Raw genomic sequence first — 52,080 nt, forward strand, 5'->3', positions numbered from 1 at the left:
TTCTAATTTGATTGCCGCAGAATACGTTGCGCGTTTTAATTTCGTCATTTTTTCACCCAAATTTGTATGCTTATTAGCATAACATTTCTTTCTTAATGGGTGGCCAAATTAACTATGCCACTACATACAGAGTACCAAAGAGTGAGCAGATTAGGTGTGATGATCAGGAACTCAAGAATTTAGTCTCCTTACACATATCGAGTCTTCGACCAATCCTTTTAGAGGAAGACTATAATGCCGAAATTATTGCCTTTATTGATAGCGGCTTTCAAGTTGAAATTGCTCCATCAGGTATAGAATTCCCTGATACATCGGATAACGAACTATTTGGTGTCCTTTATGAAGCGATTGGTGAGTATTGGATTGATAACTTCCCCTATGACAGGGAGCATTATGAAGTCTTAAAAAACTGGGCAATCTACCTTACTAAGTGTGACGAAGTTGCAACTTATTTAATGTGGCCTTTTTTGTCGAACGAAAAAGACCTAGCCCCTTGCACAATGGATGCTGGTGCTAAATTATGGAAGCTTGGTTGTAGAGATCGATTTTGGGTTAAAGATTTAGACTACGTAAGTAAAGTAGTTTATGTAAGGCCACCATGGCTAGACGAATAACCGCACATAATCGGTTAGCCGGAGGTCTCTAACCTCTAGACCACTCGATTCTAAACGCCTATTTTTGGTACTGGTGATATCACATGCTATGGCGAGTCGTTGGCTGATAAGCATTGGCTATTAGGTAATAATATCCCCAACTTCGTGAGTCTAGAATCTGTGTTACTCTAAAGCGGAGTTTTTCAAGTTAGTTGTCGCCTCAAGTTAGAGGCGACAACATTCTGACACAGGGGGCTACTAACGTCTTGATAATTATGTATGTGAGAATGCAGTATAGATAAAAGCCCAGATATAATTTCAAATGAGCTTTATTGTGTGAGTCTGTTAAAAAACGAGAACGAATTTATTCAGAATACGCTTTAATTAATTTATACAAAGTTACTTTTGTTTTAAATATGCTGGCATCATCGTGACGAAAAATACACAGCGTTTTACTATTGTGTCTATCTAAAAATAGCAAATCACCTTCGGTATTTTTACCAATAGTGAGACTTGCAGATAACATCAACATGGACCAACCGTGCCCTTTTTGATCATAAACAGTCGGACCTAAAACATCTTTTAATGTGTTTGCATATGCTTTTAAGGCGCGAACTTCGCTAACTTCCATGTCATTTATGTTAGTTAACTCAATCATCTTCTCAAAACTTAACAGTTCAAACTCTTCACCTTCTACGGTAACGGTTCTCTCTTTTTCTTTAATGAAGTTACAGTAATTTTTTGCAAATAAATTCTGCGCCAGATCAACTGTTTGTAAGATTAAATTTTCATCCATATATATCCTTATTGAATATTTTTAGAGTTTTGCTTTGGGGTGTTAGCTGATTTTGCAAAAGTATTGATAGCCTAAAAGAACAAAAGACGTCAAATATTATCTTCAGACATCAAAATAATTGACCCAGCCCTTATTGCACAAAACGTTTAATATCTTATCTATAGCGCAGTGTCTCTTAACTTCGATGTGAATAATTCACTTAAAAATATTTTGCATTGATGTTTTTTACAAACGCAAGCGCGAGATAAACTCGCGCTTTCTGTAAACGCCCTAGTACCTAATTACCTAGAGCCTAGCACCTAATTACTTATTAAATCGCTGGGTAACCAATGCGATCAGACAAGTAACCAACACTGGTGGCAAAGTAATATGAGCGATTCCAATGCATTAACGCTTTGTAATTATCATAAGCTAAATACATACGGCCATTCATATCATCAGGCATAACCAATGCCGCCGTTACATCTACGGCTGGTAAATCAGTACCATCCATTTTACGTACACCTAAAGCTTGCCAATCAGCTAACGAACGCTCTGAATCAGCCCAAAACTCTAACCATTGAGTACGTGTTTTAGTGCCACGTTGCAATACATAGCTAGGTTCGAAGCTCTGTGGTAACTTAATTTGACGACCCCAAGTAAGATCACTATTCCAGCCAGCTTGCTTTAAATAGTTAGCTATTGATGCAAAGGCATCAACTTGGGTAGTCCAAATATCTTTTCGACCATCTTTATCATAATCTACCGCGTAGGCATTAAATGAGGTTGGCATAAATTGCGTTTGCCCCATTGCACCTGCCCATGAACCATTGAATTTATCTAAAGTAATGTGCCCTTCCTTTAAAATATCAAGCGCGGCCCATAGTTGGTTTTTATACATAGTTTCGCGACGGCCATCAAAAGCCAGCGTGACTACCGATGAAATAACGTTGTGACCACCTTGGATTTTACCAAAATTACTTTCAAGGCCCCATAACGCAACAATAAAGCGTGCCTGCACGCCGTACTCGGCTGCAATTTGTTCTAAAATATCTTTATTTTCAGCGTATAGCTTTCGTGCACGGTCAATTTTCCATTGTGGCACACGCTTTGGTAAGTAAGTCTCTAAGGTTTCTTTAACTTCAGGCTGATTTTTATCAGCAGAAATTACCTTTTCTTTAAAGTGTGCTGTAGCGAAGGCATCTTCAATTAATTGACTATCGTAGCCTTTTTGTGCTGCTTCTTGTTTTAAACCTGCAACATATTCATCAAATTGTGCTTGGGTCTTGGCCAGTGCCGATGTACTGATACAGGCACTACATAAAATTGCAGCCAATTTAGTCATTATATGTTTAGTCACTATCAACTCCATTTTGTTTTCTATGCTCAGCTAGTAAGTTAGCTTCAGGTGGCGGTAACTGGAGATAAAACCCGACATCAGTTAATGATTTCTCAACTAAACTTAAATCAGCCCCGCCTAAATGCGTTCGTTTTGCTAAATTAATTAACATTACGTAATGAGGTTGACCGAACATAGCCATTAAAGGTTCCGGTACCTTGCTAAAATCATCTCTTTTTTCTACAAAAAGGAAGGTATCCGCTTTTTTCTTACTTTTATATACCGCAGTCAGCATTATGACCCTATAAAATCTTGCTTAACAGTGCTGCACACTATAACATGAGAGTCATAATAAGTTAGAAAAATTAGATTAGAAATTTCACCTTATCCATATAAACACAGGCCTTATTCAGCCTGCGTTTATCTAAAATTGATTTCTGATCACACTATTCAATTGAGCGTGTATGTCGGACCAAACTTTTGAGCTAAAAGGGAATCTTTTTACGTTATCAGTTTTACATCTTTATAGTACTGATATAAACCTGTTAGCTGAGCAACTGTATATAAAAATTGCCCAAGCCCCTCGTTTTTTTGAGGGTGCTCCTATTGTTGTTAATTTAATTGAGATAAAAAATAATCTTGTTGATTTTGTTCATCTAAAGTCTTTATTAGAACGAATGAACTTTAATGCTGTTGGAGTCTGTAATGGCTCTGATGAGCAACATACGCAAGCCAAAGCCGCTGGGCTCTCAGTTTTAAATTATTCACAAGACGTTAAGAGTGAACCTGTTACAAAGCAGAGTAATACTTCAATTGTTGAGAAAACAGTTTACTTACCTGCCCAAGTCATCAATGGCACAGTGCGCTCTGGTCAACAAGTGTATGCTAAAGACCGTGACTTAATCGTCATTGGTGCGGTAAGCCATGGTGCAGAAGTGATTGCTGATGGCAATGTACATATTTATGGCACATTACGTGGTCGTGCAATAGCAGGCGCACAAGGTTACAACGAAGCACGTATTTTTTGCCAAAAATTAGAAGCAGAACTTGTTTCTATCAATGGCAACTACTGGATCAGCGATTCTCTGCAAGGTGAGTTCTGGGGCAACGCTGCACAAATCCAACAAAAAAATGAATCATTAGAAATTTCAGCTTTGGTTAAAGGATAAATCTTATGGCAAAAGTCATTGTCGTTACGTCAGGTAAAGGTGGTGTAGGTAAAACTACATCAAGTGCTGCAATTGGCACAGGTTTAGCACTTAAGGGCTATAAAACAGTCATTATAGATTTTGATATCGGTTTACGTAACCTTGATTTGATCATGGGCTGTGAACGTCGCGTTGTCTATGATTTTGTTAACGTTATAAACGGTGAAGCAAATTTAAATCAAGCACTTATCAAAGATAAACGGGTAGATAAATTATTTTTATTACCTGCTTCACAAACTCGCGATAAAGATGCTTTAACTCGCGAAGGTGTTGAACGCGTATTAAACGAGCTGAAAAAAGACTTTGATTATATCGTCTGTGATTCGCCAGCAGGAATTGAAGCCGGCGCTATGATGGCAATGTACTTTGCTGATGAAGCAATTGTAACAACGAACCCTGAAGTTTCATCAGTTCGCGATTCAGACCGTATTTTAGGTATTTTGCATAGCAAATCTAAACGTGCTGAAGAAGGACTTGAAAACATAAAAGAACATTTATTACTGACTCGCTATAACCCAGAGCGAGTAGCTAAAGGTGAAATGCTGTCAGTTGAAGATGTGCAAGATATTCTTTCTATCGAATTGTTAGGTGTAATACCTGAATCACAAGCGGTATTAAGTGCATCAAACTCAGGCCAGCCAGTTATATTAGATACAGAGTCTGATGCTGGGCAAGCTTATGCCGATGCAATTAATCGCTTATTAGGTGAAACAGTCGAATTTCGCTTCTTAGATGTAGAAAAGAAAGGTTTGTTCAAACGGATATTTGGAGGTTAACGTGTCACTACTTGACTACTTCCGCTCAGAAAAGAAAAATACAGCGTCACTAGCAAAAGAGCGATTGCAGATCATTGTTGCGCATGAGCGCTCACAGCGTGGTACACCTGATTACTTGCCACAATTGAAACAGGATATTCTTGATGTTATCCGTAAATACGTCAACATCAGTAATGACGCGGTTCAAGTCCAATTCGATCAAAACGAAGATGACTTAGCGGTATTAGAACTCAACGTCACTTTACCTGACGAAGAGAAAGAAAAGAAATAACTAAAAGGGCGCTATTACAGCGCCCTTTTCACATTTTAATAGCATAAAAAATCTAATGCTTATTTTTACTACTTAGCTTTATTATTTAATTAAAGTCTGATTAATAAACCTTAAAATTTAAATAAAATAGGCATCCCAACTAAAGAATACCCTTTAAATTTATATTATAAATTATAATTTTTAGAAACTATAATTAGCACCTAAATAAAAGCGTCGTCCTGAATACTGGTTATAAGTAAAGCGATTACTTTGTTTCCAATAACCTTCTTCAACTTCCTCAGTTAAGTTAACCACAGAGGCTGTTAATGACAACTGCTCAGTCAAACTATAAGCCGCATTAACATCTAACTGACCATAATCTTTCGTATACATGTTGTAACCTTTATGGATGCCATTTGCACGATCATCTTTCCAGTTATAAGATGCCCTTACACTAAAGTCATCATTTTCAAAATACACTGAAAGATTATATTGGTGTTTGGCTGTTCCTGGGATTTCAGCATCTGTTTTTTCACCCTCATTGGTAACTTCGCTGGTGCTAGTGTCCGTAAATGTGTAGTTAGCTAAAACACCAAATCCACTTTCAAATGAATGTTGGAAAAAAAGTTCTATACCTGTTGACTGAGCTTCACCTCCCCCCACTTTAGTATTCATTTCCACTTCAATCGGCCCATTACAGCAATCGTGCTCACGTTGTACAATTTCGAGAGAAGAAATAGGCAAGTTAGAAATATCCTTATTGAATAATGTAGCACCCAAAGCAGAGCCGTCACCATAATACCATTCAACGCCTAAATCGAGCTGATCTGACAGCATAGGATCTAAACCTGTATTAACCGAAGTGCCTCTACCACGCCCAGTCCAAGAATCGGGTGAGTTTATATTAACCGGTGGCCCATACGACTCAGCTTGGCTCAAATCTGAATAACTGACACGTGACATAGCGCGTGCTGCAGCAAAACGCACAACAATATCATCGTTCACATCCCATGCTAAATTCAAGCTAGGGAGCCATTCCCCATCGTCACTTGAGCGCTCATTAGGGGCCGTATCATTACTATCTTGGCCTATTACATCATCATAAGTTAATGTACTTAGTTCAGTATTAACGTAACGAACGCCAAAGTTCCCCCTCAAATCACGCCATTGAAAATTACTTTGTGCATAGACCGACCAAATATTTTCCTCTAAGGTATACGTTCCAGATAATGTTGGAACTACAGTTGGGCTAAAGTTATTTAAAAGATACTGTTCTAAAGCAGCGAAATCAAAGGCAAGGAAATCAAAAGCACCAGTGTTTCCGGCACTGTTATCAATAATGGTATCACTTACTAAACTTTCTGCGTCTGGATGAAAGTCAGGATTGTGAAACCATTCATTACCAGATAAATAACCTCGGTAACCACCGTTATCAGCGATGCCATCATCCCAACGAAAATCATTTCTTATACCTTTAATTTCATGTTGTCGATACTTTGCTCCGACAAAAAAACTGGTAAAAAAATCACCATCAAAATCTATTTTAAGATCCGATTGAATGTAATCTTCAGAGTCTTTATTTTCTGATGAATAAGAATCAAACCAATCATAGTATTGGTATGCTTGTTTATCTTTTGATAAATCTGTGGAAACTTCGTAGCTAGGCTTACCATTTTCTATATTAAAAAACCAACTGTTAACTGAACCTTGGCGAGCATCTATGTTTGCGTAAGTTTCTTTTGATGTACCACCTTTAGCTTCGGTATGACCAACTTGGACTGAAAGTGAATAACCATTTCCATAATAAGTCGCATCAAAATCAAAAGAGTTTGATTTTGATTCACCAAAACGTTCTCTTGCAGTCAATTGAGGTGATAAAAGCCCACGCCTTACTGGAACACCATCGTTAACATCAGCATCCCCAAAATTATTATCATTTAATAGACCATTATCTGCATTTCCATAAGCAACAACAGTGTCTTCATCTAGCTTAACCCCGAAATATGGATTGTGATTATCATTCCATTCAGCGAAAAACACTTCTTGTCCAGTTTGATCATAACCAAGCTTAGCGCCAAAATAGTTAAAATTTAGGTCTAACCTATCTGTTGGCATCCATTGGATAGCAAGCTGATAACCATCACGTGTTCGATCTTGGTTAGCATTTTTTACATGCATACCCGATGGTGCCCACACATTGTTATAAACCTCACCTGTTGCTTGATCGACAATTGCTGACTGATCTGCACCTTCAACTGTATCTGAGTAAAAACGCCAACCCGACGCTACATTAGAGACTGTTGTAACAGTTCTATCTTGTCGTGTATAGCCGGCTAAAATACCGAAACTTTCATCATCATTCTTCCATGAATAAAGTATATTAAGTTGAGGTTGTAAGTCCTCAGAAACATCATCGTAAGTTGCTTCAACACTTAAAGCGCCTGAATTTTGATCCATCTCAAGAGGCTTGCGAGTATTTAAAATAACAGTCCCACCAATCCCCCCTTCATCTATACGCGCTTCTGCACTTTTATAAACTTCCACGCTACTAATCATACTGGCTGGTAATAGCGCATAATTGAAGCTTCTACTCGGTACGCCTGTATCTGATGAAGCAAGGTAATTACCATTGAGTTGGGTTAGTGTCCAATCTGGAGATGTGCCACGAATACTGACTCGACTGCCTTCACCACCGTCGCGATCAATAAGTACACCAGGAACTCGCTGTAACGAATCTGCGACGTTCTTATCTGGAAATTTACCAATATCTTCAGCTGTAATTGCATCGACATTTGCTGTAGATAGCCTTTTAATCGCAAGGTTTTGTGCTGCTGATGAGCGTATTCCACGAACTTCAATCACTTCAAAGTCATCGTTATTTTGATTATCTTTTTGATCTGCATACGCGACATTGCAAGCAGCCATTAATGCTAAAAATAATACTGATCTATTAAATTTTCGTGAAAGTTCAGTTGATTTATTAATGTTACTATAATCAGCCATACCAATCTCCATCATTGTGTGTGTTATATTTCACTCAGCAAATTTCTAGTTACGTCGAGTGATTTATTATATCTTTACAGCCACTAACTCATGCGGTTAATAAATTGTAAAGGTCACAGTTAGGATAAGGTTACTGTATATAAAGTGATAATATATTTTCGGTGTGAATCAGTATAAAATCGGCGTAAACCACAATAAAAAACAATTTAAACGGTAAATATTCACCCTTTAATTTATATAAAATTATTCAATAAAATCATAATTAAAAATTCCGTTAGTTCCTTAATAATTCACAAAATACTCGCCGCATCTAGTAATTTACTTCCTGTCTTAGAGGTTACTGCATAATTAAAACCAGGTTGAATACAATAAGAGCCATATTCACCAGATTTACTCAAGGCTAAAAAACCGACTTGAAACTGTTTATAATCACCCAGCTTATGAGCAATTCGCTCAACTGCGGCCTTACACGCTTGAGTAGGTGTCATACCTTGGCGCATCATTTCAACTACTAAATGGCAGCCTACCGTTTTTATCATCAACTCGCCCATGCCCGTTGCCGTTGCAGCACCGACTTCATTATCAACGTACAAACCTGCACCTATAATGGGCGAATCACCTACTCTGCCAGACATTTTAAAGGCCGCGCCACTAGTGGTACACGCCCCAGATAAATCGCCACTACTATCAAGCGCTAACATGCCGATTGTGTCGTGGTTTTCAATATTGATCACGGGCGCATATTTTGATTCCACCAGCCAATCTTGCCAGGCCTTTTTAGCTTGCGGGGTTAATAAGTTTTCTTCTATAAACCCTTGTGATTTAGCAAATTGCAGCGCCCCTTCACCTACTAACATCACATGCGGGGTGTTATCCATCACTAACCGGGCAACCGAGATGGGATGCTTAATATGTTGTAAACATGCAACAGAGCCGCAGTTTTGATTTTCATCCATAATGCAGGCATCGAGGGTAACGTTCCCTTCTCTGTCTGGATAACCACCATATCCTACTGTCATCACATTCGGGTCTGCTTCAGGAATTCGCACACCGGCTTCCACAGCATCAATGGCTTTACCATGCTCAGCAAGTACCTGCCACGCGGCTTTATTAGCCGCTATACCATGTTGCCACGTTGAGACGACGATAGGCTTATTAACTTTACTTTTAGCTACTGTCTTAAACGGTATTAATGCAACAGCACTTGAAATAGCTGATAACTTTAAAAAGTCACGTCTGTTAGTGATCATTATTGTTCCTCATTAAATTTGCGAGCATCGGCTGTAAATCAAAAGCAAGCGATTTAATTTAACCACGACTTGCATATAGGGTTGGTATATCTGTTTAATCTTTAACTGAGCGTATATTTAAAGACTGTTGAAAACGTTCACTCCAATAATGAGTTCGTTTTAAATAGTAATCAGCAGCTAAAGGGCCGTAATCAAGATACTTATAGTCACCCACTTGCTTCTCAATCGCAGGCTCGATCTGAGTCCCTTCGTGCCATTCATTAAATGAGGTCACTCCGATAAAGGTTGGAGCCACTGCAATTGCTTTTTTAAACATCGTGTCGTAGTACTTTCCAGCTTCGCGTGCTCTGAAGTTTTTTTTGTTCCACGGACGAATCCTATCGTCTGCATACCCAGGACCGACACTTGGAATAAATAGTTTATTATGTTGCTTTGCCCACTTAGCTAGGTATGGCCAGTTTTTAGTGGTACTGCCATAAACAAACCCATCAACAGCAAAGTAGGTATAAAAGCCATCCATACCACTGTTTAAAAAGAATGACTCCTCACCTTCATCAACCCACAGCCCTATAAAGTTAGCATCATACGTTTTACCTCTGACTGTTAATTCGCCTTTTGGTAGCAACACTTTCTGCCATTCACTGATTGGCATTTTGTATGAGTCATAAACATAATATAATGGCTTGCCTTGGTAATGATATAAAGCGGGATGTTGCCCAAAGCGCTGGTCTAGCTGTTTTACTACCTGTAAAAATTCAGCTGCACTGTGATAGATAGGTTCAATATGGAAGTTAACTTTAAGGCCGATTTTAGCGGCTTTATCCATAAAAACGGGCACTGAACTGGTACCAAAATCGCTATCACCCCACCAACTTAATATAATTACGCTAACCCCTGCTTGCTTCATCATCGCCAAATGTGTATCCATAATTGCTTCGTCGTTTGCACTGTAAGTACCTAATTCAGGATAGAAATTAGCACCAATGTCATCGCCGCCTGGGTAGCCTTTACGTCCCACAATAGGTTGATCACCGTAAGGTAATACCTGATGATCCCAGTGCGCCCATTGACCATCAACTTTTAAGTTGCCATACCAACTGTAATAAAAAATATGCAGCCCACGCTGTTGAGATCCGGCTGCAGATTCAGCAGTCACATAAAAACTGCATAATAAAAGGCTTATTAAAATGGCAGAGCACCTTTTTAATCGCGAAAGTTTATTCTTAAACAACATATTATTTACCGTTTCACCTAAAAAATAGGTAGCTTGGAGCGCTATTTAGCACTCACAAGCTGCCAAAAAAATCAAAACTAAAATGGTTGCTGTGGGCCTATTAGTTCGAGTTCAGAAACTTGAACTTGCTGGGCATCGCCATTGTTAGCACTAATACTTAAGCGATATAAGCTAAAGGCAAAACCATTCCCTATTGTAAAGAGACGTCGTTGGTTTAATTGTTCAAATTCCTCGTCTTTAAAGCTCGCTATTTCTAACCATGTTTTACCGCCATCATTTGAGCCTTGTAAGGTGAAGTTTTTCGGATCTTTGTTGTTACTATCACTGCCATTCGTGATTGCGATATTAGTGACAATCTGTGCTTGAGGTAATGCAACATCAAGCCATACAGGCATAGTTTCAGTGGCTGCCGTCCATATAGTCGCTTTATCATCATCCGTTGCATTACTTTCTACCACTCCCTCTTGCTCGCCAGTACCTGCAAGGACTGATGAGGCAGTTGCAGAATGATCAACTGAAGCAACCTGCGGACCTATTAGCTCGATCTCTGCTATTTGCATCAGCGTATCGTCGCCACGGTTTTTAGTTATATTGAAGCGATAAAAACTAAAACCTAAATCGTTAGTAAAAGTGAAAACACGTCGTTGAAAACGCTGCTCAAAGTTCTCACCTAACCAAGCACCAAGTGTGATCCAATTTTCACCATCATTTGACGCTGCTAAGTTAAAGTTTTGCGGATCGCGTGAGTCAGCATCGTTTGCACTTGTTAGTGCCAGCTTATTAACCGCTGTCGTAGTAGTGAACTGTACCATTGCCCAAGATGGATTTTCAGCGCTTGGCGCGCCAGTCCAATCATTATGGTCCAACCATTTGCTATCAACATCACCATCGAACGCTTTAACACCCGCCTCACCATCACCAATCTGATTACGAACAGTAATTATTGCATCGGCTGATAACGCATGATTTAAATCTGCCACTTTAGGTCCTACCAAGGCAATCTCAGCAATTTTTACCCCAGCGCCAGCGGCGGTTTTAGTTATGCTTAAACGATAGCTAGAAAATGCCAGTGTATTATTGGTCGCAAACGATAACCTTTCACCACGACGTTCAAATTTTTCATCTGAATAATCAGCTAAATGAACCCATGTTTGCCCATCATCATTACTTGCAGCAAGTGAAAATGTAGCGGGATCACCATCTGCGTTTTGAGCATCTGAGATCAGTACTAACTTATCAACGGCAGCGGCTTGTGCGAGCGTAGCTGTTATCGAAACGGGTACTTCAGTTGAAGGCACATCAGAGACCCAACTTGTGTCGTCATTATTATCAAATGCCAGTGCATAACTCTCACCTGCACTTGCAGATATTACAGCACTGCCAATTGGTTCTGCGTGATCAACACTTGCATTTATAGGCCCCACAAAAGCAATCTCTGATAACTGCATTAAACCATCATCACCTCTATTTTTAGTGATATTTAAACGATATGAGTAAAATTCTAAACCATTGTCAAAACGAAACTCACGTCGTTGGAAACGCTCATCAAAGTTCTCACCAATAAATTTAGCCAAGGTTAGCCAGTTTTCGCCATCGACAGAACCTTGAATATTAAAGTTTTGAGGATCTCGAGACTCAGCATCATTAGCACTCGTAATGAACACGCTATTAACAGCATCTTTTTCAGCGAAATCAACTTGGATCCAAGATGGGTCTTGCTCACTTGGCGCACCTGACCAATCATTATGATCAAGCCACTTGGTGTTCGTGTCACCATCAAATGCTTTACTTTCAGCTTCGTTGTCACTTATGCGATTACGAGCTGTGATCGTTGCTGTAGCAAGATTTTCAGCATTGGTAATTTCTTTAACAGGGCCACTAGATGCGGCACTTTCAAGAAAAGGGAGCGCAACATCAATGACATCCTCAGCTGATAGCGCTAATTTATCTAGGTAAGGAAAACCAGCAATGGTTTTCAACATTCGCTCACGCAATGGCTGTAAAGCGACTACATCCCCGTCATTGGCTAAGTTAATCGCGCTAATAAGTTCGTTAATAACACCCGCGACAGTTTCATCTTTACTAATACTTGCAAATACTGCGTTAGCTAAAGAAAGTTTAATAATATTAATGTCGGCCAATTGGTCAATACAATTACCTTCACTATCGCAATCTTGGCCTACTACAAAATTATCGTAGCTTTCGGCACTGATCAATTGGGTTTTAAATACATTGGCTTTACTGTCGATCCCCAGTGCTTTTAGTACTAAACGCGAGTTATCCGATAAAGCTAATTCATATAACTCACGCACAGCAACATTTAAACCATTGACAATACCTTGCTCAACTAAGTTAGTAGCGGTTGTAGTTAAAGCATTTACTTGAAAATTAGCGTCTGCTACGCCATCACTTGTGGATGCGAAAGGCACATCAACATATGTTAAAGTCGCTAACTGCAGGTCAGCAATCTCAGTGCCACTGATCTGTTCACCGATTAGGTGTTCAGCACAGCTGGGCGCATCACAGATCATCGTTGAGTTAGCATCCGTATTAACGGTCATCTTAAACATACCGTTAATACCAAAGCCTTGTTGACTTTCTATGCTCAGATTTACCATACCAGCAGCATCGGTTTGACTATTAGACGTCACCTTAATATCTGAGCCATTCATTTGCTTTACAGTGACCGTTGCAAAACCTAATGTCCCTTTCACTGCACTACCGGTAATATCAGCAGAGGTAATATCAATTTTTGCTGGGATATCAGTCGGATCCGGATCATCAGCACCACCACATCCTGATAGGCCGATCATTGCTACCAGCATAATGCTAGATATTTTACTAAGTTTGGGCTTATTCATGTTTATTCCTCTATACGATTTTGGTTATTTGTTCCGTCTCACCTTGCGCTATTAAAAGCGGTAAGTTGCACCTGCGTAAAAACGACGACCACTGTATGCATTTTGAATAAAGCGGTTTTTAGTATCGTCACCTAGATGCATGTAAGTATCTGATTGAGTGAGGTTAATAACGGAAGCAGATAACACGAGAGCATCAGTCAAGTTATAACTTGCATTGACGTCTACCTGATCATAGGCTTCATTGTAATAGTTCATTTCCCATGAGGCGTTGTAGCCTTGAACCGTTGGACCGCGCTTATTGTATGAGGCGCGAACACTGAATAAGTCATCTTCATAAAATACCGATAAATTCATTTGGTATTTAGAACTACCTATCAAAGGTGACTCTCCCACCTTTTCGCCATCAAGCTCTACATTGGCTTGATTAGTGTTATTGCGGGTATAATTAGCATAAAGACCAAAGCCATTATCAAAGAAGTGTTGGATAAAAAACTCAGCCCCTTCAGAAGAAGCATTCGTACCATTAGCTACAGTGCTAAAATCCCTAACTGCAAAATTGTCGCCACTGACATTTACTTGCTCATCACCTGCGTTAGGTAAATTAAATGAAATGTCCGGTGCACTGCGGGTAACATCAATTATTAAAGGCACAACAAAGTTATCAACATCTTTTTTAAATAACGCAATACCAAAGCCAGAGCCAGCTCCGTAGTAGTATTCTAAAGACATATCAAATTGGGTTGACTCAAATGGCGCTAGCTGGTTATTACCACCGGATCCTGTCCACCCTTCGCCATCAATAATTGCATCAAAATTGTCTGCCGATGAGCGATCCGTTGAGTATTCATTCGACGTGTACGTTAAAGTCTGAAACTGGCCTAAATCATCATAACCAGGACGAGCCATGGTTTGTGATGCCGCTCCACGTAGTACCCAGTTGTCATCGATATCCCAGGCTATATTAAAGCTGGGCAGTACCTTTGTTTCTGTACTCTCTTTTTCAATAAAAACAAAGTCTTCTACACGTTGTTGGTCGATTGGTAATTCATTGCCATTGTCGTCCTTCCAATCTAATCGGTAGGTGATTTTATCTGATGATCCGGTGGTCGTTTTGGTGCGCACTACGCGTACACCCAAGTTACCCCGGACTTGTGAAAAACGATAATCAGCTTGCACATAAGCCGCTGTAATTTCTTCTTCAACACTATAAACATAGTTAGGTTCTATACGCGTATAATGAACAAAGTTTTCATTCAGGTAATCTTGGTATTTATGCCAGTTTACGGCTGGGAATAAGTTCGTATTAATTACATCAGACAAGTTACCTAATGAATCTGAATAAATTAAATCTGCAATATCCGGTATGCCGCCATTTTTAGAATAATCATCATCTAAATCAATGGTGCCTTCAGCTTCACCTTTTGCTATATCAAAATCTGGAGAGAGATAAAAGCTGTTGCGAGTATCGCGATGAATTTTACCTTTGCGATATTTCGCACCAAAATGCAACGTTTCAATTACGCCATAATCCACAAAATAGTCAAAATCAATCTGTCCGTAATCTTCTTCTTGAGTACCGGTCACAAAACTAGAATCGGTGGCTGTTACATCGGGTTCACCACCAATGCCTGCAGCCAAGTTACTGATCATACTTGGATCCATATAGGTGGTCATGCGCCCATCAGAAAAATCGTAACCATAGTAAAGCGAGGATTCATTTGCATAATAAGCGGCACGATACTTTTGTGAAGGGCCACCTTCAGCTTCGGTATGGCCCAGCACTAGTTTAACGTTGTAATTATCACCTTCGTATTTAGCATAAAAATCATATGTATCAGAGCTGGATTCTTCAATCGTATATTCACCATTAATACGTGGAATAGGAGAAACAGCCTGAGTGCCTGATGCACCAACAGAGTAGTCTATACCTGTAACAAACTGAGACTCTTCATCAACACGGACATCGGTCCAGAAATTATCGTTATTGTTCCATTCTGGGTATTCTAATTGATTTAAAATTGAGTCTTGGCCCAATTTAAAATTAAAATAATTAAAGCCAAGCTCTAAGTTACTAGTTGGTCGCCATTGAGTAGTAAACTGGATCCCAGTTCGATTTCGCTCTTCGTTTAAGACTTCCTGAACCATACTTTGAGCAGCATAACCTTGCGCCCCGTCTTCAACCATTTGATTATCTTTCATTTCAGAATAAAGATAATTTTTATTCATGATATTGATACGCGAGCTTTGTGAGCGATTAGTGCGGTCTTGTTTTGTATAACCCACTAAAACCCCAAAGTCTTCATCATCATTTTTCCATGAATAAATACCGCTAAATTGAGGTTCATACTTATCGGTAATATCAGAATTACTGGTTTCAAAATTAATGATCCCAGAGTTTTTATCCATATCTAGAGGCTTACGGCTATACAACAAGACCGTACCGCCGATTCCGCCCTCATCAAGGCGAGCTTCTGAAGATTTATATACTTCAACGCGTTGGATCATAGTTGCAGGTAATAATGCGTATGAAAATGAACGCGATGGTTCACCGGGCGACGATGCTATAAAGTTGCCATTTAATTGGGTGAAGGTTAAGTCCGATGATAAACCACGAATACTGACAGAGGCGCCCTCACCGCCATCCCGTTGTATAATGACCCCTGGCACACGTTGCAATGAGTCCGCGACATTCTTATCTGGGAACTTACCAATATCTTCTGCGGTAATGGCGTCAACGGTTGCATTAGACAACCGCTTAATCGCTAAGTTTTCAGCTGCCGAGGCGCGAATGCCTCTAACTTCAATTACTTCTAGGTCGTTTTCTGGTGCTTTTTGTTCTTCTTGTGCGTATACGCCATGACAGTTTGCCATCAACGCTAGCAGCAATGCAGATTTCTTAAACCGCCGTGCAAGATCCGCCGATTCACGACTGTTCTTATTATTGGTCATGTTTATCTCCAGTATTATTGTGTGTGGTTAGTTGTGTTAAAGCACTTTAAAACCCATGATAATCCCTGTGGGTAAACCTTAAGGCATTTCAGAACTGGGTTAATAGCTTGTTAAACTGCTTTTCAAGAATAGGGTTCTGTCGAAGAAAGTGATAATAGAAATTCGGTTGCCTCTAGGACAAAATCGGCGTTAAGGTTAAAAAAAGATCCAATCAGTGCTGAGCTAGTTTATAGTCATCAACTTAAATTAATGGCATATAAAAACACTTTTCATATTCATGAAAAGTAAAAAACAAAAATAAACAACTGATTTATAACTGAGTTTTATTTATTCTGATAGTATCAACTATTATTAAATATTTTATTGTTAACAACATCGCTGGTATTTTGGAACGAAACAATGCGTAAAAATTTAGAAGTCTGTTTAAACGCAGATGATCATATTCAGTTAGCTGATAATGTAAAAACCGCATTTACAGCTGGCGCCTCTAGAATTGAACTTTGCAGCACAATGCAACTTGAAGGTCTCACTCCTAGTGCAACAGCAATGACTATCGCAGCTCATGCAATGCCCTCAGAAGGCGAGTTGCTTATCATGATACGACCTGTTGCGAATCAATTTATTGTTGATGCAACAATACTGAAGCTAATGCTTACACAAATAGCACACGCGGCGCACGCAGGTGCTACCGGTGTTGTTTTTGGTGCGCTAAACGCCAATGACGTTGATATCGCAGCTACCACATCGCTTATTGCCTGCGCACATAAATATAATTTAGCAACGACATTTCATCGCGCTTTTGATTGTATAGCAGACAGCGAACAGGCAATTGGCCTATTAACTGAACTGGGCATTGATCGTATCCTCACAAATGGCACTAAATGGACTGATGATAAAGGCGTTATGCAAGGTCTTAATCATTTACAAACAATCATTAGCCACGCCAATGATCATATAGAAATTGTTATTGGTGGTGGCGTAACCACTGATAATGCAAGTACACTTTGGCAACTTGCCAACAATAATTTAGTGTCACTACATGCCTACTCCGGCGTACACAACAAGGATGGCTGGGTGGATCCGTTATTAATTAACGCAATTTTAAATCAACGAACTAACGAGCAGGCTAAAAATGACTAACCACTTTCAACCGCCGCTGTATTTAGGTATTGATGGCGGCGGTACAAAATGCCGAGTCAGGCTTGAAAACGCACAAGGCACCCTACTTGCAGAGGCAGTAAGCGGTGCAGCAAATATTGCAACCTCTGTTGAAGTGGCGCAGCAATCCATTATTGATGCAACAACACACGCATTACAACAGGCTGGTTTAGGGCTATCAACACTTGGGGCAATTTATGCCTATGCCGGACTCGCTGGCGCTGGCATTGCCGGTGCAAATAAAAAGATGGCACAGTGGCAGCATCCATTTGCACAATTTAACTTTTCAACTGACTTACACATAGCCTGCCAAGGTGCCCATGGTGATAACAGTGGTGCGATTATTATTTTAGGCACTGGCTTTTGTGCTGGAGCAATAAAAAACGGTAACGTTATTGAATTAGGAGGCCATGGATTATTATTAAGTGATGGCGCAAGCGGAGGCTGGATTGGTTTAACTTTATTTCGTTATGCATTAGAGGTTTTAGATGGCTTATCCCCCTCAAGCCCATTAATAAATACCTTATTGGCACAGCTTAATTGTGATACAAGTAACCAGCTGACAGAATTAGCACTCAATGCAAAACCCGCTTACTTTGCCGGTTTTGCGCCTTTAGTTTTCGCAATGCAAGATGATCCTTGGACCATTATTATTTTAGAGCAAGCAGCGCGCTATATTACCCGTTATATCGATCATTTAGTTAGCCACGGCTATCACAACATTACATTAATGGGAGGCACAGCCGAGAAAATTACTCCTTGGTTATCTACCAAAGCACAAGGTTATCTATGTGATGCGCATTACCTGCCCGAGCAAGGCGCTATTCAATTAGCCAAACGGCTGGCTTAGGGCTCAATTTGGTCGCGCATTTGCGAGGGGATCTCACCAAATAAGCGTCTGAATTGTTTACTAAAATAGCTAGGCTCAGAAAAACCGCATTGATAGGCTATTTGTGAAATAGGTAAACGAGTTTCAACAAGTAGCTTACGTGCGTTTTCTAAACGTATTTCATTAATAAATTGATTAGGTGTTTTTGCTAAATGTTTTTTAAAACGCCGCTCTAACGCACTTACCGATAAATGAGCAAGCTCGGCAAGTTCTTCAATACAGATATTACGATGATAGTGTTCACGTATATAATTTACTGGCCCTTCAATCGCTCTTACATGCGATAAAGCCTTTGATGTTTTTTGTAAATGTCGTGTAACGCCATAGGTGCCCAGTATTTGACCATCGTCAGCTAAAATTGCTTTTTTGGACGTTGAAAACCAGGCCAATTCACCATTTGAGGTTTGGTTTAGCTCCAAACGATCAGTAACAACATAGCCATTCATTACACGTTTATCGTCATTGACGTATTGAAATGCTAAGTGCTTGGATGAAAAATCAAAATCAGTTTTCAGTAAAATTTGCTCTAATGACTTATACCCTTGATGTTCAATAAAATGTTGATTTGCGTATAGAATTCGACTATCAGAATCCTTCACCCAGAACAAAATATCGGGTAATAAATCAAATGCCGCGATCAGTTGATTTACACCCGCTTTATTTATGATCCCTTGCACTTCCATAATAATATATTCTATAAATATGAATTTATAATAATACATAAAACGCCGATTTTATTGCATTGTCAACCGAATTTTTATTATCCCTTACGCTGTTCATTCTCTATTATCAATAACATGATATTAACTAAACTCAGTAGACGATTACTGACATGGAGCTTTTTTCATGAATAATGCCAAAATCCGCATGGGGATGGTCGGTGGTGCACAAGGTGCATTTATTGGTGCAATCCATCGCATTGCTGCACGCTTAGATGGCTTAATTGAGTTAGTCGCAGGCTCCTTTAGTTCAGATCCAACACGCAGCCAAGCTACTGCTGCAATGCTAGGAATAAATCCAACTCGTTGCTATGACAGCTACCAACAAATGTTTAGCGAAGAAGCTAAGTTACCTGCCGATCAACGAATTGATTTTGTGGCAATAGTGACGCCAAATCATTTGCATTTCCCAATTGCAAAGTGTGCGATTGAAGCAGGTTTTCACGTTTTATCAGATAAACCAGCCACCCTAAATTTAGAACAAGCGCTGTTATTAGAAAAAACTCTGCAAGCCAGTGATTGTTTATACGGATTAACTCATACCTACACTGGTTATCCGATGATCAAAGAAGCACGCCAACGTATTACTGATGGCGAGCTGGGCGCTATTCGTAAAATTATTGTTGAGTACAGTCAAGGTTGGCTTGCCACCAGCGAAGATGAAAATGCCAAACAAGCCAAATGGCGTTTAGATGCTGATAAGGCCGGTATTAGTTGTTGTATAGCTGATATAGGAGTGCATGCTGCAAATCTAGCTGAATACGTGAGCGGCCTAGAAATCACCGCACTATGCGCTGACTTAAATCATGTTGTTGCAGGCAGAACACTCGATGATGATGGCACCGTTTTACTGCGCTTTAACAACAACTCTAAGGGAGTTCTTCTTGCTAGCCAAGTTGCCTTAGGAGAAGAAAACAATCTTAATTTGCGTATTTATGGCGATCAAGCAAGTCTTGAGTGGTCACAAATGGAACCAAATAGTTTGTGGCTCAAAAGTCATAACGCGCCAACCACCCTATTACGTGCAGGTGTTGGCCTAAAAAGTACTGCGGCACAAAATTCACTGCGAACACCTGCAGGTCATCCAGAAGGATACCTTGAAGCATTTGCCAATATCTATGTCAATTTTGCAAAACAAATTCACGCAAAAAAAGCCGGATACTCAGCATCTAACCATGACTTTGACGTGCCTGGTATTAAAGAAGCAATTCGCGGAATGGCATTTATAGAAAATGCTGTAGCAGCGTCGGGCAAAGACACTAAGTGGCAACCATTTAAAATTGGATAAAAAATGAAACAAATTAAAGGTCCAGCGATCTTCTTAGCGCAATTCATCAGCGATGAAGCTCCTTTCAACAGCTTTGCCACTATTTGTCAGTGGGCAGCAAATTTAGGCTACAAAGCAATTCAGCTACCGACTGCAAATTCTCGTATTTTCGATTTAGAAAAAGCAGCCCAAAGCCAAGATTATTGCGATGAAGTGACTAGTATTGCTGCGCAGGCGGGGCTTACAATTTCAGAGTTATCAACTCATTTACAAGGGCAGCTCGTAGCCGTTCATCCGGCATATGATGACATGTTTGACAATTTTGCCCCTCAAGCACTACGCGGTGATCCTATAGCCAGAACTAAATGGGCCATCAATCAGTTAATGATGGCTGCTAAAGCCAGTAAAAATTTGGGCTTAAAAAGCCATGTGACTTTTTCAGGAGCGCTACTTTGGCATACTTTTTACCCTTGGCCGCAGCGTCCAAAAGGACTGGTAGAGCAAGGATTCCAAGAACTTGCGAAACGCTGGCTGCCAATCCTCGACTACTTTGATGAAATGGATGTGGATGTTTGCTATGAACTTCACCCAGGGGAAGATTTACATGATGGCGTAACGTTTGAGCGCTTTTTAGCTGCGACAAATAATCATCCACGGGTAAATATTCTTTATGATCCCAGCCATTTTATTTTACAACAACTTGATTACTTAGAATTTATTGATATTTATCACCATCGTATTAAAGCATTTCACGTCAAAGATGCAGAGTTTAATCCAAATGGTCGCAGCGGTATTTATGGTGGCTATCAAGATTGGCAAGACCGCCCTGGTCGGTTTCGCTCCTTAGGTGATGGCCAAATTGATTTCAAAAGTATCTTTAGCAAATTAACGCAATATGGTTTTGATGGCTGGGCAGTTCTGGAGTGGGAGTGTTGCATTAAACATCCTGAAGATGGGGCGAAAGAAGGCGCACAATTTATAAAAGAGCATTTGATCCGCCCTACGGCTAAAGCATTTGATGACTTTAGCGCAATGGACACAAATGATCAGCGAAATAAGCGGATATTAGGTATTTAATAAACAGGGTCACACACAATGAATAACAACAATAATGGTATTATTTTTCGGCTTTGCTGCATTGCATTAATTGTCACATCAATGACTTTCGCAATAAGGGCTGGCGTTTTAGGACAACTAGGCGAGCAGTTCGGCCTCACTGGTACACAACTAGGCTGGGTAAATGCCATGGCATTTTTAGGGTTTCCGGTTGCAACCATGCTCGGGGGCATCATTTATAACGCGATTGGTGCTAAAAAGTTGGTTGCATTAGCGTTTATTTGCCACCTATGCGGACTTATTTTAACTATCACTGCAGATGGTTTTTGGGGATTATTGATCTCGACCTTTTTAATTGGCTTTGCCAATGGATCGGTTGAAGCCGGTTGTAATCCACTGATCGCCCAAATGTATCCTAAAAACACCACCACTATGTTAAACCGCTTTCATGTTTGGTTTCCTGGCGGGATCGTAATTGGTGCATTAGCTTCAAATGCAATGACATCCGCTAGCTTCAGCTGGCAATGGCAAGTTTCGCTGATCCTTGTGCCCACCATTATTTATGGTGCGATGATGCTTAAAGCGAAATTTCCACAGTTTGATACACAGCAAAATTCAACCACCAGCAACTTAAAACACTTACTCTCGCCGCTGTATTTGTTTCTCATTATTTGCATGACACTGACAGCAGTCACCGAATTTGGCACACAGCAATGGATTGAGCAAATCCTTGGCTCGTCAGGCGCTTCGCCTATGGTTATTTTAGCTTTGATCACCGGATTGATGGCATTAGGTCGGTTTTTTGCGGGCCCGATTGTGCACCGCTTTAGTCCATCGGGTGTCCTACTGGGCTCAGCCATTTTTTCAACACTAGGGATATTTTTAATGAGCCAAGCGCAAGGTAATACCATCTACCTTGCCGCAGCACTATTTGCCGTTGGCGTTACTTATTTTTGGCCAACCATGATCGGTTGTGTCGCTGAGTATGCCCCAAAAACAGGTGCACTTGGCATGTCGTTAATTGGTGGAGCTGGCATGTTTGCAATGAGCATCTGGAACCCCGTCATAGGCCATTGGATTGATAATGCGCGAACACAAGCACAAACAACTAGTGTCAGTGTAGAACAAGTTGAAGTGCTCGCAGGACAAGCTGTATTACAAAATCTACTGGTTTTTCCGATTGTCCTGATCATTGTATTTATTGGTCTTCATCTGTTTATAACAAAAAATAAAAACGTTGAAAAATACGTTTAATAGCAACAAGTAACACACAAAAATAAGGGGTATTATATGCTTAAATCAATCTCTGTGTTGTCAATTGCACTGGCTTTTAGTAGCAGTGCTTTTGCTAAGACACCCGATAACCAACTTTCTAAAGAAGAACAAACAGCTGGCTGGCAATTACTGTTCGATGGCAAAGATATGTCGCACTGGCGCAATTTCAAAAGTGAGACACTCAGCCCAAAATGGACCATAGACAATGGCGCAATGTTACTCACTAAAGGCGGCGGCGACATACTCACTAAAAAAGTCTATCGCAATTTTGACTTGAAACTAGATTGGAAAATTAGTGAAGTTGGCAATAGTGGCATTTTTGTTCTAGCCGATGAGTTGGGTAAATATATTTACTCGCACGCCCCTGAAATCCAAATTATAGATAACGAACGTCATTCAGATACGAAAATAGATTCTCATTTATCTGGCTCTATTTATGATTTATTTACGCCACCTACTTCAGCTCACAAACCTGCAACTGAGTGGAACACGGTGCGTATTAGAATGCTTAATGACCATTTACAAGTTTGGCAAAATGATGTCAACACTGCCAGTATTGTTGTGGGCAGTAGTACTTGGAATACCTTGGTTAAAAACAGTAAATTTGCAACTTGGTCTAACTTCGCAACAGCAAAGGAAGGTCGCATAGGTTTACAGGATCATGGTGACAAAGTGTGGTTTAAAAATATAAAAATTAAGGAACTATAAGCATGTCTACATTTGATCATAAAGTACTGGTTGTTGGCTCCGGCGCAGGTGGCGCAATGGCCGCTTATACCTTAACTAAACTAGGCCATAAAGTATTATTACTTGAAGCGGGGCGTGATTACGATCCAAAAAAAGAAAGCCCAATGTTTCGCCGTAACAGTGAAGCTCCTTTAATGGGCGCAGGAAATAAAGACAAAAACTTTGGCTTTTACGATGCAACCGTCGATGGTGGCTGGCAAGTTCCTGATGAGCCTTACACTAACGCCAAAGGCACTGATTTTTACTGGTGGCGTGCACGCATGTTAGGTGGAAGAACTAATCACTGGGGACGTTACTCATTACGCTTTAGTGAACATGATTTTAAAGGTAAAAGCCAAGATGGCAACGGCGCAGATTGGCCTTTCACTTATGATGATATCGCACCATGGTACGACATCACGGAAGAACTAGTGGGTATTTGCGGCACCAATACCGGCCTTGATGATATGCCACCATCTGCACCTGGGGTATTACAGCCACCACCAACGCCGCGAATTCCTGAGTTACTGATTGCTGCCAGTGCGAAAAAACTGGGTATCGCTGCCGTGCCTATGCACAGAGCAGTATTAACTCGGCCAAAAGATGATCGTATGGCATGCTTTTATGCAACACCTTGTGGCCATGGTTGCTCAATCGGTGCGGCGTTTCAAACTACAACCTCATTATTACCTATGGCAAAAGCAACTGGGAATTTAGAAATAATTACTGATGCAATGGTTAAATCAGTCGCTGTTAATGATGACGGTAAAGTAACGGGTGTAACTTATATAGATAAGCAAACCGTAGCTGAAAAAACACTGACAGCAGATATCGTGATCCTTGCTGCTAGTGCCTGCGAATCCGCACGAATTTTGCTAAATTCAAAACACGCCAAGCATCCCAAAGGTTTAGCTAACTCAAGTGGCCAAGTAGGTCGTAACTTAATGGATTCAACCGGTGCTTGGCTTGGTGCGCAAGTTCCAGCATTAAAAGGTCGCCCACGTTATAACGAAGATGGCCACACTGGGAACCATTTATTTATTCCTTGGTGGGGACACAAAGCACATGCCAAAGGTGAGCTTGATTTTCCTCGTGGTTATCACTTTGAGATCAGTAGCGGTTTTAATCAACCTGGCTCTGGAGTCTCTGGCGATAAACGTGGTTATGGTATTGAGCTAAAACAACAAGTTCGTGATGCCTATGGATCTTATGTTGGCTTTGCGCTGCGCGGAGAAATGCTCCCCAACGATGATACCTACATGGAAATTGATGAAAATGTTAAAGATAAATGGGGCATTCCGGTTTCGAAATTTCATTTCAAATGGTCAGATCGTGAGCTAAAACAAATTGAGCACGGCTTAAAAACAGCGAAACAGATCCTTGAAAATCTAGGGGCTACTGTGGGCAAATTACCTGCTGCTGAAAAAGCAATTTCAAAAGGTGGCGAGATCATTCATGAAGTAGGCACCACTCGCATGGGCAGCTCAGCAAAGGATTCAGTGACCAATCAATGGGGCCAAACATGGGATTGCGACAACTTATTTGTGATGGATGCAGGGGTATTTGCCTCTAATCCACATAAAAATTGCACATTAACCATCATGACATTGGCAATGCGTAATTCAACCTGGATAGCCAAACAAATAGAACAAGGAGCGCTGTAACATGCATAATGAAGATCGTGTTGACTCATACAAATATATTTCCGGCATGACACGTCGTGAATCGTTAAAGTGGCTTGGTTTATTAGCCGCAGGTTCCGCCGTATCACTTTCAGCAGGATGTAGTAAAGCGTTAGAAGAGAAAATTAGTGATAAAGGACATTGGCCTGACTTAGATTTACAACCTATAACAGCTAAAGGTTATGGCACTGATCCAAATATGGTTATGCCACCACAATCACCTTGGCCATTGACATTAACTCAAGCACAATTAAATTTAGTTGCGGTGTTAGCCGATTATATCGTGCCTAGCGAAGGTAACAACCCAAGTGCAACTGAGGTAAATGTACCGAGTGTGATTGATGAGTGGGTAAGCTCACCTTATAACGGTCAACAAAAAGACCGCGTTACTATTTTACACGGCTTAGCATGGATCGATGATGAGGCTGTGCTGCGTTATAAAGCACCATTTGTCGCATTGAAAAAAGAGCAACAAACAGCCATCTTAAATGATATTGCTTATTTTGATGATGAAACCCCTGCGCAGTTTCAACGCATTGGTAATGCTTTTTTACGCTTTAAAAACCTTGTACTTGGTGCCTACTTTTGTACACCGCAAGGTTGTAAAGATATTGGCTATTTAGGCAATGTGCCTATTGCAGGCGATTACCCAGGACCTACTGACGAAGCAAAAGCCCATTTAGATAGCGTTTTAGCTGAACTGGGTTTGACCGAGTATGCTTATCAAGATTCAGTTGCCAGTTAACGCTAAGTTATTTTTTAGCTAGCCCAGCCCTAAGCAGGGAGCAATTCCCTGCTTTTCCTCCTAGGTGTTTTTTATGTTCAAAATCAAATCATTATTTAATTATGTTATTTCAATTCTGTTTATTTTTTGTGTTTTAAACTCGCTGTCTATCTATGCAAAAACAAGCAAACAACTACTCCCCGTTAGTGTTCAGCTTTGGTCTGTTAAAGATGCCTTAAAAGCGGATTTTGATGGCACCCTTTCATCTATTGCTGATATGGGCTTTCAAGGTGTGGAATTTGCAGGTGACTTTGGGCCTTATAAGAACAATCCAAGTGCACTGAAGGACAAACTCGCGAAGCTAAATTTAGTCGCTAGTAGCGCACATATCGGCTTTGACTCCTTAACGGATGACACCTTAACAGACACATTATTGTTTTATAAAACCCTTGGTGTCTCGATTTTATTTGTACCTTGGGATGAAAGAGCTTGGCACCCACAAGGAATTACCTCTCTGACCGAACAACTCGTTCAGGTTAATGAAATCGCTCAGCGCTATGCTATGCACATCGGTTTTCACAACCATAATAAGGAGTTTAGTCAATTCCAAAACGCGACATACTGGGACGCTATTGCCAGTAATACGCCAAATACCCTGCCACTGCAGCTTGATATAGGTTGGGTACATTATGCAGGAAAAGATCCTGAATATTTCATTAAAAAATACCCAGGACGAACCCTGGCAACCCACTTAAAAGTTCGCACCCATCCTAACGATGGCTTAAGTCCTATATTAGGTGAAAATGATTATCCATGGCAAAAAATAATAGAAACATTGATTGTTGATGGCGCCACTCAGTGGCTAGTCGTAGAGCAGGAAGAATACCCGAATGGGTTAACACCAATGCAAAGCGTGGCTAAATCTAAAGTTAATTTAGATAAGATCCTCGCTAAAATGGGCGAATAAAGTAACTTTCTCCCTCCTCTGACACAAACAGTAGGGACTAACAATAGTACATTAACTATCTTAGTCCCTATGAACTCTTAATAATTATACATCCCACTCTTTCAGTGTGTCTTTTAAGTATTCATAACGCCATGAGTTAAGTAAATCGGGCTTTGGAGTCTGTTCACGCTCAGCGCTGGTTAACTTCCAATTCCAACTGATCAACTGGTTGATTTGCTTTTTAGATGCAAATACATCTTCTGGAATGCCCTGTTTTTTAGCAACTGCAGTGATTTTTTGTTTAATTTCTTTGGCTACTTTTTTATAACTTGGAAAGTCAATAAGTCGTCTTAGTGGCTCAGGAAAATCTGCAACAGGGATCACTTTAGCTTTTTCAATACACTTTAAGATTTCAACGCCCGAGCGGTTAACTTCGATGCTATCGACTTCTGGGACATTACGCATTGCAGTTAAACTCGTTGGTTTGCGTTTTGCCAATTCAACCAAGCAATGCTCTTTTAATACAAAGTTAAGCGCTAAATTTTTGCGTATCGCTTTGTTACGACGCCAAGCCGCAAGCTCTCTTAATACAGCAAGATCCGCAGGTTTTAATTGCCAAGCATTTTTAATGTCTCGATACAGATGTTCATCCGGTGTTTGATAAGCCCGTTTTTGTGCAATCAACTCACTTTCATTGATCACAATATCAAAGAAACCAGCGTCGTTGATTTGTTCAATAATAATTTTAAAGCACGGTAATAAATGAAATACATCAGCTGCAGCGTAATCGAGTTGTTTAATTGTTAGCGGACGCTGTAACCAATTGGTCCGTGATTCGCTTTTGTCGATTTCAATATCGAGTAAATTTTTTACCATATGAGCAAAGCCCATGCAGTTGCCATTGCCTAATAATTGCAAGGCAAATTGGCTATCAAATAAGGGAGCTGGTACGAAGCCGGCGTATTTTTGAAATACTTCAATATCTTCCGACGGTGAATGCAAGACTTTTAACACCGCAGGATCACGTAGAATCTGCCAAAAATCAAACAATGATAGCTCGGCTAGCGGATCGATTAATGCTAAATGTTCGCCGTCATAAACTTGAATAAGGGCAACTTCAGGATACAAAGTACGACGACGCATAAATTCTGTATCAATTGCTAAGATGGGTTTGTTACGGATCTGCTCTACAAACTCATTTAATTGATTTTGGGTTTGGATCAATTGATATTGCACTTAATCTCCTACAATAAAAAAGCCGACATATGTCGGCTTTTTTAGCTTGCTAATCTTTCAAGGCTCGTCTGAGTATTTTGCCAACGTTTGTTTTTGGCAATTCATCCCTAAACTCAACCAGTTTAGGGACCTTGTAATTAGTTAAATTATCACGACAGTGTTTTATTATATCTTTTTCAGTCAAAGATGGGTCTTTTTTAACAATAAAAACTTTAACTTGTTCGCCGCTAACATCATGAGGGATACCAATTGCTGCTGCTTCTAAAACACCTTCATGCATTGCAATCACTTCTTCGATCTCATTTGGGAACACATTAAAGCCAGATACGATGATCATATCTTTTTTACGGTCAACAATATAAAAGAATCCTTCATCGTCATAAGTGGCTATATCCCCTGTGGCAAACCAACCATCTTGCAAACACTCAGCCGTTGCATCAGGACGATTATAATAACCAACCATCACTTGTGGGCCTTTAACCCATAATTCGCCCGGCTCACCTTTGGCTGCTTCTTCACCATTATCTAACATCAACTTGATCTCAGTATTAGGTGCAGGTAAACCAATCGAACCATTGTATGAATCTAGATCATAAGGACTGACAGTAACTAATGGCGAACACTCAGTTAAACCATACCCTTCCATTAATTTGCTACTGGTGATCTTTTGCCATTTTTCAGCAACAGGTCGCTGTACAGCCATACCACCACCAAGGGACATTTTCAAACTTGAAAAATCAAGCTCGGCAAAACTCGGTGTGTTCAACAAACCATTAAATAATGTATTTACACCCGTGATCGCGGTGAATTTATGTTGGCCTAATTCTTTCACAAAGCCTTTCATATCACGCGGATTAGTGATCAATAAATTTAATCCGCCATACTTCATAAACGTTAAGCAGTTCGCTGTTAGTGCAAAGATATGATAAAGCGGTAAAGCAGTGACAACAACTTCTTTGCCACGTTCTAACACTTGATCTAAGCAACCAGAAACCTGCTCTAAGTTACCTACCATATTGCCATGGGTCAGCATCGCACCTTTAGAGACACCCGTTGTGCCACCGGTATATTGTAAAAAAGCAATATCAGATAAACACACTTCAGGTTTAATGTAATCTTTTTCGTTCGCTGCAAGTAAGGCTTCAAACTTAATGGGGTTAGGCAATGAATAGCTTGGCACCATTTTTTTAATATGCTTAACAACAAAGTTAACCAAGTGCTTTTTAAAGCCACCCACCATATCACCCACTTGGGTAACTACGATGTGTTTTACTTTAGTGTGCGGCAATGCTTTTTCAAGCGTGTCTGCAAAGTTAGCCAGTATAAAAATCGCTGATGTTTCTGAATCATTTAATTGATGTTCAAGCTCACGTACAGTGTAAAGCGGATTAACGTTAACTACGACACAACCGGCACGTAAAATACCGAGTATTGAAACAGGTGTTTGTAATAAATTTGGCATCATTACAGCCACTTTATCGCCTTTTTTCAATCCCAGCTCTTTTTGAATATACACGGCAACACGTTTTGTTGCTTGGTCTATTTCATCATAGCTCAATGTTTTACCCATATTGGTAAAAGCAGGCAAGTCTTTGTAGTCAGTGAAGCTTTTTTCAAACACTTCTAACAACGAGTTGTAGTGCTCAGGATCGATTGTTTCAGGCATACCCTCTGGGTAGCGCTTCAGCCAAATTTTTTCCACTCTTAGCTCCTGTTCTATTTATAATTTATTTTTATTAAACCTTAAACTAAGTAAGGCAATTTCACAATTGAGCAATCACTCTAATTCGCAAATATTCCCACATTTTGTGCAAATATACAATTAACATGCACCAGTTTGCAGCATAAATGCATGAACCTGCTGTAAACATTGCTCAGGGCTTTGCATATGGCAGTGGTGGCCACCTTCAACTTCATTTACTGTTAAGCTTTTGTAATAATTAGCATATTTATTTAAATTATCACTAATAAATTGATATCCTTTACTGCCTAGAATTAATTGGCACGGCACATTTATTTCGCTTATTACCGCTATGCATTGTTGCTCATCAAATCTAAAACCTGAATGATTTTTAAGCTTTGGATCAGTTCTTAGCAGCCATCCATGTTCAGTTTCTCGTATATTTCTGTCCATCAAAAGTGCTATTAAATCCAAAGGTAAGTCACTTTGTGTCGCCCGTGCTTGGTGTATTATTTGTTTTGACTCGTACTGTCGGGGTGCTTTTTTATTTACACGACGTCGATTCAAAATTGCATTTCTAAGCTGCTCAACCACTTTTTCACTGGGTGTTGTGACAACTCCCAGTCCTTCAATCATAGTAACTGTATTTACTTTATCAGGAAAGCAGCTAGCAAAAAGCCCTGCGGCCATTGCGCCCATAGAATGACCAACTAAATGTACTTTATTAACTCCCAGTTTTTCGATCAAATTATAAATATCATCAATGTAATCAGTGAAATAATAGTGTGCATCGCTTCCACGCCAATCTGATAAACCATGTCCTGGAAAGTCCACACAATACCAAGTTGCAGTTAAGGTGTTATGTTCTAACATGGGTAAAAAACTATGACAATTATCAAGCCAACCATGTAATGCAATGACAACCTCTTTTCCTTGCCCAAATGTTAGGCCATGAAGTGTTAATGCGCCACTTTGAACTGAAAATGGATGCACTGCGTAATTCCCCTTTGTTTTTAGTTTGTTTAACGTAAAAGACATTTATTTATACTACATTGCGTATACAATGGCACTACATAATAAACAGGGTACAAAGATGAAGAAACAAATAAGCCTCTTGGCATTATTATGCTCAGCAAGTGCATACGCAGAGCAAGCACCAAAAAACATAATTTATATGATTGGTGATGGCATGGGCCCCGCTTATACTACAGCATATCGCTACTTTAAAGATGATCCGTCGACCAAAGAAATTGAAGGTACGGTGTTTGATACAATTCTTAAAGGTATGGCACATACTTACCCTGACGACCATACCTATGTAACTGACAGTGCTGCTGGCGCAACAGCTTTGAGCTCCGGCCATAAAAGCTATAATGGTGCAATTGCAGTTGATACCGATAAAAAACCGGTAAAAACAATGCTCGAAATTGCCAAACAAAAAGGCATGATCACCGCATTAGTTGCAACATCACAAATCAATCATGCCACGCCTGCAAGCTTCGCTGCACATAATGAATCTCGTCGTAACTACGATGAAATTGCCAATGATTACATTGATAATAAAATTGCCGGAAAACTTCCCGTTGATTTAATGCTCGGTGGCGGTACTAAATATTACATCCGCGAAGACCGTAATTTAGTTGCAGAATTTAAGCAAGCGGGCTATCAATACAGTGATGACTTTAGTGCGTTAAAAGATATTAAGCAAATTCCTGCGCTGGGATTATTTGCTCCAGTTGGGCTTGACTTTGCGTTAGATAATAACCCTACACGCTTAGCACAAATGACCAATAAAGCGCTTGAGTTACTTGATGAAAATAAGAAAAATGGCTTTTTCGTGATGATCGAAGGCAGCCAAATTGATTGGTGTGGCCATGCCAATGATATTGCCTGTGCAATGGCGGAAATGGATGATTTTGCTAAATCAATCGAGCAAGCAAAAGCATACGTTGATAAAAACCCGGATACCTTATTGGTGATCACCGCAGATCACTCAACAGGTGGTTTAACATTAGGTGCGCATGGTCAATATAAATGGGAAACCGAGGTAGTAAAAGGCGTGAAAGCCACAGCCGTTAAATTAACTAAATTAATGTCAGAGTCTGATGATTTAAAAGCCATTTGGACTGCTAACACGAATATAGAATACACTCCCGAAAACCAGATCAAGCTTGAACAAGCAAAAAAATTAGGTGATAAACCACTTAATCTTGCCATTAAAGATATTATCAGTAGAGCCAGTTTCACCGGTTGGACTACCGGCGGTCACACTGCTATTGATGTACAAGTATTTGCCTATGGTAAAGGTGCTGATAAATTTATCGGCTCACAAAACAATACTGATATTGCCGATAAACTGATCGGCTTTATTGAACAGCAGTAACGTTTAATTGGCATGTTGCTTTTCCTGAGGGTAGAGGCTAACTGCAACATTAAAGGTTAATTATAAAAAGCCCAGTCATAATGTATCTGGGCTTTTTTAATCACAGCTGGAGGTAAACTTTTGCCAAATACAGGCACATCAACACAGAGTTAAATTACTGTCTAATTGTTAAGCGTAGATGTCCACACCAATTAAGTTTTGTACTTCAGCTCGGCGTTCTAAATTAGCAAACTCGGTGTAGGTTGAAATAGCACGACTTACTTTGGCTGTCGGTTGGTCATAAATCGTTTGTCGGTAACTAGGTTGGGCAGTATCACTTTGTAACTTATCAGCCAGCGCAATACCTGCTTGGCTTGATTTAACAAACTCCGCAGACTGTTTATTATCAGCAGCAGATTGCTCCAATAAACCCTGAGGTTTATTAGTGTTGATCTGTCTTGAGGTAATTTTACCGGGTATGTCTCCCGAGTAAAACCCTGAGCCAATAGGTAGATTCAAAGTTGCGTCTCGTTACTTAGGTTATTAAATTATGTGCCAAATTTAATAACCTTGCAAGTTGCTTTATTAATCAGTTTATTCGCGTCCAGGTAATTTTTTCCAGGTTACTGTATCACGTACATATTTAGGTTGAGCTTGCGCAGCACTGACCGTACGTTGCGCACTGAAATCATCGCTAATTGTAGCCAACATAAAACCGGCATCAGGTAATATGATGTCGTTATTGATAGCTATTTGTGGGTTATCTGCCAGTGCCTCAGGGTATGTTTGCCAGCCAGTGCCCACTGCAATCCCTGGTTCGTCTGCAAGAGATAATAATGCGGGTTTTAATACTTGTTCGTCACCTTGTAAGGTCATCACACCATTATCACTGAGTCTATAATCGGCAAAATATATTTCTCCCATACGCGCATCAATAGCACTAAATACACTTTTTTCACCGGTTTGTTGATAAGCTTGCTGCGCCATCATTTGCAGCGTTGACACGCCAACTAGTGGCAGTTTACATGCATAAGCTAAGCCTTGCGCAATGGCGACACTTATACGCACGCCAGTGAAACTACCTGGGCCTTGGCCAAAACCAATAACATCTAAATCAGTTAAACGGCAATTTGCCTTAGCTAACAACTGATCAACCAACGGTAAGATTTTTTGACTATGCTGTTGCGGGCATACTTCAAAATGGTGAAATAACTGACCATTATAATTGAGCACTAAAGACAATGCTTCGGTAGAAGCGTCAAATGCTAATAGATTAATATCACTAGTACTGATTGCGTTATTCATGGTAATTATTTCTCTAGTTAATGTGTTCTAAAAATTCACTGGCCACTTGAAGGCTACGTGTGCGGCGCATCGGCGGCAAGCTTTTTAAAAAGACTTGGCCGTATTGGCGTGTCACTAAACGGTTATCGCAAATCACCAACACCCCTTTATCCTTACTATCGCGGATCAGTCGTCCAACGCCTTGTTTTAGTGCAATCACCGCTTGTGGCAATTGAATATAAGCAAAAGGATCATGTCCTTGTAATTGCGCATCTTGCATTTTAGCTTGGAGCAGTGGATCATCGGGTGCTGCAAAGGGTAACTTATCAATAATAACACAACTGAGTGTGCTACCTCTGACATCAACTCCTTCCCAAAACGACGCAGTACCTAATAATACGGCATTACCATGGCGGGTAAATTTTTCTAAAATAATACGTTTAGACATTTGCCCTTGCATATAAATAGGATAATCAATCTGCGTACTTAGCCCTTCGGCGACTAAATGCATCATCCGATAGCTGGTAAACAATACAAAGCAGCGCCCTTTTGCTGCTTTAATTAAATCGAGGGTAAGCTTAACAATCGCATGAGGCATATTCGCTGCATGTGTTTCAGGCAAATAACGCGGTAAACATAATAAGGCTTGCTGATAATAATCAAACGGACTATCAACCATCATACTTTTGGCAGGCTTAAGGCCTAGGCTTGCGTTAAAATGATCAAGTGCATTATCGACAGATAGAGTCGCTGAGGTGAATACAAAGCCAGCCCCCGTGTCTGCCATCATTTGCGCAAATTTAACTGATACGTTAAGCGGAGTTATATGTACGGTTAAATAGCGGCGTGTTGTTTCATACCAATAACTGTTACCTGTTTGGCTTATATCAAACACCCGTTCTAATTGCCCTTTAAAAGCTAAGGTACGCTCAAATGGGTGTTCTATTTTACCGCTACGGTCTAAACAATGTTTGAGTACTTGATACAAAAAGTCTAAATCGCTGATCACCCTATGTAACGCGGCGCAAATTTCTTTACTTGCCAGCATTTGTCGCCAATCACCTCGGCTACCATCTAAGCCAAATTGTAAGCGCAAGTCTGCAACACTGGTTTCAAGCTTATTTAAGGTTTTACCAAGTTGCAGCATATCCGGAATGTCAGAGCGATAAATTGCTCGTAAATCATTAATTAAGTCCACCAGCTTTTTAGTGCTGATACTCTCACCAAAGTAATCACTGGCAATTTCACTTAATTGGTGTGCTTCATCAAATATATAGGCATCAGCTGTGGGAATGAGTTCAGCAAAGCCGGTATCTTTTACCGCCATGTCTGCAAAAAACAAATGATGGTTAACCACTACTATATCGGCATCCATCGCTTTTAAGCGGGCTTTGCGAATATAGCAATCTTGAAAATCAGGACACTCTTTACCTAAGCAGTTATCCGCAGTGGAGCTTACATAAGGTAATACTTTGGCATCTTCTTCGATACCAATACAATCAGCCAGATCACCGGTGTGCGTTTCACTGGCAAATTTAGCCACCATGGCCAATTGATGCATCACATCAGAATCATCGGTCGGTACATGGGCAACATGCTGATTAAGCCGATAAGTACATAGATAGTTACTGCGCCCTTTTAGCAGCGCGGTTTTTTTACTCGCACTAAGCGCTTTGACTAATTGTGGTAAATCACGGTGATATAATTGTTCTTGCAGCGCTTTCGTGCCGGTTGAAATTATTGTTTTACCTTTAGACTTTAGCGCAGGGGCTAAATAAGCGTAGGTTTTACCTGTACCAGTGCCCGCTTCAACCACTAATTGCGAGCGGTTTTTTAATGCATCACTCACCGCAACCGCCATATCGATCTGCGGTTGGCGAGGCGTATAACCATCTAGAGATTGCGCTAACGGGCCTGCTGCACTAAAAAGCTGTTTGATAATAACGATCGCTTTGCTAAAAATAATAGCGGGATTTTACGTAAGCATAGCCCCAAGGGCAAGTGAATACGCAAAGCAAATAGCAAAGGAGCAATGCCCCTTTGCTATTGTTATTATTGTGCGTTGATCGTTAAAGTAATACCACTTGCCGCAGTGTAACCTTGTAAATCAATATACCAAGCACCAGCTTGGGGATTGCTAATAGTACAGCTTTCATTATTACCATTTTTATAAGGTCGACATTGATATGTTGACGTTGATGACGGCGAACCAAAATTCACATACAGATCAGCATCCCCGCTACCACCTAAAATAGAAATATTTAACGACGCGTAACCCGCACTGATATTTTGACTAAAGCGAGTCCAACCTCCTGTTGCCACACTGACATTCGTCTCGGTACGATTAATCGGTGTCGGTACATTATTGTCACCATCATAACTACCCGTTAAGGAAACACCGGTAATAGCGCTCCATGCTTCAACCATGACATGATATGTACCTGATTGTATATTACTAATAGCGCATGCTTCATTACTGTTTGAATTAGTGCTGTTACAGTCAAAGTCTTGTAAAGTAGGCGGTGCGCCAAACTTAACGTATAGATCAGCATCGCCACTGCCACCTGCTGTAGTAAAGTTTAAATTACTACTTCCTGCAGGGACTGCTAAGGTATAAAAAACTTGCTCTTTAGCAAGCGCATTAATTCCAGACACTGTGACACCATTTTCCAGTTCATTGTCAGTGGGTGGTACTTCATAGCCGGCATTTTTAGCCATTTCAGCTAAGTAGCTCACCGCAAGCTTGGCAAATTTACTCGCATGATCAGCATCAAAATTACTGTCGTTTGCTGTATGGATTAGCGGGTTAATATCAGCCATGCGCGACTCAAATGGCATTGAGGCGGCAAAGCCCTGCTGATACCACGAAGCATGATCTGAACAGCCATAACCACACTGATCAAAACCATAACTTAGGGTGGGTAAATAAGTATCGATCAATTGTCCCAAAAACTGATTTTGGCCGCTGTTAGTATAATCTGTCATCATCACAATATCATCGCTACTGCCATGATTACCGGTCATATCAAATTGCACCATACCTACCACATTTTTGCCCTGTGATTTATACGCCGTTGCAATCGCTTTTGAACCTCGCAGCCCTACTTCTTCAGCTGCAAAACCCATAATTTGGATTGTTCTTTGTGGTTGATAGTTATTATCTACGATTGCCCGAAGCACTTCCGACAAGACCGCAATACCGGAGGCATTATCATCCGCCCCGGGCGCTCTGCCATTACTAGGATTTGATTGATTAATTGAATCTAAATGACCGCCAACAATTACTATTTCATCCGCTTTTTCGCTGCCTTGAATAGTCACAATTACAGATGATTGCGACCAACTATGGCTAAAGTAATCAACACTAATATCAGCGCGGTTGCTCGCTAACTGTTGCCAATAATCTTTTAACCATTGAGATGCATCAACTCCACTTTGTACTGAGTAATAGCGATTATTAAAAGCACTCAACGAATTAACGGTATTGGTTAGATCATTAGGACTAATGTTATTGATCAGTGTCTGTACCGTTTGCGCATTATCTATTGTGTAGTTAATAGCCAAGCTGTTGATTGACTGATTCTGTACTTTAGCTAATTGCTCAGTATAAAGCTGCGCCTCAAGCAATGATTCATGTGCTACAAAGCCACCGCAGCGATGGTAATTGTCGTGCATAAATTCACTTAAATTAGCCACTTCAGTCTGTTTAATACGCATAAAATTAATAGAAGATAAGCTGGATGCTTGTGGAGCGAGGAGCTCGGTACTGTGTTTATGAGCTGTTTGGTTTAATTTGTAATGTTTAGCTGCTACAGGGTCAATACTTACCCAAATACTGTCAGGCTCTTGTGCTATTACCAGCTGACTTACCAATAATGACACAGTGCCAAGCAGGACGCTTGGTGCAAAGATATTCATAACAGTTTCCTTTTTTTCTGTGTTTACCCAAATTCAGACTCTGAAAATATAAGGGTAAAAAAGGGAGCGAATGCTCCCTTAGGTGAGGGATTAGTTAGCCGTTATTGTTAACGTTACGCCACTTGCCGCACTGTAGCCTTGTAAATCAATATACCAAGTGCCCGCTTGTGGAGCAGTAATTTCGCAACTTTCGTTGTTACCATTTTTATATGGTCGACATTGATAAGACGATGTTGATGATGGCGAGCCAAAATTAACATACAAGTCTGCATCACCAGAACCACCCGCTATAGCAACATTCAATGTTGAATAACCTGCGCTTAGTTCTTGACTAAAACGAGTCCAACCACCTGAGCTAACACTTACATTAGTTTCAGTACGGTTTATTGGTGTAGTACCCGTATCACCGCCATCAAAACTCCCCGTGAGTGAAACGCCCGATATTTGGTTCCAGGCTTCAACCATTACATAGTAAGTACCTGCTTGAACATTGCTGATAGCACAGCGTTCAGTGCTGGTTGAAGTCGTGCTGTTACAGTCAAAACTATTTAGTGTTGGTCTTTGCGCAAATTTTACATACAAGTCCGCATCACCACTGCCACCTACCGTATTAAACTGCAAATTAGTGGCATTAGCTGGTACTTCTAAGGTAAAGAACAGTTGCTGTTTTTCTGTACCACTGATCCCAGTGCGTGGCACGCCATTGCTAAGTGGCTCGTCAATTGGTGGCTCTACTCCTCCACAACTACTACCAGGGCTTAAATTTGACGTTACACCCACTGCCGCAAGTGCGCTTTGTACATCATCTGGGCTGTAATCTAAATCACATGCCGCATCCATTACACCATTACCAGCCAAGTCCCAATTAGTACTAGCGGTCCAATATAATTGGTTTGCACGCGCCATAACCTCAAAAGCTTTTCTAGTATCCCAACCAGCTTTAGTTGCTAAGTTATAGAATGCTTTATTAAATACACCTGAGCTGTAATGTACATCCATCCCAGAATAATAACTCGATTGGTTATCAATTGAACTACCATCTTGGGTCGGGTTATTCATGTAACGCAATGCACCATTGCCTTTGAAAATTTCTTGGCCAACTAACCAATCATTAGTGCCTAGCATATAAAACTCGGCAGCTTCACCAGCCATATCAGAAAACGCTTCATTCAAGCCGCCCGATTTCCCACTGTATACCAGCCCTGAATTTTGTTCAGTAAAACCATGGCTAACTTCATGAGCAGAAACATCTAAACTAACTAATGGATAAAAGGTATTTTGACCATCACCAAAAGTCATTGCTGATCCGTCCCAAAAAGCATTTTCATAATTACTGCCGTAATGAACACGCATTTGCAATTGAAAAGACAGCGGAGGAGAACCAATCCAGTCGTTATACATATTAAAAATGACATTACCAAAGTAGTGCGCGTCATTTAATGGCGAATAACCGCCATTTATTTCCTTAAAGGTGTTTTCGGGGCAAGTAAAGGAATACGCTGAAGAGCCACTGGTGCCACCATTTAAATTAATGGTTTTAACATTTGCGTTATTCATGGTGCAAGTGTTGCCTGACTGCGACACATCTAAACTACTAAAATCAGTCCCGTAAATGTACTTTCCTGTTTTTAAATTTCCACCAGGGCCTGTCGCATTGGCATGTTGAAGGTTATCAAAGCTATGCAAAACCTCACCAGAATTCGCATCAATGATCTGATAAGGTCGAGAAGGATTAGCACCATAAGTAACATACGATACTTCATACACTAAATGTGCGACATGTTGCGCATCAAGCCAAATCGCTAAACGCGATTGTTCATTGTGTTTTTTAAGGCTTACTGATTTAGCCGCTGCGGGGGAGTTTTTTAACCCCTGTGTAATAGCCATTTTTTTACTGAGTTTTGGCATCACTGAGCTTATATCGCTACTAATATCATATACAGCAGCACCATGAGCGCGTTTTAATTGGCCATTATTATCAAACGTTAAACTCACAGTATCACCAATGACTGGTAATCCTTGATACTGTTGTTGATAACGGCGTGTCGTATCACCATTGTTACTTTTTACTTCTTTTAATACGACTAACTCATTGCCAGCATCTAAACCAACTAACTGCATTGGGCTTGCCATAAGTACCGATGACGCACTATTTTGCAAAGCTGTAGTTAGGCTGCTTGTTCATTTAGATATTGTTTATTTGCAGCTACTGCACTTGATGCTTGCGTTACCGCAAGAGCAGCAAGTGTTGCTAATGTGATTTTAGATAAATTCACGTTTACGCTCCATTTAAGTTGTTATTTATTTAATATTTTTGTATTAAACCGGCACTACCCGTTCCCGATTCAAGTTCAGCCTATACTGCTTTCAGTGAAATTGAAAATGAAACAAAAAATTAACATTAAATAACAAAAAACCAAAACAGAAACATTTTAAAACAACAACTTAAACCAACATTGTTAATTAATCACTAACAAAACCCCGGAAAACTGTAAATAAATAATTACATTAAATTAACATGTGGTTACATATCATTTGTTTTTATTATTGGTAATACATTAAATGTCATTGCTACTCGGCTCTATAATTAATTGGCAATAGGACTACCGATATAGATAGCAAACTGCAAATGTTGACGACTAGAAAAAGAAGCTGTTGACGTTTAGAAGCTGTTCATACCCATAAAACTTCAAACAAAACCATCAATTAATTTCGCTGTCATTGCGTCAGTAGCATAAACGCCTATTAAAAGTGTAATTAACAGTATTATCGCGGTGACATTTGAAAGTCTCAGGAGTAACATACCTGCGCGAAAGTACATTCCTTTTTGCTCATTCCAATATATTATTTAAGGTCAAACAATGAATGCTTGGTACCTCATTTGTTTTTTATCTGCATTAGCGATTTTTATCGCATTTGCTAACCAGTATATCCTCAAAATGCAAACCACTATTGCCATAACAACTGGCTCAGTAGTGATTTCATTGTTATTAATACTCGCGGTAAAATTATTGGGCGATTCAACCGCACTGGAGATTACACAAATAGTCTCAAGTATCGATTTTAATCAATTATTACTCAAAGGCATGCTCGGCTTTTTACTGTTTGCAGGCGCACTGGAAATTAACCTTGCGGCACTCAAAAAACAACGTTTTGAAATTACCGTACTGGTGTTATTTTCGACCTTAGCCTCCACCTTTATCATTGGCTTTTTAAGCTTTTACTTATTTGCCGCGTTAGGCTTTGCGGTGCCTTTTATCTATTGTTTATTGTTTGGTGCATTAATAAGTCCAACCGATCCAATTGCAGTGCTTGCAATTATTAAACAAATGCGTGCCCCTGAAGGCATTTCTGTGCAAGTTGAAGGTGAATCATTATTTAATGACGGTATTGGTTTAGTTATTTTTACCACTATTTTTGCCGTGGCTTTTCTCGACACTGAAGCCAGTGCAGCAGGCATTGCAGAGCTATTCTTTGTCGACGCACTGGGAGGGATTGCATTTGGTTTAGTGATTGCGTTAGTGGGTCATTATCTGATCATCAACAGTCGTGATGTAAATATTCGCTTGTTACTAACCTTAACTATACCGACAGCAGGATTCGCCGCTGCCAATATATGGGAAATATCTGGCGCACTGGCGATGGTAACTAGCGGTATATTGTTAGGTAATATAACCCGTACTAAAGCGACAGAGCGCACCGGGCCTGAAGACACTCGCTACGTAAAAGACTTTTGGCACGCCACCGATAGCTTTTTAAATGCGTTGTTGTTTTTGATTATCGGTATGCTAATTGTCACTATGCCCATCAGCCTAGCTGAAATTGGTTTAGGACTACTAATGGTGCCTGTAGTATTACTTGCTCGCTTTATCAGTGTTGGCGCACCGTTTGTGGTATTTAAGAAATTTAGAAAATACGACAAACACTCAGTTAAAATTTTAACCTGGGGCGGCCTGCGCGGTGGCCTTGCTTTAGCAATGGCTGCGGCAATTCCTCGTGATCAAGTATTTGTGGGCGGCTCTGATTTACATAACCTGCTTGTTATTGTTACCTACGTTGTGGTGATATTTTCGATTATTGTGCAAGGGCTCACTATTTCGCCGTTAATTCACAGTAGCATTAGTGCCAAACAACAAAACTAACATTTAAACTTACTTCTGGCGCCGCGAGCTAATGCTTACGGTGCTAGAATTAGTTATGCATTTCCTATGCATAAGATCCTATAAATATTACGCCCATGTGTCTAAATGGGTTTCGTCTTCTTCGTCTGTTTTGCGCTCTTTCTTAGCTGTTTCAAGCTTTTCTTTAGGCAGTAGTTCTTTGCGCTCCAACTGACGTTTTTGCCGCTTTTCACGTTCAATTCGCTGCGCGTTCGAATCTTTTAGCCCCGCAATATGAAAAGCACCTTTCGACTCAAGTTGCAAACGAGTGATCTGCCCTAAATAAGGGATCATAATATCCATACGTTCCTCCTTTGGTTACTCTTATCATCGGCCGTTATAGCTTATTCTTTAATTTATGCAAAAAAAACTTGCCAGCTTCCCCACAAATGTGTTTTTCTATATGTGAAATTTACTTAAACAGATTAAACACTTTTGTTTACATGAAGCAATGATAAAACGAAAGTTATTTAGGATATATTATAATGCGCTTAAACCTGACAACAGTACATCATCACCACCATTCACCGGAATAACCTGTCAGGTCTTTCGCTGAGAGGTTATTCCTAAAAGGAACCTCTGGCGAGTCAACATACAATGATTCATTTTTCGCCCTGAGGTTCCCTCGGGGTTTTTAGTTTTTAAATTAAAGGAAAAATGAATAATGAGTAATAGCAACCGTCTACGTATCGCCATCCAAAAAGGTGGCCGCCTTTCTAAAGATTGCCAAGACTTACTAAAACAGCTAGGTGTTAAACTTAACTTGCGTGAGCAACGTTTGATTGCCCACTCGACCAATATGCCGATTGACGTACTACGGGTGCGCGATGACGATATCCCAGGTCTGGTAATGGACGGCGTGTGTGATTTAGGCATAGTAGGCGAAAACGTACTCGTTGAAGTACAAGCTGAGCGCCAGCGCCAAGGCGTACCAAGTGAAGTAACTAAACTGTCTAAACTTGATTTTGGCTACTGTCGCCTTGCACTTGCATGGCCGTCAGAACTTGGCAAGCAAGATAAAAGCTGGTTTGAAGGCAAACGCATTGCTACCACCTACCCTGAAATCTTAACTCAATACTTAAAGCGTGAAGGCATAAATGCCAGCACAGTAATGCTGACTGGATCTGTAGAAGTCGCACCACGTGCAGGACTTGCTGATGCAATTTGTGATTTAGTATCTACCGGTGCCACACTTGAAGCCAACGGCCTTATGCAAGGTGATACTATTTTAGAATCAAACGCCTGCCTTATCCAAAATAAAGACTTACAAGATGCTGACAAACTAGCGCTTATCAACAAACTTATGCCACGCTTACGCGGCGTGAGACAAGCCAAAGAAAGCAAATACATCATGCTGCACGCGCCAAAAGATAAACTGGATGAAATTTGCGATATTTTACCGGGCTCTGGCCAACCAACGGTACTAGCTCTTGCTGGCTCTGATGAGTACGTAGCCCTGCACATGGTGAGCAGTGAAACATTATTTTGGGAAACAATGGAGCAATTAAAAACGCTAGGCGCCAACTCTATCCTCGTTATGCCAATTGAAAAAATGATGGAGTAAGTCAATGTTGCGCTGGAATGAGGTTTCCAAAGATGCACAAGCAGCGGCGCTAATGCGCCCTGCTGTTAGTGCAAGTGTGGAAGTAGAAGCTATTTGCCAAGCAATTATGGCAAACGTAAAAGAGCAAGGCGACACAGCCTTACTCGACATGGCTAAGCAATATGATAACCGCGAAAATCCGCGCTTATTAGTGCCGCAAAGTGAGATCAATGCCGCTGAGCAGCAGTTAAGCGCTGAGCTTAAATACGCGATAGACACAGCCTACGCTAATGTAAAACGTTTTCACCAAGCACAGCTACCCAAAGATATTAAATTGTCGACTCAGCCCGGTGTGTTATGTGAACTAAAATACCAAGCCATTGAAGCCGTTGGAATATATGTGCCAGGTGGCAGTGCGCCATTGCCTTCATCAGTGATCATGCAAGGTGTACTGGCGCAGCTAAGTGGTGCGACAACCGTAGTGTTAGCAACACCGGTGCAAGGTGATTTACCGATAAACCCAGCAATTTTATATGCGGCTAAACTATGCGGTATCAAAACAATCGTAGAAAGTGGCGGCGCAGGTGCAATCGCCGCAATGGCTTATGGTACAGACTCAGTGCCCAAGGTGAATAAAATTTTTGGCCCGGGTAACAGCTTTGTGACTATGGCTAAACAACTAGTAGCTCAGACCATACCAGGCATGGCGATCGATATGCCTGCGGGCCCGTCTGAGGTGTTAGTGATTGCCGATGAGCGCGCAAACCCTGAATTTATTGCCGCTGATTTATTATCTCAAGCTGAGCACGGCGCTGATTCGCAAGTAATTTTACTGTGTAACAGTGAACGTATGATTGCCCGCACCGAGCAAGCCATTGAACGCCAATTAGCTAAACTATCGCGTCAAGATATTGCCGCAAAAGCATTGGCTAATTCATCGCTTATTTTGGTTGATTCAATCGAGCAAGCATTTGCTGTATCAGCACAATACGGCCCTGAACACTTAATACTGCAACTGGCTGATGCCAACCCGTATTTAAACAAAGTTAAAAATGCAGGATCTGTATTTGTGGGTGACTACACGCCAGAATCTGCTGGTGATTATGCCTCTGGTACTAATCACGTATTACCAACCTATGGCTACAGTGCCACTTATTCAAGCTTAAACTTACTTGATTTTTTTCGCACTTATACCGTACAAACCATTACTCAAAATGGTTTAAAAAACTTATCAAAAGCAATTTTACCATTGGCTGATGCAGAAGGGCTTGATGCCCACGCAAATGCCGTTAAGGTGCGTTTAGAGGCGATGAACAATGAGCAATAATCCTTTATTACCGGCCAATATTGATGCATTAGCAGCATATAGCTCGGCAAAAAGTGAGAAACTAACCGGCACAACGTGGCTTAATGCAAATGAAAGCCCGTATGTTAAAAGTATCGATATCAGCATTAATGATTTAAATCGCTACCCTGATCCGCAGCCTATGAATGTTATTAACCGCTATGCTGATTACGCAGGACTCAATGCTGAACAAGTACTTATGACCCGTGGTGCGGATGAAGGTATTGAGCTACTGGTACGCACCTATTGCCAACCAGAGCAAGATTCGGTTGCTTTATTTTTACCTACGTACGGCATGTACAAAGTCACCGCCGACACTCACAACGTAGCAATAAATGGCTTAAGCCAAGCATTATTACTCGATGGTACTGTTGATCAAATAATCAACGCTGTTGGTAATAGCAAATTAGTGTTTATTTGTAATCCAAATAACCCAACAGGCAGCTTAACACCGCTTGAAAAAATAAAGGCTATTGCAACAGCACTTGCCGATAAAGCACTGGTCGTTGTGGATGAAGCTTATATTGAATTTTGCCCAGAGCAAAGTGCAAGCAAACTCATCAACGAATTTGCCAACATAGTAGTACTTAGAACGCTCTCTAAAGCATTTGCGTTAGCAGGCCTGCGTACAGGCTTTACTCTTGCCCAATCGTCAGTACTAGCGCCAATCCGTAAAGTGATTGCACCGTATCCGGTATCAACGGTAGTGGCAAGCATTGCTGCAAATGCACTCAGCCCAGATGCCATTACTTCAATGCGTCGCCAAGTAAGTATTTTAAATGCACTAAGGGCAAAACTAAAGCAGTGGCTCGAAGCCTCCCCTGCCGTATTACAAGTGCTCAGTGGCGAAGGAAACTTTGTCACCCTAAAGCTCGCCGATAAAAACAGCTTTAATATCGCACTTGAGCAAGGCTTAGTTATGCGTGCTTTTACTTTATACGGCGAAAACGATTGGCTACGTATTTCAATCGGCAGTGAGCAAGAACTAGAACAAGTAAAAATATGGTTAGATGGCCTAAGCCAATCAGCCACTTTTAAAGAGCAGGAAGTATCATGAGCAACCCGTATTTATTTATCGACCGTGATGGCACTATTATTGAAGAGCCAATCACCGACAAGCAAGTAGACAGTCTTGAAAAGTTAGCGTTTTTACCAAACGTGATCCCTGCTCTTTTGCAATTACAAAGCGCAGGCTATCGTTTAGTGATGGTGTCAAACCAAGATGGCTTAGGCACTGACAGCTTTCCAACGGCTGATTTTGATATTGCCCAAGATAAGATGATGGCTATTTTATCAAGCCAAGGCATTAAATTTGACGACGTATTAATTTGCCCACACTTTAATGAGCAAAATTGTGATTGTCGTAAGCCAAAAACAGGGTTGCTTACCGAGTTAATGCGCTCAGGTAAAGTCGATTTAGCACGCTCATTTGTGATTGGCGATCGCCAAACAGATATTGGCCTTGCACAAAACTTGTGTTGTGAAGGTATTTTGTATGACGGTGATTGGAATGCAATTGTCACTAAACTTACCACCGCTGATCGACAAGGCCGCGTGACTCGCAACACTAAAGAAACGCAAATTGATGTAAAACTCAATTTAGATCAAAGTAAAAATGGCGAGATCAGCACCGGCCTTGGCTTTTTTGATCACATGCTTGATCAAATTCGCACCCATGCCAATATTGGCCTTGATATTCAAGCCAGCGGCGACTTGCACATTGACGAGCACCACCTTGTTGAAGATATCGGCATTGCCCTTGGTTTAGCGCTTAAACAAGCCATTGGTACTAAATCACAAATTGCTCGCTATGGTTTTGCGCTACCGATGGATGAATGCAAAGCAGAGGCACAAATTGACTTGTCAGGTCGTGCTTCGTTTGTATTAAACGCTAACTTTAGCCGTGAAAAAGCCGGTGATTTAGACGTACAAATGGTTGAACACTTTTTCAAAAGCTTAAGCGACAATGCAGCGATCAGCTTAATATTGTCGGTTAGCGACGGTAACTGCCATCACCAAGTTGAAGGTTTATTTAAAGCGTTTTCTCGCGCTTTACGTATGGCCATTGCCGCTGATGCCAGCCAACAAACAGCCAGCTCTAAGGGGTGTTTATGATTGCCATAATTAACACCGGTTGTGCCAACATAAACTCTGTACGCTTTGCTTTTGAGCGCTTAGGGCAAACGCCAGAAGTTATCACCTCGCCAGAGCAACTTAAAAACTTTGAACGCGCTATTTTACCAGGTGTTGGCCATGCATCTGTTGCTATGAAGCGCTTGGTAGAAGGCGGTTGGCAACAGGCAATCAATGAATACCAACGCCCTCTGATGGGGATTTGTTTAGGCATGCAGTTACTGTGCGAAAGCACTGAAGAAGGTAATGTGCAATGCCTTGGCAAAATACCTGGGCACGTTAAAGCACTTGATGTGGGTAGTTTAACGTCTCCGCACATGGGTTGGAATAACCTCACCGTTAATCGTGAACATGCTTTAACCAAAGGCCTTGATGCAAACAAGCAAGTATATTTTGTGCATAGTTTTGCTCATACCGTGAATGATGCAACATTGGTTAGTGGCGAATACGGGCAAACCTTCTCAGCGATTGTTGCCAACGATAACTACGCGGGTATGCAATTTCACCCTGAACGTAGCGCTAAAATCGGCACTCAGTTATTGCAGAACTTTTTAGACTGGCAGCTATAAATAAAGCGTATCAACACAAATTAATAAAGAGAATTCAAGTGATTATTCCAGCATTAGATATATTACAAAATCAAATTGTGCGCTTATATCAAGGTAAATACGATACTGCACAGTTTTACCCGTTTGAGCTTGGTGCACGCTTACAAGAGTATGCACAAAGCGGCGCAGGTAAATTACACCTTGTTGATTTAGAAGGCGCACGCGATCCTAATAAAAAACAATGGCAACACATTCAAGCAGCCACCAAAGTACTTAACGTACCGTATCAAGTTGGTGGCGGTATTCGTACTGAACAAGACGTAAGCGACTGGCTTAAAGCCGGTGCTAACCAAGTAGTAATTGGCTCTATGGCGGTTGAAAAACGTGATGAAGTAAAAAGCTGGATTGAAAAATTCGGTGCCAAGCACTTTGTTATCGCCCTCGACGTTAATAAAACCGACAATGGCTGGGCACCTGCCACCCACGGTTGGTTAAGTGAATCAGAATTCGGCTTATTTGAATTAGTCGATTTTTATGTAGCACTGGGTGTAATTGATTTTCTATGCACGGACATCAGTAAAGACGGCACCATGACTGGTCCTTCGTTTGCATTATATGAAGACTTAATAAAACACAACAGCAATATTAAAGTACAAGCATCTGGGGGTGTAAGCTCGCTTGATGACATTAAAAAGCTCAAAGAGCTTGGCGTAGGCGGTGTTATTTTAGGTAAGTCACTGCTTGATGGCGCATTTAATGTAGAGGAGGCGTTGGCATGTTATCAAAACGCATAATCCCGTGTTTAGATGTTAAAGACGGCCAAGTAGTCAAAGGCGTTAAATTTAAAGGCCACGAAGTGGTTGGCGACATATTAACAATGGCTAAAGCGTATAGCGAAGCTGGTGCTGACGAACTGGTATTTTATGAAATTAGCGCCAGTGTTGAAAAACGCCTTCTCGATGTAAACTGGGTAGAGAGCATAGCACGTCATATTGATATTCCATTTTGTGTTGCAGGTGGTATTAAATCAGTGGCTGATGCAGCACGCGTATTAGAACGCGGCGCTGATAAAATCAGTATAAACAGCCCTGCTATTGCCCGTCCTGAGCTTATCAAAGAACTACATGATGAGTTTGGTAAACAATGTGTCGTTGTCGGCATTGATAGCTTTTACGATGAAGTAACTGGCGAATATTTAGTGTATCAGCTTACTGGCGATCCTAATGCGTCAAGCCGCACCCGTTATAAAACGCAAGAATGGGTAAAACGCGTGCAAGACTTAGGCGCAGGCGAAATCGTACTCAACTGCATGAACCAAGATGGCGTACGCAATGGCTACGATAACCAGCAGCTGTCTAAAATACGTGCTTTGTGTGATATTCCACTTATCGCCTCAGGCGGTGCTGGCACCATGCAAGATTTTGTCGATGTATTTAAACAAAGCCACGTTGATGGCGCACTGGCAGCTAGCGTATTTCACAAAAATGTGATCAACATCGGCGAATTAAAACAATATTTAATAGATAACCAAGTGGCGGCGCGACTATGCAACTAACCAAACAAAACCTTACCCAAGTTGATTTTGCTAAAAGCGAATTGATCCCTGCCATCGTGCAAGATGCCCGTACTGGGGTTATTTTAATGCAAGGCTTTATGAATCAAGAATCGCTGCAAGTCACCTTTGAAAAGCAAAAAGTGACGTTTTACTCGCGTTCAAAAAACCGTTTATGGACCAAAGGCGAAACCTCTGAGAATTACTTAGAAGTAGTGTCTGTCCATACTGATTGCGACTATGACTCTATTTTAGTGCTGGCTAACCCACTTGGGCCAACGTGTCACTTAGGCACACAAAGTTGTTTTGGTGATGCTGCAAAACCAAGCCTAAGCTTCTTAGCGCAGCTTGAGCAAGTAATTGTATCGCGTAAAAACGACGACCCTGAAAAAAGCTACACCGCCTCTTTGTTTGCTAAAGATTTAAGCCGCAGTTGTCAAAAAGTGGGAGAAGAAGGCGTTGAGGTCGCTTTAGCTGCAATGAAACATGATAACGAAGAGCTAACCAATGAATCCGCTGATTTGATATATCACCTAATCGTGTTGCTACAGCGCCAAGGTCTAGAGCTACAAGACGTCGTTGCATGTTTGCAAGGAAGACATAAGTAAGTTTATCTGCTCTTGTTTATTAAGCGCTGAGTTTGCTCGGCGCTTTGTTTAAAGACCTTTAAGTAAGTTGTTTACAAAAAGGCTAAGAGGCGCCGCGCTGAATACCAAGCAAAAAGTCTTTTAAAATAAAATAGTTAAAACAGAAAATGCAACTGCGGAATATGAAAGGCTAGACTGCATCCAAGTCAGCTTTTAAAGTCTAAATCACGCTATTGCTGCAAGAGCTTTATTTTCTGGCAGTGAGAGCATTTTTAACGCTGCGTCTCTTGGTTTACTTTCACCTTGTTCCATTTCCTCACTCGTTATCACTAACATTAAAATAGCAAGCGAATACAGGTTGGGAAAGATTATTTTGTTGCCTAAGACTTCGTACTTTCTCGGGCGTAAATTCATGTACCGTAGTTAAGCAAAGCGCATCAAACTTTCGCATTAAAATAAAAATTATCAAATCCCCTTTAAACCTTTTTAGTCGCTCTATACGACTAAACTAAAAACACCACAAAAATGAAAGGGAATAATAATGATTAACGCATTCACACGATTGACTCTGATTGGCACTGTACTGCTATCTGCTCAAGCTTTGGCTTGGAATAACGAGATGACACTACAAGACACAAAAAAGCTTACCCTTGATGCTCAATCACTATCAGCATTAAACGTTGAAGCCGGTTCGGGCTTTTTACATATCGTAGGCAGTAATACCGACACTGTGACGGTAAAGGCTGAAATTTATCAATATGAAGCGCATGACAACTACTGCCTTACTTTAGATAAAAGTGGCAACTCAGCAAAATTAACTGCGAATAATTGTGATAACCACAGTGAAGATCATACGCGCATAGATCTAACGGTGTCGCTACCAGCAACATTCTTGCTTGATATTACCGATGGATCAGGCGAGATCTCGATTGAAAATGCAGCTGAAACTAGCATTCATGATGGTTCTGGCGCAATTATAATCAATAATATTTCGGGTCAATTAACCATTGAAGATGGCTCAGGCGCAATCACTGCGAGCAATATTACTGACAGTGTAAACATCCATGACGGCTCTGGCAGTATTGAACTGGCAAACACTCAAGGTGATGTAATCATTCATGATGGATCGGGTAATATCGATGTGCAAAACATTGTCGGCAAAGTAACAGTAACCGATGGATCTGGTGGTATTTATGTTAACAAAGCAGGCGATTTTACTTTACTTGCTGATGGTTCAGGTAGCGTTACAATAAAAAATGTGCCTATTCAAAATCTATAAGTGGCTGCGTTTGCTTAAAGAAATACTTAGTTTTGGGGCAAAAAAATTTAAAAAATTGCGCTAAAACGTTTGATATAAGTCATGCAATAATTTTATTTTCACGTCTTTAATGGCATTTTTTCAAGCCCTTAGGTATCCTTTAAGCAACTACGAAGGATTAGCTATCACAAAAGGATAGTCCACTATGAAAAAGTATTTATCGGTATTATTAACAGGCCTTATTTTATCGGGTTGTAGCAGCTTAACAACAGAGCAAAAAGCAAGTATTGATAACCTCACGCCTTGTGAAAAAATCAATGGTTTATTAGCCGCCTACGACTCACGTTTTGAAGTGTTAAAGCGCACCCGTGTAAATACAAAGTACGCAGAAACCTGGACAGCTAAATACAATCTCGTTGGTGAAGCATGCCAAATCAGTGCTTTGGATGCCGATACAGTGACTTATCGTTGCCAAGATAATTACCAAGAAAAAACGCAAGCGGTGGCCATTCATCAAAAGGCTGTTGATTTCACCCGAGCTTGTTTAGCGCAAAATAACTGGCACGAACAACAAAAAGAATCTGCTGATTCATTACGCACTACCTTTGTACTTGATGAAAAAAACCCAGCTATTTCAATTCATACCGGAAAAACTTTATCTCGCTCAACGCCTTGGTCTACCTCATTTGAAGTAGGTAAATCGGTAGCAAATAAATAGCATTAAAACCATAAAACAGGTCAGCAAATGTTGACCTACTTGGCTAAGGATTTATGAATTCAACACCCCAAAAAAGTTCATCGCAATTAAAAACCGACTGCATTGGGAAATGCCACCGTCTCAAAGGCTATTGCAGCGGCTGCGGCCGAACTAGCGACGAAATATTTGACTGGATCATTTTATCAGACCAAGAGAAACAAGCTATTTTAGATACTCCAAGAGAGGATACTAATACCCCATAGCTTATTATTAAGGTGCATTGCGTTGCGACGGGTCGCGTTTAAAGTCTTTAATTAATTGCTTAGGGTCAAGCTCCTCACGTTGCTTACTTGCTGCCTCAGCCCACCACAGTAACTGATTAAACGACCGCGAAAAATATTCGCGCCATGATGCTTGCTCTGCCTCATTGTTTGTTTCACCACTTTCAATAAATACATCCTGTGCTTTTGGCACATGGATCATAGCCGACACCGGCAAACACCCAAGTTCACTTAAAAAACTGCGCATCCCAACAGCGGCACGAACGCCACCCCACTGCCCCGCAGAATACGTAACAATAACGCTGGGTTTGTAAGCAAATAAAGAGCTACCAAAATGGTTTAATAGATTAGCCAATGCTGGACTCATTGAATGATTGTACTCAGGGCTGACCATAATAAAACCATCACTGGCTTTAATTTTTTCCGCTAGGTCATCGAGTTTTTTAGGCACCTCGGCTTGTGAATAAGCAAAGTGCGGTTTGAATATAGGGTCCAGCTCATAGTCTAGCGGATCTATCAGTTCAATATCGTGATCACTGTATTGCTCAAGCAAACAGCGTTGGCATGCCTTGGCAACTCTTTCACCGAGACGTGCCGGCTTAGGTGGCGAGCTTTTTCGAACTGAACCTAAAAAAATTAATAGTTTCATGTACTGGCACTCCATTTTATTTAAATCATTATACGAATATAAACCTAAATTCGGATAATAAGTGCAATTTCTCAGATTAGATGGCCAGCTGTTATAATTCGGCCATTTTCTCGCCAAAGGAAATTGCTTTAATGAAATATAAACAGCTGACACAAGAAGAAAGATA

At 40.6% G+C, this 52,080-nt stretch carries 44 protein-coding genes and 1 pseudogene; 26 read left to right on the top strand and 19 right to left on the bottom strand.

Annotation, left to right across the window (positions count from 1 at the left end):
- Positions 1-95 precede the first annotated feature (95 nt).
- Complete coding sequence (locus H5201_RS14890; RefSeq protein WP_182784998.1) at positions 96-614, top strand: hypothetical protein; 519 nt, start codon at positions 96-98, stop codon at positions 612-614.
- A gap of 343 nt (positions 615-957) precedes the next feature.
- Here the strand turns inward: H5201_RS14890 and H5201_RS14895 are convergent, their stop codons facing one another.
- The 3 genes from H5201_RS14895 to H5201_RS14905 form a co-directional block, all read right to left on the bottom strand.
- Positions 958-1,389 (bottom strand): hypothetical protein, encoded by a 432-nt coding sequence (locus H5201_RS14895; protein WP_182718794.1) that lies wholly within the window; start codon positions 1,387-1,389, stop codon positions 958-960.
- 310 nt (positions 1,390-1,699) lie between these two features.
- Entirely contained in the window at positions 1,700-2,716 is a 1,017-nt protein-coding gene (locus H5201_RS14900; protein ID WP_149980391.1) for a lytic transglycosylase domain-containing protein, read from the bottom strand.
- Between the two features lie 4 nt (positions 2,717-2,720).
- Positions 2,721-3,002, bottom strand: a complete 282-nt coding sequence (locus H5201_RS14905; RefSeq protein WP_145235637.1) for a YcgL domain-containing protein — start codon at positions 3,000-3,002, stop codon at positions 2,721-2,723.
- 169 nt (positions 3,003-3,171) lie between these two features.
- On the opposite strand from H5201_RS14905, the gene minC reads away from it, so the two are divergent.
- Genes minC through minE form a run of 3 tightly spaced genes read left to right on the top strand, consistent with a single transcriptional unit; the run spans position 3,172 to position 4,962 of the window.
- Entirely contained in the window at positions 3,172-3,876 is a 705-nt protein-coding gene (gene minC, locus H5201_RS14910) for a septum site-determining protein MinC (RefSeq protein WP_145235640.1), read from the top strand.
- A gap of 5 nt (positions 3,877-3,881) precedes the next feature.
- A complete protein-coding gene (gene minD, locus H5201_RS14915; protein ID WP_145235643.1) occupies positions 3,882-4,691 on the top strand; it encodes a septum site-determining protein MinD in 810 nt (269 codons plus the stop codon).
- Between the two features lies 1 nt (position 4,692).
- A complete protein-coding gene (gene minE / locus H5201_RS14920; protein ID WP_145235646.1) occupies positions 4,693-4,962 on the top strand; it encodes a cell division topological specificity factor MinE in 270 nt (89 codons plus the stop codon).
- Between the two features lie 180 nt (positions 4,963-5,142).
- On the opposite strand, the gene H5201_RS14925 is transcribed toward minE, so the two are convergent.
- The 5 genes from H5201_RS14925 to H5201_RS14945 form a co-directional block, all read right to left on the bottom strand.
- Positions 5,143-7,944 (bottom strand): TonB-dependent receptor, encoded by a 2,802-nt coding sequence (locus tag H5201_RS14925; protein ID WP_182784999.1) that lies wholly within the window; start codon positions 7,942-7,944, stop codon positions 5,143-5,145.
- Between the two features lie 290 nt (positions 7,945-8,234).
- Complete coding sequence (locus H5201_RS14930; protein WP_149980228.1) at positions 8,235-9,194, bottom strand: isoaspartyl peptidase/L-asparaginase family protein; 960 nt, start codon at positions 9,192-9,194, stop codon at positions 8,235-8,237.
- A gap of 94 nt (positions 9,195-9,288) precedes the next feature.
- Entirely contained in the window at positions 9,289-10,350 is a 1,062-nt protein-coding gene (locus H5201_RS14935; RefSeq protein ID WP_310736945.1) for an alpha-mannosidase, read from the bottom strand.
- Positions 10,351-10,505: 155 nt separating this feature from the next.
- Entirely contained in the window at positions 10,506-13,289 is a 2,784-nt protein-coding gene (locus tag H5201_RS14940; protein WP_182785001.1) for a discoidin domain-containing protein, read from the bottom strand.
- A gap of 51 nt (positions 13,290-13,340) precedes the next feature.
- On the bottom strand, positions 13,341-16,238 hold the full coding sequence (locus H5201_RS14945; RefSeq protein ID WP_182767956.1) for a TonB-dependent receptor: 2,898 nt from the start codon (positions 16,236-16,238) through the stop codon (positions 13,341-13,343).
- 399 nt (positions 16,239-16,637) lie between these two features.
- Between H5201_RS14945 and H5201_RS14950 the strand changes: the two genes are divergently transcribed.
- On the top strand, positions 16,638-17,378 hold the full coding sequence (locus H5201_RS14950; protein WP_182718789.1) for a copper homeostasis protein CutC: 741 nt from the start codon (positions 16,638-16,640) through the stop codon (positions 17,376-17,378).
- The gene (locus H5201_RS14955; protein WP_182718788.1) at positions 17,371-18,246 is read left to right on the top strand and encodes a BadF/BadG/BcrA/BcrD ATPase family protein; all 876 of its coding nucleotides are present in this window, start codon (positions 17,371-17,373) and stop codon (positions 18,244-18,246) included. The genes H5201_RS14950 and H5201_RS14955 overlap by 8 nt, the downstream gene beginning before the upstream one ends.
- On the opposite strand, the gene H5201_RS14960 is transcribed toward H5201_RS14955, so the two are convergent.
- Positions 18,243-18,968, bottom strand: a complete 726-nt coding sequence (locus tag H5201_RS14960) for an AraC family transcriptional regulator (RefSeq protein ID WP_182718797.1) — start codon at positions 18,966-18,968, stop codon at positions 18,243-18,245. The two genes, H5201_RS14955 and H5201_RS14960, sit on opposite strands and share 4 nt — an antisense overlap.
- Positions 18,969-19,131: 163 nt before the next feature.
- Between H5201_RS14960 and H5201_RS14965 the strand changes: the two genes are divergently transcribed.
- The 7 genes from H5201_RS14965 to H5201_RS14995 all read left to right on the top strand — a co-directional run bounded on the left by H5201_RS14965 (position 19,132) and on the right by H5201_RS14995 (position 26,701).
- Positions 19,132-20,292 carry a Gfo/Idh/MocA family protein gene (locus tag H5201_RS14965; protein ID WP_182785002.1) on the top strand — a complete coding sequence of 387 codons (1,161 nt, stop codon included), beginning with the start codon at positions 19,132-19,134 and terminating at the stop codon, positions 20,290-20,292.
- 3 nt (positions 20,293-20,295) lie between these two features.
- Entirely contained in the window at positions 20,296-21,348 is a 1,053-nt protein-coding gene (locus tag H5201_RS14970; RefSeq protein ID WP_182740269.1) for a sugar phosphate isomerase/epimerase, read from the top strand.
- An 18-nt stretch (positions 21,349-21,366) separates the two neighbouring features.
- Positions 21,367-22,581, top strand: coding sequence for a sugar MFS transporter (locus H5201_RS14975; protein WP_182740268.1), 1,215 nt, complete (start codon positions 21,367-21,369; stop codon positions 22,579-22,581).
- A 36-nt stretch (positions 22,582-22,617) separates the two neighbouring features.
- Entirely contained in the window at positions 22,618-23,310 is a 693-nt protein-coding gene (locus tag H5201_RS14980; RefSeq protein WP_182718784.1) for a DUF1080 domain-containing protein, read from the top strand.
- Positions 23,311-23,312: 2 nt separating this feature from the next.
- Positions 23,313-24,992 carry a GMC family oxidoreductase gene (locus H5201_RS14985; protein ID WP_182718783.1) on the top strand — a complete coding sequence of 560 codons (1,680 nt, stop codon included), beginning with the start codon at positions 23,313-23,315 and terminating at the stop codon, positions 24,990-24,992.
- A gap of 1 nt (position 24,993) precedes the next feature.
- Entirely contained in the window at positions 24,994-25,755 is a 762-nt protein-coding gene (locus tag H5201_RS14990; RefSeq protein WP_145235681.1) for a gluconate 2-dehydrogenase subunit 3 family protein, read from the top strand.
- Positions 25,756-25,828: 73 nt separating this feature from the next.
- Positions 25,829-26,701 carry a sugar phosphate isomerase/epimerase gene (locus H5201_RS14995; protein ID WP_182785003.1) on the top strand — a complete coding sequence of 291 codons (873 nt, stop codon included), beginning with the start codon at positions 25,829-25,831 and terminating at the stop codon, positions 26,699-26,701.
- 84 nt (positions 26,702-26,785) lie between these two features.
- Here the strand turns inward: H5201_RS14995 and rnd are convergent, their stop codons facing one another.
- The 3 genes from rnd to H5201_RS15010 form a co-directional block, all read right to left on the bottom strand.
- Positions 26,786-27,916, bottom strand: a complete 1,131-nt coding sequence (gene rnd / locus H5201_RS15000; RefSeq protein WP_145235687.1) for a ribonuclease D — start codon at positions 27,914-27,916, stop codon at positions 26,786-26,788.
- A gap of 49 nt (positions 27,917-27,965) precedes the next feature.
- Complete coding sequence (fadD, locus tag H5201_RS15005; RefSeq protein WP_182785004.1) at positions 27,966-29,618, bottom strand: long-chain-fatty-acid--CoA ligase FadD; 1,653 nt, start codon at positions 29,616-29,618, stop codon at positions 27,966-27,968.
- A gap of 120 nt (positions 29,619-29,738) precedes the next feature.
- Positions 29,739-30,590: an alpha/beta fold hydrolase gene (locus H5201_RS15010; RefSeq protein ID WP_182740279.1), complete on the bottom strand. Its 852-nt coding sequence runs from the start codon at positions 30,588-30,590 to the stop codon at positions 29,739-29,741.
- Positions 30,591-30,690: 100 nt separating this feature from the next.
- Here H5201_RS15010 and H5201_RS15015 point away from each other — a divergent pair, with 100 nt between their 5' ends.
- Complete coding sequence (locus tag H5201_RS15015) at positions 30,691-31,980, top strand: alkaline phosphatase (RefSeq protein WP_149980213.1); 1,290 nt, start codon at positions 30,691-30,693, stop codon at positions 31,978-31,980.
- 168 nt (positions 31,981-32,148) lie between these two features.
- Here the strand turns inward: H5201_RS15015 and H5201_RS15020 are convergent, their stop codons facing one another.
- From H5201_RS15020 to H5201_RS15040, 5 genes and pseudogenes are all read right to left on the bottom strand, one after another.
- On the bottom strand, positions 32,149-32,478 hold the full coding sequence (locus H5201_RS15020; protein ID WP_149980212.1) for a hypothetical protein: 330 nt from the start codon (positions 32,476-32,478) through the stop codon (positions 32,149-32,151).
- A 75-nt stretch (positions 32,479-32,553) separates the two neighbouring features.
- On the bottom strand, positions 32,554-33,264 hold the full coding sequence (tsaB, locus tag H5201_RS15025; protein WP_182785005.1) for a tRNA (adenosine(37)-N6)-threonylcarbamoyltransferase complex dimerization subunit type 1 TsaB: 711 nt from the start codon (positions 33,262-33,264) through the stop codon (positions 32,554-32,556).
- A gap of 13 nt (positions 33,265-33,277) precedes the next feature.
- Complete coding sequence (locus H5201_RS15030) at positions 33,278-35,104, bottom strand: ATP-dependent DNA helicase (RefSeq protein ID WP_220497179.1); 1,827 nt, start codon at positions 35,102-35,104, stop codon at positions 33,278-33,280.
- A 191-nt stretch (positions 35,105-35,295) separates the two neighbouring features.
- On the bottom strand, positions 35,296-37,161 hold the full coding sequence (locus H5201_RS15035) for a M28 family metallopeptidase (RefSeq protein WP_182767958.1): 1,866 nt from the start codon (positions 37,159-37,161) through the stop codon (positions 35,296-35,298).
- Positions 37,162-37,251: 90 nt separating this feature from the next.
- Positions 37,252-39,437 (bottom strand): annotated as a pseudogene (locus tag H5201_RS15040) (M4 family metallopeptidase).
- Between the two features lie 585 nt (positions 39,438-40,022).
- Between H5201_RS15040 and H5201_RS15045 the strand changes: the two are divergent.
- Positions 40,023-41,303, top strand: a complete 1,281-nt coding sequence (locus tag H5201_RS15045) for a sodium:proton antiporter (protein ID WP_145235717.1) — start codon at positions 40,023-40,025, stop codon at positions 41,301-41,303.
- An 87-nt stretch (positions 41,304-41,390) separates the two neighbouring features.
- Here the strand turns inward: H5201_RS15045 and H5201_RS15050 are convergent, their stop codons facing one another.
- A complete protein-coding gene (locus H5201_RS15050; RefSeq protein ID WP_149980207.1) occupies positions 41,391-41,624 on the bottom strand; it encodes a hypothetical protein in 234 nt (77 codons plus the stop codon).
- A 361-nt stretch (positions 41,625-41,985) separates the two neighbouring features.
- Here H5201_RS15050 and hisG point away from each other — a divergent pair, with 361 nt between their 5' ends.
- The 11 genes from hisG to H5201_RS15105 all read left to right on the top strand — a co-directional run bounded on the left by hisG (position 41,986) and on the right by H5201_RS15105 (position 51,247).
- Positions 41,986-42,885 (top strand): ATP phosphoribosyltransferase, encoded by a 900-nt coding sequence (hisG, locus tag H5201_RS15055; protein WP_182767960.1) that lies wholly within the window; start codon positions 41,986-41,988, stop codon positions 42,883-42,885.
- 4 nt (positions 42,886-42,889) lie between these two features.
- The gene (gene hisD / locus H5201_RS15060; protein ID WP_149980206.1) at positions 42,890-44,191 is read left to right on the top strand and encodes a histidinol dehydrogenase; all 1,302 of its coding nucleotides are present in this window, start codon (positions 42,890-42,892) and stop codon (positions 44,189-44,191) included.
- On the top strand, positions 44,181-45,266 hold the full coding sequence (gene hisC, locus H5201_RS15065) for a histidinol-phosphate transaminase (protein WP_182767961.1): 1,086 nt from the start codon (positions 44,181-44,183) through the stop codon (positions 45,264-45,266). The genes hisD and hisC overlap by 11 nt, the downstream gene beginning before the upstream one ends.
- The gene (gene hisB / locus H5201_RS15070) at positions 45,263-46,324 is read left to right on the top strand and encodes a bifunctional histidinol-phosphatase/imidazoleglycerol-phosphate dehydratase HisB (protein ID WP_182761064.1); all 1,062 of its coding nucleotides are present in this window, start codon (positions 45,263-45,265) and stop codon (positions 46,322-46,324) included. Before hisC ends, hisB begins: the two co-directional genes overlap by 4 nt.
- Positions 46,321-46,911, top strand: a complete 591-nt coding sequence (hisH, locus tag H5201_RS15075; RefSeq protein WP_182761065.1) for an imidazole glycerol phosphate synthase subunit HisH — start codon at positions 46,321-46,323, stop codon at positions 46,909-46,911. Before hisB ends, hisH begins: the two co-directional genes overlap by 4 nt.
- 38 nt (positions 46,912-46,949) lie before the next feature.
- Positions 46,950-47,684 (top strand): 1-(5-phosphoribosyl)-5-[(5-phosphoribosylamino)methylideneamino] imidazole-4-carboxamide isomerase, encoded by a 735-nt coding sequence (locus H5201_RS15080; RefSeq protein ID WP_182761066.1) that lies wholly within the window; start codon positions 46,950-46,952, stop codon positions 47,682-47,684.
- On the top strand, positions 47,666-48,445 hold the full coding sequence (gene hisF / locus H5201_RS15085; RefSeq protein WP_149980201.1) for an imidazole glycerol phosphate synthase subunit HisF: 780 nt from the start codon (positions 47,666-47,668) through the stop codon (positions 48,443-48,445). The genes H5201_RS15080 and hisF overlap by 19 nt, the downstream gene beginning before the upstream one ends.
- Positions 48,436-49,050, top strand: coding sequence for a bifunctional phosphoribosyl-AMP cyclohydrolase/phosphoribosyl-ATP diphosphatase HisIE (gene hisIE / locus H5201_RS15090; protein ID WP_182761067.1), 615 nt, complete (start codon positions 48,436-48,438; stop codon positions 49,048-49,050). The genes hisF and hisIE overlap by 10 nt, the downstream gene beginning before the upstream one ends.
- Positions 49,051-49,570: 520 nt before the next feature.
- A complete protein-coding gene (locus H5201_RS15095; RefSeq protein WP_182740261.1) occupies positions 49,571-50,308 on the top strand; it encodes a hypothetical protein in 738 nt (245 codons plus the stop codon).
- Between the two features lie 184 nt (positions 50,309-50,492).
- Positions 50,493-51,005 carry a hypothetical protein gene (locus tag H5201_RS15100; protein ID WP_182740260.1) on the top strand — a complete coding sequence of 171 codons (513 nt, stop codon included), beginning with the start codon at positions 50,493-50,495 and terminating at the stop codon, positions 51,003-51,005.
- A gap of 53 nt (positions 51,006-51,058) precedes the next feature.
- Positions 51,059-51,247, top strand: coding sequence for a DUF1289 domain-containing protein (locus H5201_RS15105; protein ID WP_182785006.1), 189 nt, complete (start codon positions 51,059-51,061; stop codon positions 51,245-51,247).
- Positions 51,248-51,254: 7 nt separating this feature from the next.
- Here H5201_RS15105 and H5201_RS15110 read toward each other — a convergent pair whose 3' ends face one another.
- The gene (locus H5201_RS15110) at positions 51,255-51,914 is read right to left on the bottom strand and encodes an NADPH-dependent FMN reductase (protein WP_182767963.1); all 660 of its coding nucleotides are present in this window, start codon (positions 51,912-51,914) and stop codon (positions 51,255-51,257) included.
- Between the last annotated feature and the right edge of the window lie 166 nt (positions 51,915-52,080).

Source organism: Pseudoalteromonas sp. SG43-6 (assembly GCF_014164365.1).
Classification (GTDB): Bacteria; Pseudomonadota; Gammaproteobacteria; order Enterobacterales; family Alteromonadaceae; genus Pseudoalteromonas; species Pseudoalteromonas rhizosphaerae.

Excerpts from the sequence above, each read along its gene's own strand:
- H5201_RS14890 (WP_182784998.1), top strand. The coding sequence starts at position 96 with ATGGGTGGCCAAATTAACTATGCCACTACATACAGAGTACCAAAGAGT.
- H5201_RS14895 (WP_182718794.1), bottom strand. The coding sequence starts at position 1,389 with ATGGATGAAAATTTAATCTTACAAACAGTTGATCTGGCGCAGAATTTA.
- H5201_RS14905 (WP_145235637.1), bottom strand. The coding sequence starts at position 3,002 with ATGCTGACTGCGGTATATAAAAGTAAGAAAAAAGCGGATACCTTCCTT.
- minC (WP_145235640.1), top strand. The coding sequence starts at position 3,172 with ATGTCGGACCAAACTTTTGAGCTAAAAGGGAATCTTTTTACGTTATCA.
- minD (WP_145235643.1), top strand. The coding sequence starts at position 3,882 with ATGGCAAAAGTCATTGTCGTTACGTCAGGTAAAGGTGGTGTAGGTAAA.
- H5201_RS14925 (WP_182784999.1), bottom strand. The coding sequence starts at position 7,944 with ATGGCTGATTATAGTAACATTAATAAATCAACTGAACTTTCACGAAAA.
- H5201_RS14930 (WP_149980228.1), bottom strand. The coding sequence starts at position 9,194 with ATGATCACTAACAGACGTGACTTTTTAAAGTTATCAGCTATTTCAAGT.
- H5201_RS14940 (WP_182785001.1), bottom strand. The coding sequence starts at position 13,289 with ATGAATAAGCCCAAACTTAGTAAAATATCTAGCATTATGCTGGTAGCA.
- H5201_RS14945 (WP_182767956.1), bottom strand. The coding sequence starts at position 16,238 with ATGACCAATAATAAGAACAGTCGTGAATCGGCGGATCTTGCACGGCGG.
- H5201_RS14950 (WP_182718789.1), top strand. The coding sequence starts at position 16,638 with ATGCGTAAAAATTTAGAAGTCTGTTTAAACGCAGATGATCATATTCAG.
- H5201_RS14955 (WP_182718788.1), top strand. The coding sequence starts at position 17,371 with ATGACTAACCACTTTCAACCGCCGCTGTATTTAGGTATTGATGGCGGC.
- H5201_RS14960 (WP_182718797.1), bottom strand. The coding sequence starts at position 18,968 with ATGGAAGTGCAAGGGATCATAAATAAAGCGGGTGTAAATCAACTGATC.
- H5201_RS14965 (WP_182785002.1), top strand. The coding sequence starts at position 19,132 with ATGAATAATGCCAAAATCCGCATGGGGATGGTCGGTGGTGCACAAGGT.
- H5201_RS14970 (WP_182740269.1), top strand. The coding sequence starts at position 20,296 with ATGAAACAAATTAAAGGTCCAGCGATCTTCTTAGCGCAATTCATCAGC.
- H5201_RS14975 (WP_182740268.1), top strand. The coding sequence starts at position 21,367 with ATGAATAACAACAATAATGGTATTATTTTTCGGCTTTGCTGCATTGCA.
- H5201_RS14980 (WP_182718784.1), top strand. The coding sequence starts at position 22,618 with ATGCTTAAATCAATCTCTGTGTTGTCAATTGCACTGGCTTTTAGTAGC.
- H5201_RS14985 (WP_182718783.1), top strand. The coding sequence starts at position 23,313 with ATGTCTACATTTGATCATAAAGTACTGGTTGTTGGCTCCGGCGCAGGT.
- H5201_RS14990 (WP_145235681.1), top strand. The coding sequence starts at position 24,994 with ATGCATAATGAAGATCGTGTTGACTCATACAAATATATTTCCGGCATG.
- H5201_RS14995 (WP_182785003.1), top strand. The coding sequence starts at position 25,829 with ATGTTCAAAATCAAATCATTATTTAATTATGTTATTTCAATTCTGTTT.
- H5201_RS15015 (WP_149980213.1), top strand. The coding sequence starts at position 30,691 with ATGAAGAAACAAATAAGCCTCTTGGCATTATTATGCTCAGCAAGTGCA.
- tsaB (WP_182785005.1), bottom strand. The coding sequence starts at position 33,264 with ATGAATAACGCAATCAGTACTAGTGATATTAATCTATTAGCATTTGAC.
- H5201_RS15030 (WP_220497179.1), bottom strand. The coding sequence starts at position 35,104 with ATGGCGGTTGCGGTGAGTGATGCATTAAAAAACCGCTCGCAATTAGTG.
- H5201_RS15035 (WP_182767958.1), bottom strand. The coding sequence starts at position 37,161 with ATGAATATCTTTGCACCAAGCGTCCTGCTTGGCACTGTGTCATTATTG.
- H5201_RS15045 (WP_145235717.1), top strand. The coding sequence starts at position 40,023 with ATGAATGCTTGGTACCTCATTTGTTTTTTATCTGCATTAGCGATTTTT.
- H5201_RS15050 (WP_149980207.1), bottom strand. The coding sequence starts at position 41,624 with ATGGATATTATGATCCCTTATTTAGGGCAGATCACTCGTTTGCAACTT.
- hisG (WP_182767960.1), top strand. The coding sequence starts at position 41,986 with ATGAGTAATAGCAACCGTCTACGTATCGCCATCCAAAAAGGTGGCCGC.
- hisD (WP_149980206.1), top strand. The coding sequence starts at position 42,890 with ATGTTGCGCTGGAATGAGGTTTCCAAAGATGCACAAGCAGCGGCGCTA.
- hisC (WP_182767961.1), top strand. The coding sequence starts at position 44,181 with ATGAGCAATAATCCTTTATTACCGGCCAATATTGATGCATTAGCAGCA.
- hisB (WP_182761064.1), top strand. The coding sequence starts at position 45,263 with ATGAGCAACCCGTATTTATTTATCGACCGTGATGGCACTATTATTGAA.
- hisH (WP_182761065.1), top strand. The coding sequence starts at position 46,321 with ATGATTGCCATAATTAACACCGGTTGTGCCAACATAAACTCTGTACGC.
- hisF (WP_149980201.1), top strand. The coding sequence starts at position 47,666 with ATGTTATCAAAACGCATAATCCCGTGTTTAGATGTTAAAGACGGCCAA.
- hisIE (WP_182761067.1), top strand. The coding sequence starts at position 48,436 with ATGCAACTAACCAAACAAAACCTTACCCAAGTTGATTTTGCTAAAAGC.
- H5201_RS15095 (WP_182740261.1), top strand. The coding sequence starts at position 49,571 with ATGATTAACGCATTCACACGATTGACTCTGATTGGCACTGTACTGCTA.
- H5201_RS15100 (WP_182740260.1), top strand. The coding sequence starts at position 50,493 with ATGAAAAAGTATTTATCGGTATTATTAACAGGCCTTATTTTATCGGGT.
- H5201_RS15105 (WP_182785006.1), top strand. The coding sequence starts at position 51,059 with ATGAATTCAACACCCCAAAAAAGTTCATCGCAATTAAAAACCGACTGC.
- H5201_RS15110 (WP_182767963.1), bottom strand. The coding sequence starts at position 51,914 with ATGAAACTATTAATTTTTTTAGGTTCAGTTCGAAAAAGCTCGCCACCT.